Source organism: Azospirillum sp. HJ39 (assembly GCF_041507355.1).
GTDB lineage: Bacteria > Pseudomonadota > Alphaproteobacteria > Azospirillales > Azospirillaceae > Azospirillum > Azospirillum thiophilum.
The window spans coordinates 171,303-228,973 of the sequence record NZ_CP167910.1; the positions used below are offsets into that span (position 1 = coordinate 171,303).

The following is a 57,671-nucleotide window of genomic DNA, read 5'->3' on the forward strand; positions in this document are numbered from 1 at the left end:
CCAAATCCTTCTTCCTGATCGGCTCGGACTATATCTGGCCGCGCGCGTCCAACGCCATCGCCCGCCGCCACATCGAGCGCAAGGGCTGCCGCGTCGTCGGCGAGGAGTATGTCGAGCTCGGCCACACCCGGTTCGAGGCGATCGTCGCCAAGATCAAGGCGAGCAAGCCGGACGTCATCTACCCGATCGTCGTCGGCGGTTCCAACGTCGCCTTCTACAAGCAGCTGAAGGCGGCGGGGATCAACCTCGGCACCCAGATCCTGCTGACCAACAGCGTCACCGAGGACGAGATGCTGGGCATCGGCGGCGAGTATATCGCCGGGGCCTTCACCTGTGCCAAATATTTCCAAAGCCTGGACCTGCCGGCAAACCGCGCCTTCGTCGCCGCCTTCAAGGCGATGTGGGGGGCCGACAGCGTCATCGGCGACGTCACCCACAACGCCTATGTCGGCCCCTGGCTGTGGAAGCTGGCGGTCGAGAAGGCCGGCAGCTTCGACGTGGCCCGCGTCGCCGCCGCGTCGCCCGGCATCGTCTTCGCGGACGCGCCCGGCGGCGAGACCCGCATCCACGAGAACCATCACCTGTGGACCCGGACCCGCATCGGCCGCGCCCGGCGCGACGGCCAGTTCGACGTCGTGTTCGAGACCCGCGACCTGATCGAGCCGAACCCCTTCCCGGAGGGGTTCCGCGAGCTGGCGGCTTAGGTCTCTCTCCGGTGCCCCCTCCCCGACCCTCCCCCGCTTCGCGGGAGAGGGAGAACGCCCCGGAGCGGCGGCAGTCCCCTCTCCCGCGAGAGCGGGGGAGGGTTAGGGAGGGGGCAAGCACGTCATCCACTTCCCCCCGTCACCAATCAGTCCACAAAAAAGGAAGAGCAAACCATGGCTGACACCCTGATCAAGGCCGATCTGTCGCAGTCTCCCTACGAGAACGACATGATCCACAACCGCTGGCATCCGGACATCCCGATGGCGGTGACGGTCAAGCCGGGCGACGATTTCATCCTGGAATGCTACGACTGGACCGGCGGCCAGATCAAAAACGACGACGATGCCGCCGACGTCCGCGACGTCGACCTCAGCCAGGTCCATTTCCTGTCCGGCCCGGTCGGGGTCGAGGGGGCCGAGCCGGGCGACCTGCTGGTCGTCGACCTGCTCGACATCGGCGCCTTCCCGCAGCAGCAATGGGGCTTCAACGGCTTCTTCTCCAAGCAGAACGGCGGCGGCTTCCTGACCGAGCATTTCCCGCTGGCCCAGAAGTCGATCTGGGACTTCGAGGGCATGTTCACCAAGTCGCGCCACATCCCCGGCGTGCGCTTCGCCGGGCTGATCCATCCCGGCCTGATCGGCTGCCTGCCCTCGCACGACCTGCTGGCCAAGTGGAACAAGCGGGAACAGGCGCTGATCGACACCAACCCGACCCGCGTCCCCGGCCTCGCCAACCCGCCCTATGCGCCGACCGCCCATATGGGCCGGCTGAAGGGCGACGCCCGCGACAAGGCGGCGGCGGAGGGCGCCCGCACCGTGCCGCCGCGCGAGCATGGCGGCAACTGCGACATCAAGGACCTGTCGCGCGGCTCCAAGATCTATTTCCCGGTCTATGTGAAGGGCGCCGGCCTGTCGATGGGCGACCTGCATTTCAGCCAGGGCGACGGCGAGATCACCTTCTGCGGCGCCATCGAGATGGCCGGCTGGGCCCATCTGAAGGTGAACCTGATCAAGGACGGCATGGCCAAGTACGGGATCAGGAACCCGATCTTCAAGCCGAGCCCCATCGTGCCCAACTACAATGACTATCTGATCTTCGAGGGCATCTCGGTCGACGAGGCCGGCGAGCAGCATTACCTGGACGTCCATGTCGCCTACCGCCAGGCCTGCCTGAACGCCATCGAGTATCTGAAGAAGTTCGGCTATTCCGGCGCCCAGGCCTATTCGATCCTCGGCACCGCGCCGGTGCAGGGCCACATCAGCGGCGTGGTCGACGTCCCCAACGCCTGCGCCACCCTGTTCCTGCCGACCCAGATCTTCGACTTCGACATCACGCCGAACGCCGACGGCCCGACCAAGTTCATCAGCGGCGACGTCGACATGCCGATCGCGCAGGACCGCGTGTAACCGGAAGAAGGAAGGGGAGGCTGCGCCATGCCGATGTACGACTATGAGTGCCCGACCTGCGGCGATTTCACCGAGATGCGGCCGATGGCGGAATGCAGCCTGCCGCAGCTCTGTCCCCACTGCGAGACGCCGTCGCCGCGGGTGATCCGGGTGGCGCCGGCCTTCTCCGGCGTCTCCGCCGCGACGCGGGCGGCGCACGCCACCAACGAGCGCAGCGCCGACCGGCCGAGCCTGCTGTCGGAGGTCGGGCCGAAGGGCAAGCACGGTCCCGGCTGCGGCTGTTGCGGCGGCGGGACCAAGAAGGGACGCTCGGTCCTGCGCACCCCCGACGGGGCCAAGGGCTTCCCGACCGCGAGGCCGTGGATGATCAGCCACTGAGGGCGGCGGCCTTCGCGATGAGTGGAACGTTTGAAACCGGGTGAACCATCGCGGGCGACCCTGTTCAGCGTTCCACCCGTCGGCGGGCCGGCGGGCCGCCGGCTCAGCCGCGCCGGCCGAAGGCGCCGCGGTCGCCCTTGCGCTCCTTCGCCGTGCCGAGGTTGGGGAAGGGGTCGTCGGGGTTGAAGGTCCAGGGATAGACGCCCTTCGGCCCCTCGGCCTCCGGCTGGGCGAGGATGGCGGCGATGGTCGCCGCATCGGGCGGCACCCGCTCGCGCAGGGCGCCGGGGATGAGGTCGTCGTCGGGGTCTTCGTCCAGGGCGTCGGCGGGGATGCCGGCCGGCGGCGGTTCGGGGAGGGGGGCGGTTCCCTCGCCGGGGTCGGCGAACAGGCCGAGCTTGTCGGCCAGCCAGCGCACGGTCGCGCCATCGCCGGCCGAGACCAGCCGTTCGATCTGCTCCGTCACCAGGCCGCGCAACGACGAGAGCCGCAGGTCGGCCTCGCGGTTCAGCGCCTGCCGTTCCCACCACACACGCTGACGGAACGCCTGCGAGCCGTAATAGGCCCGCCACAGGGTGGTGCGGCTGCAGCCCATCGCCCGCGACACGCCGAGGAAGGACGCGCCGCGCGCCAGCATGCCGGCGGCCATGATCCATTGCTCCTCGTGGAAGCGCGATCCGGGCACCAGCCCGTCGGGCGCCACCGGCGGTTCCCCGGCCCAATGAGGGAGGCTGGCGGGGGCGGTGTGGGGGGCTGCGTGGTCGGCGGGGTGCAGGCAATCGGGGGGCATGGCGAGGCTCCATGGGGTAGAATAAGGCATTATTCCTATAATGCGGAGCGGTTGGCGGCAATATGAGGATGAAAATCTTAGTCGCTGCGCGGTCGGCGGTCCGGACTCCCTCTCCCGCCCCGGGAGAGGGAAGGGGCCCGCCGCGAAGCGGTGGGAAGGGTGAGGGGCCAGGCACGAAGCCATGCGGTTCAGGAGTCTTGCCCCACCCCTCACCCTCCCCACTTCGTGGGTCCCCTCCCTCTCCCGGGACGGGAGAGGGCGTTTACCCTCAAATGCGAGCGCCCCGGGCGCATCACGCTCCGTGTTGACAGCCTCCCTACCAGTTGGTAGGGTGAGGCATGAGCAACCTGTCGACCCGAGCCGATGACATTCTCCGCTGTGCGCGGTCCCTGATCGCCAGGGGCGGCTACAACAGCTTCAGCTATGCCGACATCTCCAAGGTCGTCGGCATCCGTACCGCCAGCATCCATCATCATTTTCCCGGCAAGGCGGATCTGGTCCGCACCCTCGTCGCGCAGTATCGCGAAGAGGCGGCGGCCGGGATCGCCCAGCTGGAACAGGCCGTCCCCGATCCGTATGACCGGCTTCGCGCCTATCTCGGCTATTGGGAAGGCTGTTTCGCCACCATGGAGGATCCGTTCTGCGTCTGCGCGCTGCTCGCGGGCGAGAGTCCGGTTCTTCCCGAGGCGGTCGCCGTCGAGGTCCGGGCGCATTTCCGGATGCTGTCGGACTGGCTCGCCTCGGTCCTGGAACAGGGCGCGGCGCAGGGCCGGCTCCGGCTGGCCGGGACGGCCAAGGGCGACGCAGAGCTGCTGATGGCCGCCGTGCATGGCGCGATGCTGTCCGCCCGCGCCTATGGCGACCCCGCGGCCTTCGGCGCCGTAACCCGTCCCCTGCTGGAGCGTATCGCCGTCTGACGGCCGGGCCTGCGGCGGGGGTCCGGCTTGGGCTTTGGAAGCCTACCGATTGGTAGATAGAGTGTCTGTTCAGGGTAGGCTTCCGGGGTAATCGCATATTTTGCCGCCTTTGCCCCCTCCTAACCTCCCCCGCTCTCGCGGGGGAGGGACTGCCGCCACTTTTCCGCCTAAGCACTTGCTCCCTCCCCCGCCCAGCTCTCGCACAAAGCTCCGCTTTGTGCTGACGCGACAGGCGGACCATAGGTCCGCTGAGAGCGGGGGAGGGTTGGGGTGGGGGGCAACGCCAGCGCATGAACGCCTTCTCGGGGATGACAGGTCTCCCTGGAAACTCGGATCAACAAGGAAATACGCCGATGTTCGGAATCTCTTCGCTTGGCTGGGTCCATACGCTCGGCAGCCTGCCGGCGATCCCCGTGGCCCTCTACATGTTCGCCCGCCATGGCCGGATCGTCCCGCGCTCGGTGCCGGGCGCGGTCTATTTCGTCTGCATGCTGGTCGGCGCCGCGACGGTCTTCCTGGTGGCGCACCAGCCGGCGAGCAACGTCATCGGCGCGGTGACGATCCTGATCCTGCTCGCCGGCTATGGGGTCGGCCGGGTTGCGGGGCTGGGGCGTGCGGCCCGCTACATCGAAACCATCCTGCTGAGCATCAGCGCCTTTCTCCTGATGGTGCCGACCGTCAGCGAAATCCTGCGCCGCGTTCCCGACGGGCACCCGCTGGTCACCGACCTGAAATCGCCGCTGCTGCTCGGCGCCCAGGGCGGGCTGGCGGTCCTGCTGGCGGTCGGGCTGGCGGCGCAGATCCTTCATCTGGCGCGGCGGGGCAGGGCAGCGGGCTGACCGTCAGCCCTGCGCCGCCTCGCGGTAGGTGCGGGCGAGGCCGGCATAGTGGCGGATGTCGAAGGCGATGAACTCGACCTCGGCATCGGTGACGTCGCGCAGATGCCGGGCCGGGCTGCCGGCCCAGAGCTGGCGGGCGGGAATCCGCTTGCGCGGGGTCAGCACCGCGCCGGCCGCCAGCATGGCGCCGCTCTCCACCGCCGCCCCGTCGAGCACGATGGAGCCGATGCCGATCAGGCAGCCGTCGGCCAGCGTGCAGCCATGCATGCGCACGCCATGGCCGATCACCACGTCGGCGCCGATGACGGTGGGGTACTCGTTCAGCATGACGTGGATGATGGTGCCGTCCTGGATGTTGGTGCGCGGCCCCACCGTGATGCTGTGGTCGTCGCCGCGCAGCACGCAGCCGTACCAGACGCTGGCCCCGGCCCCGATGGCGACGTCGCCCACCACCACCGCGCCCGGCGCGACGTAGGCATCGGCGGCGATGCGCGGCCACACCCCCCGGAAGGGCTGGATGATGGCGCCGGGATGGCGGGCGGCCAGGGCCGGGCCGGTCTCGTAAGCGGTTTCAGGGGATGCTTCGGGCGCGCTCTCGGAGGTCATTCGCTTCTTTTCCTTTCCTGATGCCGCCGGGTCAGGAGGCGAGCCGTTCGGCCTCCGCATCCTGGCCCGCGGCCGGGGTGGCGATCACGCCGGCCGCCGCCAGACGGTCGATGTCCGCCGCACTGTAGCCCAGTTCGGCCAGCAGCGCCGCGCTCTGCGCACCGATGGGCGGCAGCGCCATCCGCGGCCCAAGCCGCCGGCCGTCCAGCGTCAGCGGTAGCAGCGGCACCCGCGTCTCGCCACCCGTCTCGGTGACGATGGGGACGAGGCCGCCGCTCGCCGTCAGGTGGGGGTCGTCGAACAGCTCCTCCGGCCGGTTGATCGGGGCGTAGGGCAGGCCGTTGCGCTCGAACAGATCCGCGATCTCGGCCTTGCTGTAGGCGGCCAGCCGGCGGCGGATCTCCGGCAGCATCCAGTCGCGGGCGAGGCAGCGCCTGGTGTTGCCGTCCAGCCGCGGGTCGGCCAGCAAATCGTCGAAGCCGAAGGCGGTGCAGAAGGTCCGCCACTGCATGTCGCTGACCGCGCCCAGGAAGATCTGCTCGCCGTCCTTCACCTCGAAGGTGTCGTAGATGCTGAAGGCGGCGATGCGCTCGGGGAAGGGCGGCGGCGCCTCGCCGGTCACGGCGAACTGCTGCATGTGCTGGGCCGACAGCAGGACGCAGGTCTCGAACAGGCCGGACTGGATCTCCTGGCCGCGGCCGGTGGCGTCGCGGATGCGCAGCGCCGCCAGGATGCCGATCACCCCGAACATGCCGCCCATGATGTCGTTGACCGAGCTGCCGGCGCGCAGCGGCCGGCCGCTGGGGCCGGTCATGTAGGCCAGCCCGGCCATCATCTGTACCACCTCGTCCAGCGCGGTGCGCTTCTCGTAGGGGCCGGGCAGGAAGCCCTTCAGCGACAGGCAGACGATGCGCGGGTTCTTCACCGCGAGGCTGGCATGGTCGAGCCCGTAGCGCGCCATCATGCCGGGGCGGAAATTCTCCAGCACCACGTCGGCGGTGTCGACCAGCCGGTGGACGGCGGCCAGCCCCTCGGGATCGTTCAGGTCGACGGCCAGCGACGTCTTGTTGCGGTTGAAGGTGCGGAAGAAGCCGGCGGCGGCCCCCGGCAGGGCGCGGGTCTTGTCGCCGCCCACCGGCTCCACCTTGATGACGTCGGCGCCGAGATCGCCCAGGATCATGCCGCAGCTCGGCCCCATCACCATGTGGGAGAACTCGACGACGCGGATGCCGGCCAGCGGCAGGGTGGGGGTGGGAGTGGGGGCGTCAGGCATGGACGGTGCTCCCGGAAGAGGTGCTTGGGGAAGAATTGCTTGGGGAAAAACGCTTGGGCAGGCCGGCGGCGGCGATCTTGCCGTGCAGCGGCTGGCCGGGAAGGAGGACGGCGAGCAGGCGCTGCGCCTCGATCAGGGCGTCCAGGTCGATGCCGGTGTCGAAGCCCATCGCCTCCAGCATGAAGACCAGATCCTCGGTGGCGACGTTGCCGCTGGCGCCCGGCGCATGCGGACAGCCGCCGAGCCCGCCGAGCGAGGCGTCGAACTCGCGGATGCCGAGATCGAGCACCGCCAGGCAGTTGGCGAGGCCGAGCCCGCGGGTGTCGTGGAAATGGGCGCCCTGCAGCCGGTCGCCGGCCAGCTCCTTCACCCGCTTGTAGAGGCGGCGGACCTGCGCGGGGTCGGCATAGCCGACGGTGTCGGCCAGCGCCACGCGGTCGGCCCCGGCCTCCAGGCAGGCTTCGCAGAGGCGGACCACCTCGTCCTCCGGCACCGCGCCCTGGATGGTGCAGCCGAACGCGGTCGAGATGCCGGCGTCGATGCGGGCCGCATGGTTGCCCTCGTTGCGGGCGCGGCAGACGCGGGCCAGCTCCTCCACCGACTCCGCGCGGGTCTTGCGGATGTTGGCCCGGCTGTGCGCCTCGCTGGCCGACAGCGGCAGGACGATGACGTCGGAGCCGGCGGCGAGCGCCGCCGTGGCGCCCCGCAGGTTGGGGGCCAGCGTGTGGACGATGACGCCCGGCACGGCGCGGGCGCCGGCAACCACCTCGGCGGCGTCGGCCATCTGGGGGAGCAGCCTGGGCGGAACGAAGGAGGCGGCCTCGAAGCGGCGGACTCCGGCGCGGTGCTCGGCGGCCAGCCAGCGCAGCTTGTCGGCGGTCGGCACCACGCGGTCGAGGATCTGGAGCCCGTCGCGCAGGCCGACCTCGACGATGGTCACGGGGTCTCTCGTCATGGCAAGGGGTCCTCGTTCGGGGGCGCGGGGGTCGACGCGCCCCCGGTGCAAAGCGGGGAGGGGGGAAACCGGTCGGGGCCGGCGGATCAGATGCCGAAGCCGGCGGCTTGCGGCAGCCAGAGCGACAGGGCCGGGAACAGCCAGACGATGAAGAGGCCGGCCATCATCAGCAGCACATAGGGCAGGGCGCCGCGCGTCACCTCGCCGAGCGACGAGCTGGTGATGCCCTTGATGACGAACAGGTTCATGCCGACCGGCGGGGTGATCAGCGCCAGTTCCAGGTTGATCATCAGCATCACCCCGTACCAGACCGGGTTGATGCCCAGCGCGGCCATCACCGGCAGGATGATCGGCGTGGTGATCAGGATGATGGCGATGGTCTCCAGGAACATGCCGAGGATGAAGATCGCCGCCATCACCGCCAGGATGAAGCCGCCCTGCGACAGGCCGAGCGCCGTCACCGTCTCCATGATCTGGGCCGGCAGGCGGATGATGGTGATGGCGTGGCCGAACATGCCGGCGGCGGCGATGATCATGAACAGCATCGCGCTGGTCCGCATCGTCTGCACCCCGCAATCCAGCAGGTCGGCGACCGACAGGTTGCGGTAGACCAGCAGCGCCACCGCGAGCGCGTAGACGGCGCCGACCGCCGCGGCCTCGCCCGCCGTGAAGACGCCGAGATAGATGCCGCCCAGGATCAGCGGCGGCATCAGCACCGCCCAGATCGACTTGCGGAAGGCGGCGGCGACGGCGCCGAAGCCGGGCCAGGGCTGCGACCGCACGCCGTCCTGCCGCTTGGCCTGGAGCCAGCTGTAGCCGGCGAAGACCGCCGCCATCAGCAGGCCGGGGACGATGCCGGCCAGGAACAGGGCGCCGATGGAGGCGTCGGTGACGATGGCATAGAGGATCATCGGCCCGGACGGCGGGATCAGGATGCCCAGCGTGCCGCCGGCGGCGATCAGCCCATAGGTGTCGCGCTGGCGGTAGCCGTAGCGCTTCATCTGCGGGATGGAGATCGAGCCGATGGTCAGCGCGGTCGCCACCGACGAGCCGGAGATGGTCGAGAAGATGGTGCATGAGAGGATGGTGGCGAAGCTGAGCCCGCCCTTGATGTGGCCGACCAGCGTGTTCGACATCTCGTAGAGGTCGTCGACCACCTTGGCCTTGATCATGACATGCGCCATGAAGGCGAACATCGGGATGGTGGCGAGCAGCGGGTTGTTCAGGCTGGCGAACACCGAGTCCGCCATGCTGTCGATGCTGCCCTCGAACAGCGCCAGCACGCCGAGCGAGGTGAGCCCCAGCGCCGCGAAGATCGGCATGCCGCTCATCAGCAGGACCAGCAGCAGGGCGAGGATGAGGAATGTCATCAATGGCCTCCCGTCCGCTCGTCGGCCAAGTCGCCGGTGAAGCTGCGGATCAGCCGGGCCAGCGCCGTGATGCCGAGCAGGACCGCGCCGGCCGGCAGGGTGGCCTGCGGGATCCACAGCGGCAGTTCGAGCTGGCCCGACGAATAGGCCTCGAACTCGTAGGAGAACAGGGCGGAATGCCAGCCGGTGCGGAACAGCAGGACGGCGAAGACCAGCACCGCCAGATGCGCCCAGGCGTCGAGCCAGCGCCGGCCGCGCGGCCCGGCGAAGCCCATGATCAGGTCGATGCGGATATGGTGGCCGGTCCGCAGCGCCTCCGCCGCGCCGGCCATCACCATGGCGACCACCAGATAGCCGCAGGCCTCGTCGATGCCCTCCAGCGGGTGGCCGACGACATAGCGGGCGACGACGCCGGCGGTGGTCAGCCCCAGCACGACGACGATCAGCAGGACGCTGAGCGCCCCGCCGGTGCGTGACAGGGCGGTGGCGGCGCCATCGAGCAGGCGCAGGGGCAGGGCGGTTCCCTTGCTGCCGCTTCGGGGCACCGCGTCGGGGGTGGACATGCTGCTCATGGCGCCGCCCCCGTCACTGGATCTTGGCGATGAGGTCCAGCAGCTTGCGGCCGTCGGCGCCGGTCTCGTCGGCGAAGCCCTCGGCGAAGGCCGGCGCCATGGCGGCCTTGAAGGCGGCATTCTCCTCCGGCGTCGCGACATGGACCTTGACGCCCTTCGATTCCAGCTCGGCCGGGGCGCTGGCGGCGGCCTCCTGCGAGGCCTGGATCGCCCAGCCGGCGGCGTCCTCGCCGGCCTTCTTCAGGGCGGCCTTGTCCTTGTCGGTCAGCTTGCCGTACCAGCCGGGATTGACGTAGCCGTGCAGGTAGGCGGCCAGCACCGGGACCACCGTCATGTGGTCCTGCACCTCGTAGTATTTGCGCGACCAGGCGGCGGCGACGTCGGTGATGGCGGCGTCGATCACGCCGGTCGCCAGCGCCTGGTAGACCTCGCTGCCGGGGATCGCGACCGGGGTGGCGCCCATCGCCTTCAGCCCGCGGTCGAAGGCCGGGCCGATGCCGCGCATCTTCTGGCCCTGGAAATCCTCCGGCTTCAGCAGCGGCTTGCCCTTGGAGGTGAAGACGCTGGTGTTGGTCTGGAACATCCAGACGACGTTCTTGACGCCCTTCTTCAGCAGGCGCTCCTCGAGGAAGGCCGCCGCCTCGGAGGTCGGCCATTTCTTCCACGCCTCGATCGAGGACATGGTGTAGGGGCCGACGGTGACGTTCATCAGCGGCAGCGTCTTGCCCCACTGGAAATTCAGCGAGAAGGCGCATTCGATGTCGCCCTTGGCGACCGCCAGGATGTTGTCGTTGGCCTTGATCAGGCTGTCCGACCCGAAGACCTGGACGTCGAGGTTGCCGTCCGACAGCGCCTTGACCTCCGCCGCCCAGCGGTCGACGACCTTGGCGATGTGGTGGCCCGGCGGCAGCTGGTGGCTGCAGCGCATCCGCGTCGCCGCCTCCGCCCCCGTGGTCGGCAGCGCCGTCAGCGCCATGGCGGAGCCGGCGGCGAGCAGCACCAGCGCGCCCCTGGCGATGGTGGAGCCGCGGCTGGCCGCGATGCCGGCCATCTGTTGGGCCATCTGTTGGGTCGTCGTGTCGGTCGTCATGTCCTGTCCCTCCCGGTGGCTGTCCGTTGCGGCGGTCCGGCCGGCGGATGCGCGGGCCGGACGCCAAGCCCTTGTCGATTGCGGGCTTTCGGATTGTTCGTCTGCAAAACAGAACAGCATGGGGAGGGGGTGTCGTAAAAATACAAATAAATGAAGGGAGCTATCTGGTTTCCAGATGGCTGTCGCGCCAGCGCCCCGGCCAGCGGCCGGCCGCATGGGCCTCGCGCACCACGTCGACCATCAGCCGCCGCGCCTCCATCACCGCGCGGGAGGCGGTCTTGATGCGCGACGACACCAGATACAGGGTGCGTCCCATCGACGGGTTGACCACCGGCCGGGCGACCAGTTCGCCGGAGGCGATCTCGTCGCCGGCCAGCGCCGCCGACTGGACGGTCACGCCCAGCCCGGCGCTGACCGCGCGTTTCAGCGGGATGGCGGATTCGATCTCCAGATGGACCTTCTCGGCGATGGCGCGCCGCACCGCCGCGTCGCTGGCCAGCGCCTGGAGCACGGCGGTCCGCCCCGGCATGATCAGCGGCAGGCGCAGCACGTCGGCGAGGTCGATGGGGCCGCCGTCGCCGATCATCGCGCGGGTGCCGAGGCAGACCAGCTCCTCGTCGAGCAGCGGCACCGCCTCCAGCCGGTCGTCGTTCGGCCGCACCAGGGTCAGGGCGATGTCGGCCTGCCCGGAGAGCATCCAGTCATGCATGATCTCGCTGTGCGCCTCGATCACGCGCAGCTTGACCTCGGTCAGGGTGGCGGCGACGCGGCGGATGAAGGGCAGGCCGATGGCCTCCATGGCGGTGTAGTTGAAGCCGACCATCACCGGCCCGACCGCCGAGCGCGCCAGCGACACCACGTCGAGCTCCGCCTGTTCCAGCGCGTGCAGCACGCCGCGCGCATGGGCGTGCAGCCGGTCGCCGGCCTCGGTCCGGCTGACGCCGCGGGGCTGCCGGACCAGCAGCTGGACGCCCAGATCCTGCTCCAGCGACGCGACATGCTGGCTGAGCGCCGACTGCGCGACGTTCAGGAACTCGCTGGCCCTGGAAAAGCTGCCGAGTTCGCAGACGGCGACGAAATAGCGCAGGCGGCGGAAGTCCAGCTTGGCGGACATGGGCGGGGGACGCTCCTGGCGGTGGGTGTGGGGCCGACTATGCCAGGAGGGGCGGCGCGTGCGTCAATGAGGACGGGGAGTTGGGGGGATGGTGAGGGCGGGCAACGGGGGTAGGCTGCTTTGCGCCAGGAGCGGACATTCCAATCTCGCCCGAAAGCCCCTCCAGTGACCCGCTTCTAGAGCGTTTTCCGCTCAATCACGGTCATATCCGGCGGCCGCGAAGAAGTTCACGCATTCGGGGTCACTACACGAAAGTGATCAGATTGTCCGGGATCTGAGAACGTGAGTGGAACGCGCGGCCGGGAGCCTATGCGTCAAAAACGGTCTGCCCATGCCCCGAAAACGGCGAAGGCCGCCGGTTGGCTGCCGGCGACCTCGCTGTCGCGGAAGAGTGGAGATTTGTCGTTTCCTTCTTCCGAATGACAAACTCGCCAAACCGCAATGGGAGCGCACCCGCGTAGCAGGAGTATTTTCAGTAAGATTGCGCATAAGGTTGTTTTTTTATGTATTAATGCACCATAATGGATGGCAAATATAATTTGCTCAACCATGGTGGCGCATGGATATCGATCTTCTGAAGAGTTTTGGGCAGGTAGCCGGCATCGGTGGCCTTGCGCTGGGCATCGTGTTGCTGGTGTTCCGTGAGATTGTCCGCAAAGGGGCTGGGGGACGGGACCAGGCGAAGGTCACGAGATTGCTGACCACGGTCGCGGTACTCACCGCCCTGGTGGGGCTTGCCGGCATCGGTGCCTGGGTCTGGGCCGGATCGCCGCCCGCCCAAGGGCGAGCGTCCGTGTGGGCCGATCACGGTAGCGTCGCCGCGGGAGGGGACATCTCCGGGACGGTGACGGTGGGCGCGCCGCCAGTGAAGGAGCCCTGATCCGATGGTGCGCTCGGGTATTGCTCTGGCTCGGATCGGTGGAACCGGCCTCCTCTGCGCAGCCTTGTTGTCGCCAACGGCGATGGCCGCGCCTCCTGTGGCCGTCGGCGCCGGCGATCACAGCGTCGCTGCGGGAGGAGACATCACCGGAACGGTCAATCTGGGAATGACGCCAGTCGAGGTGCGGACCCTAATCGATGAGGTCTTAGCCCGTCGGGGGGCGTACGAAGGTAAACTCATGGAGGTAGGTCGTGAGCTAGGGGTTACTATGAATGCTGTAACAGTTTTCTTTCAGTTACTCGACGAAAAAAGTATTCCAACTGAACAATTAACGATTCGACTTGTTGAGATAGCCCAAAAACACAAAGCGTTATTGCAGGAAGTGGCAAGCTTTCGTGGAGAGGATGACGAGGATATTGTTCGCCTTAGCGTGCTGGCCGAAGCAGCAATCACGGATGGCCGCTACAATACGGCGCGAGAGTTACTGACCCATGCTAGAGATACCGAGATTGCAGCGGCGCGCCGAATGATGGAAGCGGCGGAAAAGCGCAAGCGACGAGCGGCGGAGAAGGCGGCGGCACTGGGCGGGCTTGCCAATACGCGCTTGAATTATCTGGAGGGCGCCGTAGCCTTCGCCGAAGCGGTCAACCTTGTTCCGGAAAGCGAGCTATCGTTGAAGGCTCGTTATCTAAACGGGGCTGGAATAGCAGAACAGCATGCTGGAAATTTCGCAGCGGCAGAGCCCTTCTTGGCAGAGGCTTTGGCAATCTATGAGAAGGTGTTTGGTCCCGATTATCCTGAAACCGCAAGCAGTCTTAACAATCTGGCAGAGTTGTATCGGGTGCAAAGCCGCCTGGATGAGGCAGTACCGCTCCATGTCCGTGCGATGTTGATTCGAGAGAAGAGGCTCGGCCCCAATCATCCCGATACCGCTAACAGCTTGAACAATCTGGCTGGGTTATATCAGGATCAGGGTCGGTTGGATGAGGCCGCGCCCCTTCTGGTTCGTGCTCTAGCGATCTACGAGAACGCGCTCGGCCCAGATCACCCAGGCACTGCAAGCGGTCTTAATAGTCTGGCCGAGTTATACCGAGCACAGAGTCGGCTGAAAGAGGCTGAGCCGCTTTATGTCCGCGCCTTGGCGATCCAAGAAAAGACTCTTGGCTCCGATCACCCCGTCACTGCCGTTAGCCTCAACAATCTTGCCGGGCTATACTGGGAGCAGCGTCGACTAGAGGAAGCTGTGCAACTTCTGGCTCGCGCCTTGGAGATCCGGGAAAGGGCACTTGGCCCTGATCATCCCGTCACCGCCGGCAGCCTAAACAACTTAGGGCTGTTTTATTTATCGCAGCACCGACTCAAAGAGGCTATACCGTATCTGACTCGGGCTCTGGCGATCCGGGAGAAGGTACTCGGCCCTGATCATCCTATCACTGCCGGTAGCCTCAACAATCTGGGCCTACTGTATTGGGAGCAGCGTCGAATTGAGGTGGCTACCCAGCTCTTCGCCCGCGCCCTAGCGATTTTCGAGAAGGCGCTTGGCCCCGACCATCCCGACACCGCCGGCAGCCTCAACAATCTGGCAGCGCTGTACCGGGATCAGGGCCGGCTGGACGAGGCGGCCCCGCTCTTCACTCGCGCTTTGGCAATCCGTGAGAAGGCGCTTGGCCCCAACCATCCTGACACCACCGGCAGCCTCAATAATTTGGCAGCGCTGTACCAGGATCAGAGCCGGTTGGGGGAGGCCGCTCCGCTCTTTGCCCGCGCCCTGGCAATCCATGAGAAGGTGTACGGCCTCGATCACCCTAATACAGCAACCAGCCTTAGCAATCTGGCAGAGGTGTATCGGGCGCAGGGCCGGTCCGAGGAGGCTGCCCCGCTCTTTGCCCGCGCCCTGGCGATTAAAGACAAAACTGTCATTCATCAAAGCCTCAAGTAAGGCGAGAGGCCGTTCACCGAGCCCCCTCTCGCAAAATGGCGGTGATCGAGAGAATAGCGTTGGAACAATCCATGCCGTTTTGCCAAAAACGGTCAGCCCACGCCCTGAAAACGACAAAGGCCGCCGGCTGGGCGCCGGCAGCCTCGATGTCGCGGAAGGGTGCGTGTTCTGGCATCGCCCAGTTCCCTGGAATGGCCCCGGCCTGCTGCAAGGAAACGTGAGCTCTGCGTAAAGCCCATGAGGCGTTCGATGGTCGGCAGGGTGGCGGATCGATCAGCCGGGAATGGCCAAGCCGCGTCCCTCGGCGGTCAGGCGCCAGTTGGCAACGTCGCCCAGCATGATCTCCGCCGCTTGCCGGGCGCGGTCACGCGCCGCCCACGGGTTGGTGGCGTCGTCGCTGCGGATGGCCGCGATCAGGGTGGCGAGCTGCTGTGCCATTCGCCCGGATCGGTGGGCGTTTCCCTCGAAGTCCGCGATGACGCGGATGCCGTAGGAGGCGGTCGCCAGCACCGGAAGCCCGGCGGTCAGGGCTGTCACCGCGAATTTTACCTCCTTGGCGATCTCCACCCCCAGGTTTGCGACGGTCTATTGCTTTTTATCTGAACAACTAATGCGCACAAAATATCGCGAAGTACGCAACTTTGGGCGCAAGCATTTATATTAACTTGTATTTTTATAGAATTTGAAAACACATTATAACAAAAATATGAGAAGATGCCTTCATGTCATAACCATGAGGTTGTGGGAGATGGGCGGCATGACGGTCAGGCATCAACGCTCTGAGCGCTTGGGGACGCCGACAGCGAAGGCCCTCGTCAAAGGGATCACTGCCTTTGCCATAGGCCTATTGATCTATGCGCTGCTGACCTTGCTGGGCGGGCTGTGGGGGGTTGGTCCCTATGTCCAACTGATCGAGGCCCGTGGCACCGACATCGGGCTGCGAGTCGCCGCCGCGAGCCAGCGGCTCACCGATGGCTCGCAACGTTACGTGTTTCTCGATGCCGACCGCAATTGGTGCCACGCCCTGCCGATGCAGGAGCGGACGGCGTGTGCGCCGTCCCAGGGGGTTGACCGGCGGGTGACCGCCGCGCTCGTCGAGGCGGCGCGGAGCCACGGCGCCAAGGTGGCGGTGTTCGACCTTGTCGCGCCCTGGCCCGGCCCCAAGGACGATCCGCTGATGGAGGCCCTCACCCGGCCGGGTGAGACGCCGGTCGTCATGCCGATGCAGTTCGATCTGCGGCGGGATCCGGACAGCGGCAACGATCTTCCCGGCATCCTGCCGATCGCTTCGGGTGCGGGGTTGATCGGCAAGGATCACGGCGTGCGCTTCGCCCTGCCGGCGGCGGCCGACCAGACGAACTCCCTGCCGGACGGCATCCTGCGCGTCTACCCGGCCGCCCTGCGCGCCTTCGGCGCTACACCTGCGGAACCGCTGACGCCATTCTGGACCCTGCCGGGCCTCGCGGCCTGCCTGGTGACCCAGGCGGGAAACGCGGACGCATGCGCAACGCCACCCGAAACGGATCTGCACACCCGCGTGCTCTACTCGCTGCCGATGATCCACGACCAGGTAGAGGGGTGGGGGCAGCAGCAATGGTTGCCGAACTGGCTGCGGCAGGCCGGAATCCTCTGGCACCTGCCGGCGTCGCGGGAACTGACGCCCGATGGGAAGGGTGGCTTCAACTTCGGGTCGCCGCACCTACTAAAGGACGCCATCGTCGTCATCGGCTCCAGCTATGGCCCAAGCGACCTGCACCCCACCCCGCTCGGCGTCATGAGCGGCGCCGAGGTGGTCCTGAACGCGATCCGCTTCCATGTGGAATACAGCGGGACGGAAAAATCGAAATTCGGCAAGATCGTGCTGAAAATCGCCATGATCTTCGTCGCCGCGCTGATCTTCGGCCTGTTCTGGTGGGTTCACTACAAATACCTGTCGGTCCAAGGCCACCGGTCGCTTTTCGCGCGCGCGTGGCGCTCGGTCGTGTCGGGGCTGGGCTTCGTCGTCGCCATCGCGTTCGCCTGCTTATGCATCCTGGCCATCGGCTGGGGTACGGTCGGTCTGCTCGGGCACAAGGCGCCAAGCCTGGACATGATCACGCCAATCCTTGGGACCATGCTGGACGGCATCGTCGATGGGATGGCGACGGTGATCCATCGCATCGAGCACGGGGTGGCGCACCTGCTCGACAAGGGGAGGCGTGCGCAGCGCACGGTCGCCCCAGCAACCCAGCATAATAGGGGATAGGAGAGCGAACGTGCGGACGCACCTTCACCATCTCCGCGGCGTGGGACTCTTGGCGCTTTTCGTCGCTCTGAGCCTGAACGACGCGGTGGCCGAAAACCGGCCTCCGGTGGCGCAGATCGGACACATGACCCAGAACATCCGCAACACCAGCAAGGTACAGCGGAGCGATGGGCGAATCGAGCTGGCCAGCCCTGGGATGCCGCTGTTTGCCGGCGATGTTGTTCAGCTCGAATCCTGCCAGCCAAGTCTGGAGATCATCTTCGCCAAGCAGGGCGACTCGCGAATACAGAACACCTATCTGCCGGACCCCGGTTGCATGCGCCGCATCGACGTGCCGTCTCCGCCGTCCGACAGCATCACCCTCGACGACCTTCTGAACTGGCTGAACTTCATCGGCCGCCGGGAACCCGTACCCCGCTTCGTCGAGACGCGCAGTCGCAGCATGTCAACCTCGACCGACATGCTGGCCGCCGCTCCAGCCCAGCCGCGCATCCGGCTGCAGGGCACGCCGCAGATGGTAACCACCGATCTTGCGGACCTGGCAGTGTTTTGGGACGGTATTCCCAATGATGCGCATCAGCTTGTGGTGCGTCAGGGTACGAAGGTGAAAGCCTCCGCCCGCTCCGCCGCCGGACTGGACAGCGTCATGCGTATCGAGCAGCCGCTTCAAGCGGATGTACCGGCCGCCATCGTGGTGAGCGGGAAGGAGCGCACCGTCCTCAACATCCCGCTGTCCGTCGTCGAGATCGACCGAGAGCCCAGGGCGCCGTCGTTGAAGCCGTCCTCGGCAACCGGCGACCCGGCGTCGCTGACGGCTCAGGGGGTGTGGCTGCTGCTGCACGCCGGGCCGGAATGGCGGGTGCAGGCGCTGGGTCGGCTGGCCCAGTCGGCGCGCGTTAACGGCGATTTCGTCGCCGCCCGTCTGCTGCACAGCGTGCTGGCCGGGGAATGGGCGCCGCCGCGCTGAGGCGGCGGCGCCGGGCGGCGGGTCATGGCCGCCAGCCGTTGATCGTCGTCCGGACGCGCTCGGCTCCGTTGTGATCGACGGGGCCGCCGATGCCGCGCTCCATCATGATGGCGAGGACACGAAACGGTTCGCTGATGGTCCGCCAGATTTCCATGGTCATGGTCCTGCGCCCTACTGCGCCGGTCGATGAGTGGTCAATCATGATCGCGAATGCCTTCGTGAAATACCGCCGGGCGAGGGCATCATCCTTGGGAATGCCTTTGTCTTCGTAGTACATTCGACCGAGCATCGACAGCGCATCGGCGTCTCCTCGGCTGGCGCCGTCACTGGCCAAATCCAGCGCGACGGCGAGATCCCGCGGAACTCCCTCACCGAGATAATACCGCTTCGCCAGCATGCTCAAAGCGAGGGTATATCCCTGGTCCGCGGCAAGGCGCAGGTACTTCACCGAAAGCGTGTCGTTTTCGGAAACGCCGTGCTCTCCGAAGGTGTGAGCGTTCGATAGGACGAATGCCGCCATCGGAAAGCCGGCATCGGCAACCGGCGTGAGATAGCGGACGACCTTCGCGTAATCCTTGTTGAGATTGTCCATTCCCATCTGCAGAAGTGCCGCGAAATTCCCTTGATGGGCGGCCAATTCCTGCCAGCGGTGGGATTCGGCCTCGTTGACAGGCGCCAGGTCTCCGAAATGGAACATTTCGCCGAGACTGAACTGGAAGCTCGCATAGCCGTTCATGGCGAGATAGCAGATGTCGCGATACGAGACGTGAATCTGGTTGCAGTAAGGCGGGCGCTGCACGATCGCCCGCTCGTTCACCGTTCCGAACCGGCCGGGCACCAACTGGAGCGCGCCGAGGGATCCCATGCCACCGCTGAACACCGGCTCCTGAACACCCTGCACCCGCGCGACATCGCCGTCGGTCCGGCTCTGTGCCACCACGTTCTGGCTGGTCCGGTGAAAAATCCGTTCGACGTTGTCGAAGGGATCCGCCTCGATCTGCTTGATCAGCTCGGTGGTGTAGTAGGATCCGCCGCCCTGCAGCGCCCCCCAGGACTTGGTGCCGGGGCGGGCCGAGAAGCCGATCATGGTCCTCTCCGGAGGCTCCGGCAGCCGGGCGTAGGTCATGCGCTCGGCTGGAAGTTCGCCCCGGGTATCGCGGCACATGTCGAAGATGAGCACGCTGCCCGCCTTGTTGCCCTCGACCGAGGCGATGATCTCGTTCACCGAGATCATCGTCGCGGTCTGGGAAAGTTCCGCATCGGCCGGCAGATACAGGTTGGTGTAATCCTTCTGGATGCCGTGGCCGGAAAGGTAGATGAGGACCCGGTCGGCGCCTTTGCCCAGCCGCCGCACCTCCTGCAGCCAGCGGCGAATCTCCCGGGCCTTGGGGTTGATCAACGGCCCGCCGCCGATGAGCTGATAGCCATAGGTCTTCAAGGTCTTTGCCATCGCTCGGGCATCGACCTTGGAGTTCGGCAGTTCCCGGCTCTTCTCGGGCAGGTTGGCGTAGTCGCCCACCCCGATAACCAAGGCATATAACTTGGCTTCGCCATGCAGGCGGCCATCCCACACGAGGGGCTTCACTGTCGGCACGGCGCTGGACACTACGATTGGCGCCAAAGCGGCCCTCTGCTGTGCCATGCACGCTGTCAGCATCCAGCAAATGGCCAGGATTGCGAGACTTAGGCCCGAAATGCGGCAGATCCCAATCCTCATCATTCCCCCATGACGTTTTCTCACTCTGCTAAAAGGTGCGTGTTATGGCATCGCCAACCCCCCATCGCCCTGCTCCTGACAGGTTGAGCGGGAGATTCATCACGCATCGGGCCAACATAAGGCCGTATCTGGCTGGCATCGCTCCTCGGCCGGCTCTCTGGGGGAGCGGATGGCCTTTACCCCTTGGTCGGATCGCTGGTCGTCCCATCCGACGCCTGTTCGAGCCGGTCGAGCACCGCGTCGCGCTTGGCGGTGATCAGATCGAGTTCGGGCGCCGCGCCGCTGGTCAGACGCACGCTGTCGGCAGGTGCCGCCGTGCCGCGCACACGCTCCAGCAATCGGTCGATCCGCTCGGCCAGCCGGGCACGTGCGGCGAGGTCGAGCGTGGCGACGATGGCGCTGGGGACCGCCAGCACCAGCGCGGCGACGGCGAGCGGATCGCCGCGCTGGATAGCTTGGTCTTGCGATGGCGGAAGACGCTCCGCATCGGTGCCGAGGGCGTCGGCGAGGAACTCCTCGACCTCGGCGGCGAGCGCCGGGGCTTTGGGTCCGGCGATGGTGATGGTGATGCTCATTTCACTGCCTTTCGGATGAAATCCTGGATGCTTCGGACTTGCCCGACACCCTGGCTGTGCCCGAGCGTGGTGAAGGCATCGGCGGCCTGATCGAGCACACTCAGCGCCGCCTCCGTCTGCCCGGCCGCCGCAAGAATTTGACCGAACAACGCACCAACCACGCCGACGCCTTCGACCCGCCCGATCCGTTGGAAGAGGCCGAAACTCTCGGCGAGTTCCTCGGCGATGGTCACGGCCTCGCCGTTTTGCAGCCCACCCCGCTGAAGGCGGATGGTGGCGCAGGAGAAACGGATGTGGGCGAGGCTGTCCAGGTCTTGCATCTGCTGGGCCACCGGCAAACGCTCGATCAGGTGGATGCGCAGGGCCTCGTCGGTCTGGCCGCGGGTGGTGAGGATGTCGGCGATCTTGCCCATGGTCACCGCGCGCGAGCGCACGTCGCCCAGGCGCTCATGGACGGGGAGTTGCTCCTCGCGTCGGATGCGCAGGGCCTCGTCGGTCTGGCCGCGGGTGGTGAGGATGTCGGCGATCTTGCCCATGGTCACCGCGCGCTCGCGCACGTCGCCCAGGCGCTCATAGACGGGGAGTTGCTCCTCGCGTCGGATGCGCAGGGCCTTGTCGCTTTCGCCGCGGGTGGTGAGGATGTCGGCGATCTTGCCCATGGTCACCGCGCGCGAGCGGACGTCGCCCAGACGCTCATAGACGGGGAGTTCCTCCTCGCGTCGGATGCGCAGGGCCTCGTCGGTCTGGCCGCGGGTGGTGAGGATGTCGGCGATCTTGCCCATGGTCACCGCGCGCGAGCGCACGTCGCCCAGGCGCTCATAGACGGGGAGTTCCTCCTCGCGTCGGATGCGCAGGGCCTCGTCGGTCTGGCCGCGGGTGGTGAGGATGTCGGCGATCTTGCCCATGGTCACCGCGCGCGAGCGCACGTCGCCCAGGCGCTCATAGACGGGGATTTGCTCCTCGCGTCGGATGCGCAGGGCCTCGTCGGTCTGGCCGCGGGTGGTGAGGATGTCGGCGATCTTGCCCATGGTCACCGCGCGCTCGCGCACGTCGCCCAGGCGCTCATGGACGGGGAGTTCCTCCTCGCGTCGGATGCGCAGGGCCTCGTCGGTCTGGCCGCGGGTGGTGAGGATGTCGGCGATCTTCCCCATGGTCACCGCGCGCTCGCGCACGTCGCCCAGGCGCTCATAGACGGGGAGTTCCTCCTCGCGTCGGATGCGCAGGGCCTTGTCGCTTTCGCCGCTGGTGGTGAGGATGTCGGCGATCTTGCCCATGGTCACCGCGCGCGAGCGGACGTCGCCCAGACGCTCATAGACGGGGAGTTCCTCCTCGCGTCGGATGCGCAGGGCCTCGTCGGTCTGGCCGCGGGTGGTGAGGATGTCGGCGATCTTGCCCATGGTCACCGCGCGCGAGCGCACGTCGCCCAGGCGCTCATAGACGGGGAGTTCCTCCTCGCGTCGGATGCGCAGGGCCTCGTCGGTCTGGCCGCGGGTGGTGAGGATGTCGGCGATCTTGCCCATGGTCACCGCGCGCGAGCGCACGTCGCCCAGGCGCTCATAGACGGGGAGTTCCTCCTCGCGTCGGATGCGCAGGGCCTCGTCGGTCTGGCCGCGGGTGGTGAGGATGTCGGCGATCTTGCCCATGGTCACCGCGCGCGAGCGCACGTCGCCCAGGCGCTCATAGACGGGGATTTGCTCCTCGCGTCGGATGCGCAGGGCCTCGTCGGTCTGGCCGCGGGTGGTGAGGATGTCGGCGATCTTGCCCATGGTCACCGCGCGCTCGCGCACGTCGCCCAGGCGCTCATGGACGGGGAGTTCCTCCTCGCGTCGGATGCGCAGGGCCTCGTCGGTCTGGCCGCGGGTGGTGAGGATGTCGGCGATCTTGCCCATGGCAACCGCGCGCGAGCGCACGTCGCCCAGGCGCTCAAAGGCCGGCAGAACCTCCTCGCGCCAAAGGCGCAGGGCCTCGTCGGTCTGGCCGCGGGTGGTGAGGATGTCGGCGATCTTGCCCATGGTCACCGCGCGCGAGCGCACGTCGCCCAGGCGCTCATAGACGGGGATTTGCTCCTCGCGTCGGATGCGCAGGGCCTCGTCGGTCTGGCCGCGGGTGGTGAGGATGTCGGCGATCTTGCCCATGGTCACCGCGCGCTCGCGCACGTCGCCCAGGCGCTCATGGACGGGGAGTTCCTCCTCGCGTCGGATGCGCAGGGCCTCGTCGGTCTGGCCGCGGGTGGTGAGGATGTCGGCGATCTTGCCCATGGTCACCGCGCGAGCGCGCACGTCGCCCAGGCTCTGGAACCGTTCGGACGCCTCGCACAGCAAGGTTTCAGCCTCCTCCGGCTGGCCGATCTGGATCAGTCGTACGGCGCGATCGTATAGAATCATCGCAGCAAGCTGCGGATCGATGTCCGTTGCCGAGGTCGCCCGCGCCAGGAAGCTGTCTTGCTCCTCTCCTCGGCCGAGCCGCCCGGCGCATTCCGCTCCAAGCCGCAGCAGCGGGGGAATGGGCAGCGTTCCGTCGCGGTCGAGCAGGCTGACGGCCCGCGTCACCAGATCCAGCGCCTGTTCGACCTCATGAGCGGTATTGAACAGGAAACGCCCGCCCGACAGGACTGCCGCCTGCACGATGCCCGGAGGGCCTTCAGCCAGCAGCGCGAGATTGGCGAGCGTTGCAGCCTGGAGGTTCGCCGGCAGTTGCCCGTCGTCCTTCGCCCAAGCGGCGTACAGGTCGCCAACCACCGCGACCGCCAGCATGGCTTGATCGGCCGGAGACAAGGGCGACACCAGCGGCCGGGCCAGCGGATTGACCGCCCCGTCGGGCCTGCCGCTGGGACCGCGGAAGCGGTCGAGCAGCCCCAGTCCCTGGAGACGCTCCACCGCCGGGCCGGGCTCGGCGATCCCGGCGGCACGCCCCGCCGCCTCCAGCGCCGTCACCGGCACCGCCAGTGGGAACAGCGTCGCGGCGCGAAGCTGGATCGTCTCGGTCGGTGTCAGCATCGCCCGGAACGCCTCCAGCGACACCCGCTGGAAGAACTCCTGCGCCGCGCTGTCCTCCGCCGGCCTTTGGCCGCTGGCCAGATAGCTCTCCACCGCCGCCACCGCCCGTGTCGCGGCGGTCATCCCGGCGGCGCGGTCGCGGACCGTCAGCAGGGGCCGGGTCAGGACCTCCTGCAAGCCGGGATTGCCGCCGGCCGCCGCGCGGATGCGCTCCTCCAACCGGTCGAGAGCGGGGTCGACGCCGGGCGCGCGCAGCCGCCCGTTCAGCCGCGCCGCCGTGCGCATCTGCTTGGTCCGCTGCGCCACGTCCATCGGCGGCAGCGCAACCACGCTGAGGCGCCCGGCCAGATCGTCGCCCCGCGCGTCGGTCAAGGCGAACTCATACCGGCTGGTGATCAGCAGCCGCGAGGCGCTGTCCCGCCCGGCGTCGCGGAAGGAGGCGATCACCGCGCCCATGACGGCGCCAGCGGCCGGGGTCTTGAACGGGGTGGCTCGCTCGCCCGGCTTCGGGTCGGCCAGAATCCGTTCGAGATCGTCGATGATCAGCAGGATCGGCCGGCTGCCGCCATGGCCGCTGAACGGCCCCTTCAACAGCTTTTGCAGCACCAGCTTCAACGCCGCGGGATTGTCGACGATCGTCGCCTCATGCGCCGTGACGATGGCAGCCTGGTCATCCTCGGGCAGTGCGGCGACCAGAGCATGGAAAACCGCGTGGGCGTCGTAGCGTTCGAACACCACAACCACCGTATGTCCGTCAACACGGCTGGCGATCCGCTCGGCCAAGCTCGATTTGCCGAGATTGCCCATCCCCTGGATCAGCACACCGGGACTGCCGGCGCTCCAGGCCCGCAACGCTTGCTGGATTGCTCGGCGGCGCCCGACGAACTGCTCGGCCGTCGCCACCGGCACCCGTCCCTTGGCTTTGTCGAGATAAGCCTTGTCAGCCCCGTTGCGGCGGGCAGGCCGTGTCGGCTTGCCCGGCTCGCACAGGGAGCCGCCACCGCGCGGCCCGAGCCAGACCCGCGCCAGATGCCAATGGGCGCCATCCGCCGCCGATCCATCCGGCTGTGTCCTTCTGGACTCTTGGGCCGTCAGCAACGCGCATCGAGCCAGTGCCGCCGCGTGGACCACCGGCCGGCCACCGGCGAGTTCGCCGTAGAAGGTTTCGGCGAAGCGGATGGCGTCGCCATCCTGGACCGAACCGTCCCAACCCACCGCGTTGGCGACGCCGGCGCCAACCAGCGCCTGGACGAAACAGGCGGCGCCGCTGCCCGGCCGCTCGGCGGTGCGGCAGGCCGACAGGAAGACAAGCCGAGGCATCCGCTCCTCGTCGCCGAGCAAGGCACAGAGCCGCCCGGCATCGACCGGATCGCAGGCGCCCTCTTCGGTTTCCAGCGCCAGATAGGGGCCGCTCGCGCCCAAATCGCCATGCCCGGTGAGGTGGAGCGCCTCCCAGCGCCGGGTTTGCTTCAGGCGCAGAGCAAGGCCCGCCGCGCTGCCGCTCTCTTCGATTGCGAGGTGGGCGTTCAAACCGCGCGTGGCGTCGAGAAAGGCGACCTCCTCGCGTTCGTAGTCGAGCACGTGCTGGCCCTCGACCTCGGCCGCCATGAACAGCACGGCGAGGTCGCCATGCTCGGGCGCGTCGGTGGGCTCGGACCTGCCCAGGCGGCGGGCGACCAGGAAGAGCCGGTGGGGGTTCGCCGCCAGAAACCGCCCGCTGGACGCCAGAAGCTCCCAGGGCACGGCGAACAGGGTCTGCGCACCCTCGTTCCGATCGTCGTCGGCCTGGATTTCCAGAGATACCGGACCAGTCCCGGTCAGGCGCTCGTCGAGCCAGCCATCGCCGGCGTTGAGCAGCGTGGCGATGTCCTGGCCGATCGCCGACAAACGGTCCGGCTGCCGCGTCCGTACCGCCGCGTCAAAGGCGGTGGTCCAGCCCTTCATACGGTCCAGCCCGCCGAAACCGAGGGGCTTGCGGGTGACGGTGGTGCCGTCCAGGCAAAGCAGGATGTCGTCGGTCAACCGGATCCGCAACTGCACCATGACCCCTCCGATTTCCCTGAATAGAGCAAGCTCGGCCTTACCGCGATTAAATGGATTGACCGATGGTCTGAAACAACCATGAAGGGAGGTTGATGGGTGGTTCGGTCAAATGCCATCGGATTTCGGCCACTTCCATTGCTGGGTTGACGCCACGGGATGCGTCCCTGCCCCGGCGGGTGAGTGCCCCGCCGCGCCAGTTCAGGGCCAGAGCAGGAAAATGACCGGATCGCCCAGGATGCGAGAGCTTGAGCGGACCGCCCGCCCCATCAGTGCCAAAAACGGTCGTTTTTGGCACTACGGCAGACGGGCAGGGCGGCAGGGCCGCCGGCTGCGCTCGGAGTAGTGACAAATGAAGTGACAAAATGGGTGTGCCATGTGATGGTGCCCTAGTTGAGTTTTGGCACTATCAGGCACCCATGCTGCTCGGCTACGCGCGCGTCTCAACGCAAGATCAACACCTTGAACCACAACTCGATGCCTTAAAGGCCGATGGAGTTGATGTGGATAGGATTTATACTGACAAGGCCACAGGGGCAAATTCCGACCGCCCAGGGTTGGTCGCTGTGTTGAAAGCCCTGCGTGAAGGAGACACACTCGTAGTCGTCAAGCTGGATCGCCTGGCCCGGTCGATGAAGCACCTGATCGAACTGGGGGAGGCAATCCAAGGAAAGGGGGCGGCACTGCGCGTGCTGGATGCCGGCATCGATACGGGGACTCCAGTCGGCCGGCTCACGTTCCACATCATCGGTGCATTGGCCGAGTTCGAGCTGGCACTGATCCGAGAGCGCACACAGGCCGGCCTACGAGCCGCTCGCGAGCGGGGACGGCGCGGTGGGCGTAAAAAGAAACTAGAAGGCAAGACACTCGACCTCGCGCGAGCGCTATGGAGCAATCCAGAGTTCACCGTTGAAGACATTGCCGAACAGATGAAGGTGTCGAGGCGGACATTATTCCGTGAACTTGGAGCACGGCCCGTCGAAGCTCCTTCGTCGTAAAGAGGCACCGCCGGCGCCATCTCGTCAATCAGCCCGCCAGCCGGCGCAGTTTCGCAGATCAGGCTGGCAGCCCCCTCGGTGCCGGTCTGGCAGGACGGGGGTCCCGACCGTTCGTCTTGGAACGTCCGCAAAGCGCCAGGAGCGGAAATAAGGTCAGGATTGTACATCCAGACTTGACGATGTTACCATTCCAAATGACGCAAAATGTTAATAAGTTACCGCACGATGGCATTTACGGTAATAAAATTACCATTTTCTATATAAGGAAGTTCTCAATGAGAGAGGGAGAGGAATTTCAGTGGCCAGGGTACTACATTCTGCAACCTGATGGCACTATAGACATTCATGTATGCTATCGTCCTCTTAATCAGGATGAAGTGGAGGAATTTGAAGAGGCAATAAGCGTTGTATTTGATTTGCAGCCAATTCTGCGCGCCTATGAAGTATTTGAGCTAAGCCACACAGAAATTAATTCTGCAATTGACGATATTCAGGATATGCATGGGAGATTAATTAATTCTGATTTTGGTGGGATGCCAATTATTTACGACGCGAAAGTTCTCTTCATTCATAGAACGATGACTTTTCTCTCATCGTTTAAGTCTTTTTTAGATCACGCGGAGACTAAGATCAAAAGAAAATATAAAGAAAATTCTTCAATACACAACAACTTTATAAAGGAAACAAATTATCTTTACGACAATCACTTTTCGTACCGATTCATGAGTAAGTTACGCACTATTTCGCAACATGTGATGCTGCCAATTTCTGTTTTCAACATAAATGTTGAGCAACAGAATGACTCTAATAAACCAAAGCACTGTGTCAGTATTATAGCTGAACGCAAGGAACTCCTTAATGGATGGGGAAAGTGGGGCGCACGGATGGAAAAGGAGTTATCTGAATTACCAGATAGGATTAACTTACTTCCTATAATTAATGAACACGCTATCTGTATAAAAAAACTGTTTTGTAGTTTTATTGAAATAGAAAAAGATAAACTCAATTATGCTTCTTTGTGCCTAAATGAACTTCTCAAGGCAATCGATTCACCGCCAGGCGCTGTTCCTGTGCTCTGGATTACTCAGAATCCCAAAATTGACATAGAGCCAACTCGATCAAAAATACCGCCATTTGAAGATGTTCGAAGAATTTTGAATATTATTGGTTAAATATCTATAATTATCAAGCAGATACCCTTTCATTCTGCAAAATCCCGGCCAATGCCGGATGGGACTTTCAAGATGTCCGCAAAGGGTCAGAAGCGGACGCTTGAGAGTGTCGCGAAAGGGGCGGGATGGCCACCTCGTCGGCGTGCCGGCGGCGATCATATTTTTCGCGCATCCAGCGATGCGCGCGGTAGAATTCTCCCGTGAAGGGGTATCGCGAAAAGGACTTGCCGTGGCTGAAGCCATGTTGACCAATCCAACGATCACGGGTCAGCAGGTTGCTGATGAGTTCGGCGTCCATAGAGGCACCCTCTACCCGGCGCTACGTGACTACCGACAACGTCGCGAGAACAACATAAAATACTGGAGTATTTGCTATGTACGCATTCGTTGATGAGACAGGGAACACTGGAGCAAACCTATTTGATGAGAAACAGCCGGACTTTTTCACTGGAGCAATGATTACAAAAACAAATTTCGACATTATCCAGAGAAATAATATTAAAAATCTGTGCAAGAGGCATGGAATTGTAGGGATTCATGCATCTGTCATCGGGCCAGATAAGGTGGAGGATATAGCAGACTCTCTTGTTAATATACTTAAGAAATCTGATGCGCGCTTCTTTATATCTCGCGTCGAGAAGCGCTATTTGCTCGCAACAAAATTATTTGACACTTTTTTTGACGCTGGCGAGAATCCCGCCGCATCATGGCTTGCGTACAACGTTCGCCTGATGCGCCTTATGCTTTGTCTTAAGGTCTCTACTATTATTACTGACGATATTGCGCGCAAATTTTGGGACATGCTCATGGCTAAGAGGGAAGCAACAGCCAGAGCGATGATCCCCGATATCTGCGAGGCACTCTTGGCACGAGTTCCATTGATAGTTGATAAACGGTCTCAAGAAATTATCATACAAACGCTCGAATGGAGCCGCAGCCATCCAGAAGCACTTGACATATTCATCCCTGGTCGTCAGGCCAAGAACGGGCACATGCCCAATATGGTCGCTTTCGTAAACTTGATGGAAGGATTGGAGCAATATTCGAAACGATGGGGCCGCCCTCTTAAGAAGATGGTTCACGACCGCCAATCTCAATTCGAAGGTACACTTCAGGAATGGCATCGTATGCACTCAAATGCTTCTCCTGAACCGATCAAGCTAATTGGGGAGACAGTAGTACTCCAGAAACTTCATGGTTCACAGTTTGAGATATCTGCTTCAGATGCAAGCCCTGGAATCCAGATCGCTGACGTTGTGCTTTGGCTATTCCGACAAATGCTTAATGGTAAAGCGCTAGGTGAAAACTCAAACAAGCTGCTACAATACGCCATTAAAAAGGGTTGGCATAACGACTTCACTTTTGAGGGAGTCAATCGGAGGGCTGAACTTGCATATGAAAACATAATGAGAAAAGATATTTCTGATGAAGAATTGGAGCGAGGGAAGCAATTGGTTGCTTTGAAGGAAGAACATAGATTGCAGGCAATAAAACTATACGATCATGATGGACTTATGCCCTATGAGCGTGATTGGACAATGACGGCTAGTCTCCAGGAGCCAGAAGGGTCTTGATGACAGGCGGCCCCACTGCCTGACCGCCATCATGAGGGGCCGGCCTCGCCTGCACTGATGTTGTCGCAAAAGGGAGTGGTCGGGGCGGTTCCACGACCAAGGTGTAAAGCGCGACCTTACAGAATTTTGTTGACGGGCCGGGTGTAAACCGATACCTTACACCCATGATCCGCTCCATTCAAAACAAGGCGCTCCGACGCTTCTTCGAGACCGGCAAGGCGGATAAGCTGTCGATCCAGGGGGCAGCCAACATTGCCCGCCTTGGCCGCGTCCTGCTGGCGCTCGATGCCGCCGGGAAGCCGGAAGATCTGAACCTGCCCGGCTTCTACTTCCATGGGCTGGAAGGCACTCCGCCGCGCTGGTCCGTGCGGGTCACCGCCAACTGGCGCGTCACCTTCGCCTGGGACGCGCCCGACGCCATCGCTGTCGATCTGGAGGATTATCACTGATGACTGAAACCCCTCTGCGGCGGGGCCTTGCCCCGCTCCACCCCGGCGCCCTCCTGCGGGAGGACGTACTCCCGGCTTTGGATCGGCCCGTTACTGACGTTGCCAAGCTCTTGCGCGTGTCGCGCCAGACCTTGCATGCCCTTCTGCGGGAAGAACAGCCGGTCACCCCGGCTATGGCCCTGCGGCTCGGCAAGCTGTGCGGCAACGGGCCGGAGCTGTGGCTCAACCTTCAAGCCAAGCATGACCTTGAGCGGCTTGGCCGCGAGATGGCCGCCGATCTCGCTGAGATTCCCACCCTCAACGCCGCCTGAAACCTGGGGGGCGGCGTCGGCCGCCCTTGTCGCGAAAAGGAGGTCAGATTGAATCGCAATCAAGCGAACAAAGTCGCCGAAACCCATAAGGTCGGTTTTTGGTGGGACCGTTCAGCATCCGAATGGGTCGTTACAGAACCCTTTGAGTCTGGCTGTGCAGACAGAAGGCTTTCATCAAAGGTCTTGAGTGATATCTCAGAGGCCGATTTCACCCTCCTTTACATTCAACCGGTAGTCAACTCTGCAAGAGTGGCGAAGCAACAGCGATTGGCGAATGAGGCGGCCTTCTTTGGTCGTGGTTCTTAACCGGGCACAACTGCGAAGGCTGCTGTCCGTCTGTAGCGAAAGGGAGCGGCCGGGAGCGTCCGCCCGCTGTCGCGAAAGGGGCGGTAAGGCCAGGCGCCGCCGGCGCTGAGGGGGTCGACCAGGCTGCTGGCCACCGAGCCGGCTGATCGGCCGCGCCCTCGATGTCGGTCAGCGCGCCGGCAGACGTCGCCTCCACCGCCGCACCGGAAAAATCCTGCACAGCGTAGCGATGCACGGCGTAGACTCTGCCGGGGGGCAGAAGATGACCCTCCACTCTATTCAAGGAAGTCAGTAGGCCCAATGCCACCCTCCAGGCCCCGTGTACCAGCGCCGCGACCGAATTTCAGCAAGCCTCGCTCGCCTACTGCCGCTTTGGCCGGAGTTCGACCATCACCCGCCCGTGTGAATGGATCAGCGCTTCAGAAACAGTCTCAGTGGCTCGCCCGCGCAGCCGATGCCGAACGCACCGGAGATAGCGTGGAGGCTGAACTGTGTCGGCAATATGCTGAGCATTGGTTCCGCGTATCGCGGGGAGAGGATTGAGGGAGATGAACCGGTGAGCGACATCACCTTGACGCCGCGAGAGCGGGCTCTGATCCGTAACGAATTCATGGTGCGCTTTGGGCAGGCACCGCGGCTGGAGAGCGGCATCTTGGTGAAGCGGTGGGCCACCGGGCCGAGCAAGAACCAGCCGAAGCCGGGAACGGTCATTCAGGGGATGCTGGAGCGTGGGCTGCTGGAGTTGCGGGATGACGCCATTGGCTGCGGGCTCGCTTTACCGAGGCCGGCCTCGCTGCTTACGGCACATGGCCGAGGATGCACGCGCCCTTCCACCAGGCGAATACCAGCATGTTCTAGACGAACTCGGAGGTGGGCAACGGGCAGAGGTAGAGCACGGCTGAGCTCACGTTCATGCCGCGTTCTCAGATCCCGGACAATTTGCGCACTTTCGTGTAGTGACCCCCATTCCGACGGCGTGATTGCGTCGATGCCCTGTCGAATGGCCTCCCAGAGAGCGTCCTTCGTCCGCGCCGCAACCTTCTTCAGGAATGCCTTGAGTTTGGAGAAGGCCATCTCGATTGGATTGAAGTCGGGGCTGTAAGGCGGCAGGAAGTGCAGTTCGGCGCCGGCGCGCTCGATGGCCTCGCGCGCCGCCACCAGCTTGTGGGCGGGCAGATTGTCCATCACCACGACGTCGCCCGGCCTCAGCGTCGGCGCCAGCACCTGCTCGACGTAGGCCACGAAGGCCGGGCCGTTCATCGCCCCGTCCAGCACCATGGGCGCGGTCATACCGCCCAGCCGGAGCCCGCCGACGAAGGTGGTGGTCTTCCAATGCCCGTGCGGCACCGGAGCACGGCAGCGCTCACCGCGCGGGGCGCGGCCCCACAGACGCGCCATCTTGGTGGAGGCACCGGTTTCGTCGATGAACACCAGGCGCTCAGGATCAAGGTCGGGCTGGAGGTCGAACCACGCGCGCCGACGGCGCAGCACGTCGGGGCGTTGCTGCTCGGCGGCGTGCGCGGTTTTTTTTGACCGACAGGCCGTGCCGGGCCAGCAGGCGCCAGACCGTGCTCACCGCAACCCGCAGCCCGTGCCGGCTCTCCAGATGAGCCGCGATCTCGGCCAGCGTGAGGTCGGGGGTGGTCTCGATCAGGTCCAGGATCTCCGGCGCATGGACCTCCATGCGGTGCGAGTGCCGGTCGCCGCCCATCGGTTTGGGCTGCACGTGACCGTCCCGGCGCCATAGAGCCACCCACTTGATCGCCGTCGAGGGCGCCACCCCGAACCGTTTCGCCGCCGAGCGGCAGGATTGCCCGCCGTCTACCGCCGCGATCAGCCGCTCACGCAGATCCAGAGAAAGAGGTGCTGTCATGCGGGCTGGCCTCCTTCACCAGCCCCCATCTTGAATCAGATTTCACCCGTCACGGGAATCCCCCTTCGATTCCAACCGATAGGAAAATGCTCTAGATTTTCTCGATGGCATGCGGGACGGCGGAGTAGCGTTGAGTGGACATGGCAGGCAGCCCTGGGTGGATGTGTCGAGGGATTTCCGGCGTCCGCAGAGTGTCTTGATCAGGCTCCGTATTCGGGCCTCACCCGTGCCTCAAGATCACGCCGATCCGTTGTTCTTCCTTGAGGCGGCGTCCACGGTCATCTTTCCAACTGTCCGAACCGATATCATAGCGAAAGATGTGATCGGCGACGCCGTTGCTCAGGCAGCCGGTGCTGACGAAGATGACATACCGGTCGCGCAAACCCGGAGTCCGCATCTTCTCGAACTCGTTGGGCGTGAGTTCGACCACGACATCAGCGCCGCTCACCCCTTTCACCTCGATCAGCAGCGGGTTTCCCCGCTCCGGGAAGCCCTCAAGGTCCCAGCCACGCGCTTTCAGTGAAACATCGTCGATGCGAAGCCTGCCGCCGGCCGCCGACTCGAAGTGAGCCCTGGCCCGCTCCATCGCCTCGTTCTCCACGGCAATCCGCTTCGCCGGATCATAATTGCGCGGCGGTCGCCGGCTGGATGGCGTCGGCCCGCCCCCTTCGTAACGGTCGATGAAGTCGAGAACCCGTTTGCGGAATGAGGGATGATTGTCGCAGTACCAGATGCAGTTCTGGCCGAATCCGCCCTCTTCCGTCTGAGCGCTTGGAACCGGAAGGGTGCGGTCCTCCACCGGAAGGCACACGCCATTTTCCGTCAAGGTTTCGACAATGTGACGAATGGGATCGCCGTTGACAATCCATGCGGTTTCGCCATCGGTGTTCTGTTCATACCGATGCAAAAGAGCATCCCTGTACCAACCCACCACATACGAACGTTGGTCGTTCGGATTGCGCGCGAACCAGACGACCAGAACGCCCTCCATCCACTCCACATCTTTCTCGGCACCCAGGCGCGTCAGCCTAATGCCCCGGCTAGCACTGAGGGGCGCGTAGCCCCGCAACCGGCCATCCAGCGGTAGAAAGTTGGCCGCTTCGTGGCCATGCTGGGGACGCCGTCTTTTTTTGTCGAACTTACCCTGCAGGTAGCCGTGCGTCCCGAGGGTCGGATCGTTGCTGGCCGGTCCGCCGTAGCGTTTCATCCAGCCGATGTTGAAGAAGATCATCGGCCCCTTGCGGTCGATACCCGGCATCTCGGCAACCCTGACCTGTTTTCCTCCTTTCGACTTCTAGATTGAACCGTAGGAAGATTCAATGGTCGCTTCAATGGCGGGTTGTTCCATCTAAAAATGCACGCACATGCGCGATGTCGTATCGGTGGATCGCGATGGCTACAATTCGCCCCGGAATGCACGATCAAGGATGGCGGGAAGGAGCGCGTCCAGAGCCTTGGTACGTTCGGCCTGGACGGCCTTCACGGCGTTGACCCTAGCCCTTAGCGCATCCAATTTGGAGACAATACTTTGTTGTTCGGAGAGTGAAGGAAGAGGAATCGAGAAGTTGAGCAGCTTAGGTGTCTCAAGCTTGCGTGTGTCATGTGTGGATTTTTCTACCATCTCAAGAAGACGGTCATTCCATGCCCAAAGTATATAGCATAGAAACTCCGGCGAAAGGTCCGAAGATGGGATTAATGCCTTCATGTCCTGATTAATGGCGCATTGCCGCAACAGCACGGCAGATGGCACGGTATGAGCCAATATCATGCCACGAACAACAATGAGCACCGCACCAGAATCAATCAATTTTGCAGGAGATTGCAATGTCGCTGCATCTGATATGTGGTCGATGGCATCGCTAATCCTTCGCACCTTCATGTCTTTTGGCGTGATCCATGGAACCGAGCCATCCCAGAACAACGGGTTACTTTTGGATGGCGTGCCACCACCTCGCACCACAACGAGGTCTCCCAGGCGCCGAATTGGCGATGCTATAACGGAGGAATCTACAAGGCTAGCCGCAGCCCTGCGCTCAAGCCCTGCGACCTGCTTGTCTGCGTTCGCGCTTTCCATTTGTGCATAGCACATGCTCAAACGTACTTTTTCGATCCGCCCCACAATCCTGCGCTGCTCATCTAGAGACGGAAGCGGAACTTCAATAGCGGCTAGTTTTTTCTGGCTGAGCGTTCGGTTTCGATCCGCAGTTCCGGGGGATGCCTCCGCAAGTTTTGCTACCCCTTCTGCCGTAGAAAAATAAAGGCCAAGCCATTTGGGCAGCACCTGAGCTTGGTCAGCCACGCACGTCAGGTAACGATGGGAACAAAACCGCCCATCGTCTTCAGAGCCAACAACTGCGACCGCCCCCTCCCATGCCTTGATGTTGCTGATCAAAAGATCCCCGGCTCGGACCTGGAACAGCTTCTGCCAAGTGATGTCACTGCCGTGAAGATCAGGGTGATGGAATGTGCCTCGCCCAAATGAACGCACGGCTATGATTGGATAGCTGAGATTATCCATCGCCTCTACCGGGCGCCGCTGGATTGGTGCCACGGTACTCAGCTTCACCAACGGCCAAACACTCATTCCTTCGCCCCTAGCGCCTGCTCGATCTCCGCCATCAGCGTTAGGATCCGCTTCTCCTTGTCGATGATGCTGCGTACCAACTCTTCCGGCGGCAGGTGTTCCAGGTCGGCCTTGGCATTGGGGTTCTTGCGGTCCAGGTTGTATCCGGCCGCCGCGATTTCCTCGGCGTTGACCGCCCAGGCGTTTTCACTGGGTTCGCGCGCGGTCCACCACGCGATGCAGCCGGCGAACTCGTCGAACTGGATGGGCTGGGTCTTGGTGTAGTTCCTGCGCCCCGTCGGCAGAGGCTGTTGGTAGAACCAGATATCCCTGGTGGGCCCGATAGTGTCGAAGAACAGGATGTTGGCGGGAATGCCGGTATAGGGCGCAAAGACACCTTCCGGCAGCCGTACCACGGTGTGCAGGTTGAAGTCGCGCAGCAGTTCCGCCTTGATGCGGGCGCAGACGCCCTCGGCAAACAGCATGCCGTTGGGCACCACCACGGCGGCGCGGGACGGGCCGAACTGCCCCTTGGTGCGCCGCAGGGATCGCATGATGAGCTGGAGGAACAGCAGCGCGGTTTCCGACGTCCGCTTGTCGTCGGGGAAGTTGTTCTGGATGCCGCGCTCCTCCTCCCCCCCGAAGGGCGGGTTCGTCAGGATCACGTCGACCCGGTCGTCTTCGCCGATCTCCGACAACTTAACGTCCAGCGCGTTGCCGGGATCGATGTTCGGCGCCTCCAACCCGTGTAGCAGCAGGTTCATCTGCGCTAGCAGATAGGGCAGGGACTTGGGCTCGGTTCCGTACAGGCTGCTGTTCTGCAGGGTCTCGCGATCCTCCACCGTTCGGACCTGGGCCTTCAGATGTTCGAACGTCTCGACCAGGAAACCGGCGGTGCCGCAGGCCGGATCCAGCACCGACTCGCCCAACCGCGGGTTGGTGACCTTGACCATGAAGCGCACGACGGCGCGTGGCGTGTAGAACTCGCCCGAATCGCCGGCAGCGTCGCGCATCTCGCGCAGCATGCTCTCGTACAGGGCGCCCAGCGTGTGAAGCTCGTCCGACGCTGTGAAATGGATGCCATCGACCTTGTTGACGATGTCGCGCAGTAGGTAGCCGCTACGCATGCGGTTGTCGATGCCGCGGAAGACGGTGGCGATCACGTCGCGCCGGTCGTATCGGTCACCCCGGCCGGACAGACCGCGCAGGTAGCGGAACAGTCCCTGACCCTTGGTTCCGTCCGGACGGATGCAGGTGTCCTGGTTGACGAAGGCCAGCAGCTCGTCGCCGGTGATGCCGTCCTCCCGTGCCGCCCAGTCGCGCCAGCGATAGGGAGGTTCGATCGCCGGGCGGAAGCGCTTCTCGGACAGTTCCGCGTCGATCTCCCTCTGACGTTCCAGATCGTCCATGAATTTCAGGAACATGATCCAGGTCAGCATGGGCAGGCGATCGAGGTCCCCGTTCAGGCCCTTGTCCTTGCGCATGATATCGCGCGCCGTCTTGAGCAGGGAGCCGAGCATCTGCGCGGTCGTCTGCGGTGCGGTCGCAGCGGCTTTCCGAGGTCTTGTCATAGTATTTTCAGGTGTGGATCAAGCGACGTAGAGAAGGGACTGGAGCTGTACCACAGCCTCCCTCAGCTTGTCCGGTCCGCCGAACAGACGGACGATCTCCGCCTTGTTGCCGTGGGTGGAAATGGGCGGCACGTCCAGGATGTCGGGCAGCTTAAACTGTGCTGCACCGTGGTCGGCGTATTTCTCCAGGAGCTCGTCGAGGATCTGCCTGGCCTCCGGACCGTACTGGTCGAAGAAGTCCTTGCGGCGCGACTTTAGGCGCTGCGCCCGTTCCCGCCGTGTCAGCAGCGGCGCGTTGAAGGCAAGGTGGCACAGCAGGTCGAAGGGATCGGCCTCGGGCTGCCCGGCCTCCTCCGCCAGGGCGGCGAAGTCGATGCCGCGCTCGGCGAGCGCCTCGATGATATCGGCTCTTTCGCGCGCATCGCCCCAGCGCCGATGGAGTTCGCGCACGTCGGGGACAAGGCCGCGAACCTTCTCCGCCGCGTAATCAGTGTAGCTGATGGTGCGCAGGCGATGGCCGTCCGGGTCCATCTCATGGACGACGTGGACGGCGATCTCCACCTCCCCGCCATCGACGTAGTATTTGCGCGGCTCCGCGTCGTTGTCACCGCCCAGGATGCCTGGATTGCCAGGATGGATCGTGTCGTCCGGCTCCGGTGGTTCGGCCACGGGCTGCCCGGTCACTGTGACGACGGTTCCTTCCTCGTCCACCGTCTCCTCGGTCACGGCGACCGGGTCGCCGTCGAAGGCGGGGTCGGCGAACTTCCGCATGGCGCTGCCGGTGTAGTCGATGATGTTGAACCATAGCTTGCCGTAGTCGTGGCGCACGCGGGTACCGCGGCCGATGATCTGCTTGAACTCGCTCATGCTGCCGACGACGCGGGCCAGCACGACGTTCTTGCAGGTCGGCGCGTCCACGCCGGTGGTGAGGAGCTGGCTGGTGGTCAGGATGATCGGCGCATCCGGCTTCGGCTCCACGTCCTTGAACCGGCCCAGGTGGGTGCGTCCGATGGCACCGTCGTCCGCAGTCACGCGGCATACATAGTCCGGGTTCCGCCTGACCATGTCGCTGTTCAGGTTGATCAGCGCCTTGCGCATTTCCAGCGCATGTTCCTGGTCCACGCAGAAGACGATGGTCTTGTCGGTGCGGTTGGACGCCTTCAGGAAGTCGGTCAAATGGCGGGCGATGGCCTCGGTCCGGGCGAGCAGGGCGACCGTCCGATCGAAGTCCTTGGTCAGGTACTCCTCGTCCGGGATGCGGCGACCATAACGGTCCAACTCGTCCCGGCTGGGGCGCCAGCCCGTTGCGTCCACCGTGGAGACCACCTGATGCACACGGTAGGGTGCCAGGAAGCCGTCCTCAATGCCCTGGCGCAGGCTGTATTCATAGATCGCGTCGCCGAAGTAAGCGTAGGTGTCACGGTTGTCTTCGCGCAGCGGCGTGGCGGTCAGGCCCAGTTGAACCACCGGCTCGAAATATTCGAGGATGCGGCGCCAGGAGCTGTGGTCGCGGGCGCTGCCGCGGTGGCATTCGTCGACGATGATCAGATCGAAAAAGTCCGGCCGGAATTGGCGGAACAGGCCGTCGCGCCGCTCGTCCTCTGCCAGAGCCTGATAGATGCCGAAGTAGATCTCGCGGCCGAACGACAGCGGGCCGTCGCCGATCTTGTGACGCGCGTCGCCGAACACCGCGAAGATGCCGTCCTTCGGCTGATCGACCAGGATGTTGCGGTCGGCCAGGAACAGGATCTTGGGCTTGCGGTGCTCACCCGTCCGGTTCCACATGGCCGACCATAGCTTCCAGCAGATCTGGAAGGCGACCGCGGTCTTGCCGGTGCCGGTCGCCATTGTCAGAAGTAGGCGCCGGTCGCCTTTCAGCACGCGTTCCACCACACGGTTGATGGCAATCTGCTGATAGTAGCGCTCGTCGTGACCGCTAGAGTGCCGGTACGGCGTGAGCAGCCGGCCGGCCATGGTATCATCCGCCAGCCCTTCCGCCGCCCGATAACGAGCCCACAGCTGTTCCGGCGTGGGGAAATCGGCGACCGGCGCTTCCCGGCCGGTGGTGTAGTCGAACTCGACGATCTCCCGCCCGTTGGTGGCGTAGGCGAATTTCAGCCCAAGCATTTCAGCGTATTGTTTCGCCTGCCCCAGACCGGCAGCTGCCACCATGTGCCTGGCCTTGGCCTCGACGACGGCAATCGGGAAATCCCGTGTGTATTTGAGGATGTAGTCCGGTCGCTTCGGCGGCTTGCGAACGAAGCCGGAGCCACGCGGGATGATCCGACCGTCGGTGATGCTGCGCTGCTCGTTGATCGCGTGCGGGTCGTCATCCCAGCCGACCGCCTGCAGCTTGGGCACCACGAACTTCCGGCAGGTATCGGCTTCGGTACTCATCACTCTCAAGATACGAGCATTCAGAGAAGCCGACAAGCGGAGTGCACGCGAACCGCAATCCCAAAACTCAGTCACCGAAGCCGCTCGGAGGTAGCGGATGTTCTTTTTCTCGGGACACCGGTCCGATACCTAGGCAGTGTCTGGCAGAGTGGTCCATTGAAGCTGTTGGACGGCAGGACAACTAACACGTAAAATTAGAAGCTGGTGGTGATCATGCAGCCTCTCACCGGTCGAGATCGAGGTGGATGGGCGGCACTGTCGGTGTCGGCCACCCGGCCGACGTCGCCGTTCCGCTCAGGTCCCGGCCACAGCAGCGGACTGGTGCGGATGTCTTCTCAATATAGGCAACCTGTGCGTAGCATCCACTCTATCGACTAGGCCGCCGGAGCCCTGTGTTACCCGCATCCCGTGCCAGGAAGAGCCGCGGAAGCCGCGCTGCGCCAGCACCGCCGACAGGACGGCTCGGTCGACGGTCCGCTATGGGTCAGAAGCGGACGCTCCCACATCCGACCACCAAACGGATTTTTGGTGGCCGCGTCGGAAGCCGTCCGGAATTACCCGCTCCCCAAGGGTTTCCGGACGGGCCGAATGACGGACGGGATGACGGAAAAGGCGATGGACGCCCGTGTCCTCATCCCGTTCAATCCCAGCGTTGTTCAGCGAACTCCTGTCGCGCCGTCCTCCCGATGGCGTGGCCACCCAGGCGGCGCAACGATGTCACCCGCCGAAATAGCGGTCGTGGTCGAGATCGGTGATCAGCCCCGGTCCGGCCGGCTGCCAGCCCAGCCGGGCGCGCGTCCAGGCGCTGGAGGTCGGGCAGTCCAGCGCGGCGAAATGGGCGAACCAGCCGAAATGGGCGGCGGCCTCCTCGCCGGACTTGGCGACAACCGGCACGCCCAGCCGGCGGCCGATCACCGCGGCGATCTCCCGGAAGGAAACGCCCTCCTCGGCGGCGGCATGGTAGCAGGCTCCGCCCTCGCCCCCGCCCTCTGCCCGTTCCAGCGCCAGGCGGTAGAGGCGGGCGGCGTCCAGCCGGTGCACGGCGGACCAGCGGTTCAGACCCTCGCCGATATGGGCGGAAACCCCCTTTTCGCGCGCCATGCCGATCAGCAGGGGAACGAAGCCGTGGTCGCCGTCGCCATGCACCGACGGCGGCAGGCGCATCACCGACACCCGCACACCCCGCGCCGCGACCGAGGCGGCAGCCTCCTCCGACGCGACGCGGGGCAGGGCGCCGGGGCCGGAGGGCGGGACCATCTCCTCGGTCGCCAGCCGGACCGAGCCGAGCAGCCCGACCGCGGAGGTCACGATCAGCGGGCGGCCCGACCCGGCGAGCACGTCGCCGAAGGCGTCGATCACGTGGCGGTCGGCCTCGCAACTCTCCTTGTAGCGCGAGAAATCATGGTTGAAGGCGGTGTGGATCACGCCGTCCGCCGCGGCGGCTCCGGCGCGCAGGCTGTCGAGGTCGTCCAGGCCGCCCCGGTGCGGCTCGGCTCCCGCCGCCTCCAGGGCGCTCGCCGCCGCCTCGGTGCGGGCAAGCCCGAGCACCCGGTGGCCGGCGGCAACCAGCTCCGCGACGACTGCCGAGCCGACGAATCCCGTGGCCCCCGTTACGAATACGCGCATCGTCCTCTCCTCATGGTCCTTGCGGTATCGCCGCATCTGCGGCGCTTGGCTGACGGCAGAGCGACGTCAGGTTGACGGCAGCGGCGGATTGCCCTCTCTCCCCCGGGGAGAGGGAGGGGACCCGCGCCGCAGGCGTGGGGAGGGTGAGGGGGCCGGCGCGCGGATCGCGCGCCGCCAAGGGGCATACTGCCCCTTGGCAATCCCCTGGCGCAGTCGTTCCGACCGCGCTGCCCCCTCACCCAACCCTCTCCCCGGGGGGGAGAGGGCTTACAACCAGTCCTGTTAACCTGACCTCGTTGCCCTGAAGCTGACGATACGGATTTGCGCGATACGATCCATGCTGTAACGTCTGGAATACTGTCGTGATCGTCCGGAATGTGCCATGGAACCGCTGTCCGACCCGCTGTCCGATGTGCTGTCGCTGCTGAAGCCGGAAAACCTCATGTCCGCCGGGCTGGACGCCGGGGGCGACTGGTCGATCCGCTTTCCCCTGCAGGAGCGCGCGATCAAATGCGGGGCGGTGGTGACGGGGCGCTGCTGGCTGATGGTGGACGGGCAGCCCGAGCCGCTGCTGCTGGAGCCGGGCGACGGGTTTTTGCTGCCCGGCGGGCGGGCGTTCCGGATGGCCAGCGATCCCGCCGTGCCGCCGGTCGACGTGGCCGGGATCTTCCGGCCGGCGCGGGCGGGCGGCGTGGTCACCTACAATGGCGGCGGCGGATGCCTGGTCGTCAGCAGCCGGTTCCTGGTGGCCGGCGAGCATGCCGGGATCCTGTTGCGGATGCTGCCGCCCGTCCTGCACATCCGCGCGGGCGCCGACGGCGGCGCCATGCGCTGGTCGGTGGAACGGATGATGCTGGAACTGCGCGACGGGCAGCCCGGCGGCGTGCTGACCATCCGCCATCTCGCCCACATGATGCTGATCCAGGCGCTGCGCCAGCATCTGAACGGCGGGGCGGCCGGCGGCGGTGTCGGCTGGCTGTTCGCGCTGGCCGACAAGCGGATGGCGGCGGCCATCGGCGCCCTGCACGGCGACCCGGCGCACCGCTGGACCCTGCAGGAGCTGGCCGGCCGGGTGGGGATGTCGCGCTCCACCTTCGCATTGCGGTTCAAGGAGACGGTGGGCGCCTCGCCGATGGAGTATCTCACGCGCTGGCGCATGCTGCTGGCCGGCGACCGGCTGGCCGGCACGGCCGAGCCGGTGTCAGGCATCGCGCTGTCGCTCGGCTATGACTCGGAAAGCGCCTTCAGCGCCGCCTTCAAGCGGGTGATGGGCTGCTCGCCGCGGCTCTATGGCCGCAGGGGTGCCGGGGCGTCGGCTGCGGCTTTGGGGGCCCCGGGAGATTGAGAGCGGGGGGCGCGGCGGGGATTCTCGGGGCGGTCACGCGGTGCGTCCCCCTCACCCCGACCCTCTCCCCGGGGGGGGAGAGGGGGAGGCTGGCGGTCGCGGCTCAGTGGTTGTCGCGCGGGATGCCCATGGTCTGGGCGACGCGCTGGTACTTCACCGCCGGCTTCAGCACCATGCCCTCGTCGAGCTGGTCGACGATGCCGCGCTGGATCTCCTGCCACGGAGTCTGCGACGGCGGGGAGGGGTAGCCGCCCGCCGCCTCCAGCGCGGCGCGGCGGTCGGCCAGCTCCGCCTCCGGCAGCAGGATGTCGGCGCTGCCGCGCCGCAGGTCGATGCGCACCCGGTCGCCGCTGCGCAGCAGGGCGAGGCCGCCATTGGCCGCCGCCTCCGGCGACGCGTTGAGGATCGAGGGCGAGCCCGAGGTGCCGGACTGCCGCCCGTCGCCGATGCAGGGCAGCGAATGGACGCCCTGTTTGATCAGCTCGGCGGGCGGGCGCATGTTCACCACCTCAGCCGCTCCCGGATATCCCAGCGGGCCGGCGCCGCGGATCACCAGGATGGTGTAGGCGTCGATGCCGAGCGTGGGATCGTCGATGCGGTGATGGTAGTCCTCCGGGCCGTCGAAGACGACGACCTTGCCCTCGAACGCCTCCGGATCCTTCGGATTGGAGAGGTAGCGCTCGCGGAACTCCTCGGAGATCACGCTGGTCTTCATGATGGCGGCGTTGAACAGGTTGCCGCGCAGCACGACGAAGCCGGCGTTGATCTTCATCGGCTCGTCGATGGGGTAGATCACCCGGGTGTCGAGGGTTTCGGCGGTCCGGCAATTCTCGCCGATGGTCCGGCCGTTGACGTTGGGCGCGTCCTCGCGGATCAGGCCCTGGCGCATCAGCTGCGACACCACCGCCGGGACGCCGCCGGCCCGGTGGAAATCCTCGCCGAGATATTCGCCGGCCGGCTGGAGGTTGACCAGCAGCGGCACATCCAGCCCGTGGGTCTGCCAGTCGTCCACCGTCAGCGGCACGCCGATGTGCTTGGCGATGGCGTTGATGTGGATCGGCGCGTTGGTCGAGCCGCCGATGGCCGAATTGACGACGATGGCGTTGAGGAAGGCGTCGCGGGTCAGGATGTCCGACGGCTTGATGTCCTGGCGCACCATCTCGACGATGCGCTTGCCGGTCTCGTAGGCGGCCTGCTGGCGCTCGCGGTAGGGGGCGGGGATCGCGGCCGATCCGGGGAGCTGCATGCCCAGCACCTCCGCCAGCGAATTCATGGTGGAGGCGGTGCCCATCGTGTTGCAGTAGCCGGTCGAGGGGGCCGACGACGCCACCAGCTCGATGAAGCCCTGATAGTCGATCTCGCCGGCCGCCATCATCTGGCGGGCCTTCCACACGATGGTGCCCGAGCCGGTGCGCTCGCCGCGGAACCAGCCGTTCAGCATCGGGCCGACCGACAGCGCGATGGCCGGGATGTTGACGGTCGCCGCCGCCATCAGGCAGGCCGGCGTGGTCTTGTCGCAGCCGATGGTCAGCACCACGCCGTCGAGCGGATAGCCGTGCAGCACCTCCACGAGGCCGAGATAGGCGAGGTTGCGGTCGATGGAGGCGGTCGGCCGCTTGCCGGTCTCCTGGATCGGGTGGACGGGAAACTCGATGGCGATGCCGCCGGCGGTGCGGATGCCCTCGCGCAGCCGCTCGGCCAGCACGATGTGGTGGCGGTTGCACGGGCTGAGGTCGGACCCGGTCTGGGCGATGCCGATGATCGGCGCACCGGACTGCAGCTCCTCCCGGGTCAGGCCGAAATTCAGGTAGCGTTCCAGGTAGAGCGCCGTCATGTCGGGGTTGGCGGGGTTGTCGAACCACGCGCGCGACCGCAGCCGCCGCTCGGGACCGGGGGCCGGACCGGCGGCCGGACCGGCGGCCGGGTCGGCGAAGGGGGCGGGGGAGGTGGGGGTCGGATCGGTCATGGCGACACCGGTTCGGGTTGGGGCGCGGGGCGGTGGCCGCCGGCGCCGGAGTGTGGGGAAGGAGGCCGCGGCGGCGGCGTCACCAGTCGAAGGCGGCGGTGCTGCGCCAGCGCCCGACCAGGCAGGCGTCGGCCACCAGCGACAGCGGGCGGGCGTCGACGTCGCTCGTCCCGTCGGCGATCAGCCGGTGGAAATGGCGGTAGATGCGCTGGTACTCGGTGTCGGGCTCGGCCAGCGCCGGCACGCCGTCCACCGTCAGGCGGGTGCCGCCATGGGTCAGGTCGAGGCGCCCGTCCGCCGTGTCGATGGCGATGGACCAGCTCTGCTCGCCCTGCTGGAGGAAGTCGAAGTCGGCGGTCACCCGGCCGATGCGGGAGCCAGGGGCGCCAGTTGGGGCGGCCGCCATCTCCAGCGTCGCGGCGATGGGGGTGTCGCGGTTGGCGGGGACATGCAGCTCGGCGGCGCGCACGAAGACCGGGGCCGGCAGGATCGCGGTCAGGATCGACAGGGCGTTGATGCCGGGATCGAAGACGCCGAAGCCGCCGGCCGCGAAGATCCAGTCCTGGCCGGGGTGCCAGCGCCGCACATCCTCCTTCCAGGTGATGGCGACGCCGCGGATGTCGGCATCCGCCAGCCGCGCCCGCGTCTCCTCCACCGCCGGGTTGAAGCGGGAATGCCAGGCGGTGAACAGGGTGCGCCCGGCGGCCTGCGCCTCGGCCACCAGATCGTGAAGCTCCGACAGGGTGGCGGCGGGCGGCTTCTCGATCAGGACATGTTTGCCGGCGCGCAGAGCCTCGACCGTCAGGCCGTGGCGGACGGCGGGCGGCGTGCAGAGCGCCACCGCGTCGAGGCCGGGCAGCGCCGCCAGCATCTCCGCCTGGGAGCGGAAGGTGGGAGCGCCGTCGGTGGCGGCGCCATCCGGGCTGACCACGGCGGCGAGATCGAACAGGCCGGTGGCGGCGATGGCGGGGATATGCTGGTCGCGGGCGATCTTTCCCAGACCGACAAGTCCGAGGGTGGGGAGCGTCATGGCGATATGTCCGGTCGGGGAAGGGAAGGCGCGGTCCTGGAACCTTGTCCCGGGGGGCCGCGTCAGGCCTTGCCCTTGTTGTAGACGTCGAAGCAGACGGCGGCGAGCAGCACCAGACCCTTGATCACCTGCTGCCAGTCGATGCCGATGCCGACGATCGACATGCCGTTGTTCATCACGCCCATGATGAAGGCGCCGATCACCGCACCCGTCACCCGGCCGACGCCGCCCGAGGCCGAGGCGCCGCCGATGAAGCAGGCGGCGATCACGTCGAGCTCGAACGAGACGCCGGCCTTCGGCGTGGCGGTGTTGAGGCGGGCTGCGAAGATCAGGCCGGCGAGCGCGGCCAGGACGCCCATGTTGACGAAGGTGTAGAAGGACAGCCGGCGGGTGTCGATGCCCGACAGCTTGGCCGCCTTCTCGTTGCCGCCCAGCGCGTAGACGCGCCGGCCGATGGTGGTGTCGCGGGTGACGAAGGCATAGATGCCGATCAGCAGCGCCATGATGATCAGGACGTTCGGCAGCCCCTTGTAGGAGGCCAGCAGCCAGCCGATGTAGGCGACCACCGCGAACAGCCCGGCGCTCTTCAGCGCGAACAGCGGCAGCGGCTCCTGCTCGATGGAGAAGCGCTGGCGGCGCAGGCGGGCGGCGATGCTGAAGCCGATCATGATCGCCGGCGTCGCCAGGCAGAGCAGCAGCGTCGTGGTGTGGAAGCCGGCGGTGCCGAAGAGGTCGGGGATGAAGCCGGAGCTGAGGCGCTGGAACTCCACCGGGAAGGGGCCGACCGACTGGCCGGCCAGCAGCGCGAGGCTGAGGCCGCGGAACACCAGCATGCCGGCCAGCGTCACGATGAAGGAGGGAATGCGGAAATAGGCGACCCAATAGCCCTGGGCCGCGCCGATGGCGGCGCCGGCCAGCAGGCAGAGGATGGCGGTCGGGATGAAATGCAGGTGGAACTGCACCATCAGGATGGCGGCGAGCGCGCCGATGAAGCCGACGATGGAACCGACCGACAGGTCGATGTGGCCGGCGACGATCACCAGCAGCATGCCCAGCGCCATGATGACGATGTAGCTGTTCTGGAGAACGAGATTGGTCAGGTTCAGCGGCTGCAGCAGCGTGCCGCCGGTCATGTACTGGAAGAAGGCCACGATCGCCAGCAGCGAAATCAGCATGCCGTAATCGCGCATGTGGCTTTTCAGGAAGCGGGCCATCGAGGCCTGGCGGGGCTGCTGCGCGGGCAGGTTCAGTTCGGCGCTCATTGCAGGGACTCCCCGGCGGCGGCGGTGGCGGTGGCGGTGGCGGCAGAGGTGGCGGCGGCGGCGTCGATGGTGGCGCCGCGCGACGACGACGACATGATGGCGTGCATGATCTTTTCCTGGCTGGCCTCGGCCGCCGGCATCTCGGCGACGAGCGCACCCTCGTTCATCACATAGATGCGGTCGGCGACGCCGAGCAGCTCCGGCAGTTCCGACGAGATCAGGATGACGCCGCGGCCCTCGGCCACCAGCTGGTTGACGATGGTGTAGATCTCGTATTTGGCGCCGACGTCGATGCCGCGGGTCGGCTCGTCCAGGATCAGCACCTGCGGGTCGGCGAACAGCCATTTGCTGAGCACGACCTTCTGCTGGTTGCCGCCGGACAGGTTGACGGTGTGCTGGAACACGTCCGAACAGCGGATGCGCAGGCGGCGGCGGAAGTCGTTGGCGACCTCGATCTCGCGCTCGTGGTGGATGACGCCGCGCTTGGCGACGCCGTCGAGGTTGGCCAGCGTCACGTTGTGGCGGATGTCGTTGTCGAGCACGAGGCCGTAATGCTTGCGGTCCTCGGTGGCGTAGGCAAGGCCGGCGTCCATCGCCTTGCGGATGGTCGACAGGTCGACCTCGCGCCCGCCGAGGAAGGCGCGGCCGCGGATGTTGCGGCCGTAAGAGCGGCCGAACAGGCTCATGGCGAATTCGGTGCGGCCCGCCCCCATCAGCCCGGCGATGCCCACCACCTCGCCCCGGCGCACATGCAGGTCGACGTCCTTGACGACGCGGCGGCCGGGATGGATGGGGTGGTCGGCGCTCCAGCCCTTCACCTCGAACAGGATGTCCCTGGAGCGGATGTCGCCGGGAGTGCCGGTCCGGCGGGGATAGCGGTCGGCGAGGTCGCGGCCGACCATGCCTTTGATGATGCGGTCCTGGCTGATCGGGCCGTGGTGGCAGTCGAGCGTCTCCACCGTGGTGCCGTCGCGCAGGATGGTGACGCGGTCGGCGACCTTGGCGATCTCGTTCAGCTTGTGCGAGATCAGGATGGAGGAGATGCCCTGCTCCCGGAAGCGCAGCAGCAGGGCCAGCAGGGCGTCGCTGTCGCTCTCGTTCAGGCTGGCGGTCGGCTCGTCCAGGATCAGCAGCTTGACCTGCTTGGACAGCGCCTTGGCGATCTCGACCAGCTGCTGCTTGCCGACGCCGATGTCGGTGATCAGGGTTTCCGGAGAGTCGGTCAGGCCGACCGTGCGCAGCAGATCGCGCGCCCGCGCGGTGGCGGCGACCCAGTCGATCACGCCACGCCCGAAAAATCCCTTGTGGGCCTGCTCGTTGCCGAGGAACAGGTTCTCGGCGATCGACAGCAGCGGGACCAGCGCCAGCTCCTGGTGGATGATGATGATGCCCAGCTTCTCGCTGTCGGCGATGCCGCGGAAGGAGACCGGCTGCCCGCGGAAGCGGATTTCGCCGTCGTAGCTCCCATGCGGATAGACGCCGCTCAGCACCTTCATCAGCGTCGATTTGCCGGCGCCGTTCTCGCCGATCAGCGCGTGGATCTCGCCCTCGCGGACCGAGAGGTTGACGTCGTCGAGCGCCTTGACGCCCGGAAACGTCTTGGTGATGCCGCGCATCTCAAGAATGCTGTCCATGATACCCCGCTGTCGCCCCGGCGGACGCGCCGGGGAAGCGCCGGGGGGAGCCCCCTCCCGGCGCCCGCCTGCTCACTTGATCTGCGATTCCTTGTAGTAGCCGCCGTCGACCAGCACCTGTTTCCAGTTGGAGGCGTCGACGCTGACCGGCTTCAGCAGGTATGACGGAACGACCTTCTTGCCGTTGTCGTAGGTCTTGGTGTCGTTGACCTGCGGGGTGCGGCCGGCCAGCAGGTCGTCGACCATGCCGACCGTGATCTTCGCCAGCTCGCGGGTGTCCTTGAAGACGGTGGAGCGCTGCTCGCCCGCCAGGATCGACTTGACCGACTGGACCTCGGCATCCTGGCCGGTCACCACCGGCATCGGCTGCCCGGCGGTGCCGTAGCCGACGCCCTTCAGCGACGAGATGATGCCGATGCTGAGCCCGTCATAGGGCGACAGCACCGCGTCGATCTTCTTGCCGCCGTAATAGGCGCTCAGCAGGTTGTCCATGCGGGCCTGGGCGACCGCGCCGTCCCAGCGCAGGGTCGACACCTTGTCCATGCCGACCTGCCCGCTCTGCACCTTCAGCTTGCCGCTGTCGATGTAGGGCTGAAGCACCGACATGGCGCCGTTGTAGAAGAAATAGGCGTTGTTGTCGTCGGGCGAGCCGCCGAACAGCTCGATGTTGAAGGGGCCCTTGCCCTCCTTCAGCCCGAGCGCCTTTTCGATGTAGGCGGCCTGGAGGACGCCGACCTGGAAATTGTCGAAGGTGGCGTAATAGTCGACGTTGGCCGAGCCGCGGATCAGGCGGTCGTAGGCGATGACCTTGACCCCCTGCTCCGCCGCCTTCTGCAGCACGTCGGTCAGCGTCGTCCCGTCGATGGCGGCGATCACCAGAACCTTGTCGTTCTTGGTGACCATGTTCTCGATCTGGGCGAGCTGGTTGGGGATGTCGTCCTCTGCATATTGCAGGTCGGTCTTGTAGCCCTTTTCCTGGAAATACTTGACCATGTTGTTGCCGTCGTCGATCCAGCGCGCCGACGACTTGGTCGGCATGGCGATGCCGACGGTCGGCTTGCCCTGCGCCATGGCCGGGACGGCGCCGCCGGCGGCGACCAGCAGGCCGCAGGCCAGCCCGGCGATGCCGGCCATGAGGAACGACGCCTTGAAATGCCCTTTACGAGACGACATGGACCCGAATCCTCCCAGATTCCGCGACGCGCGCTTGGCCGTACCCGCGTTCCGTGTGGCGGACGGCGTGTGGCGCGATGGTTTGTGCCACTAGCAATCCCCCGAATTGACATAACTGTCAAATACGAATATTCGCCAGATCGATACCGTTTCATGTATCGGCAGGGGTTGGGGCGGCGGTTGCGGCGGTTGCGGTTGCCGGGTCGGGCAGCCCGCGCATCTTGCGTTCCGACGCCGCGCGCACCGCCGACAGCACCGTGCGGGCCCCCGGCGACAGCGGCCGGTCCTTCAGCCAGAAGATGCCGTAGGGCTCGACGCTGAAGCGCTTGTGGAAGGGCATCACCACGCAGCAGCCGCTGGGGGTGAACACCCGCGCCAGGGCATGGGCGAAGACGGTGATCGAATCGGTTTCCGCCACCATCGCCATCGAGATGACGGGGGAGGCGCTTTCGATCACCCGGTGCGGCAGCCGGGCGCCCTCGGCCCGGAACAGCGCCTCCACCCGGTCGCGCAGCAGGGTGCCGACCGGCTGGAGAATCCAGGTGGCGTCCGACAGGTCGGCGGCGAGCAGCGGCCGGCCGAGCGCCAGCAGCGGGTTGCGGTCATGGCAGATGAAGCACAGCTCCTCGCTGCTGATCTCCTGGTACTCGAAGGCGGTGGGGTCGAAATGGCCGGGCAGCCGGCCGATGGCGAAATCCATCACGCCCTGGTGGACCCGCTCGGCCAGCACGTCGCTGGTTTCCACCGCCACCGCGATCTTCAGGCCGGGATGCTCACGGGTCAGGCTGCTGATCACCGGCACCACCAGCTCCACCGCCGGGGCCATCACCGTGCCGATGGAGACCCGGCCGCTGTGCCCGGCCAGCAGCGCATTCAGCTCCTCGCCGGTTTCCTGCAACTCGCTGAGGATCATCCGGGCATGGCGGATCATCAGGCTGCCGTACCAGTTCGGCTCGATGCCGCGGCCATGGCGGTCGAACAGCTCGATCCCCAGCGTCTCCTCCAGGTCGCCCAGCAGCTTGGAGGCGGCGGGCTGCGACATGGTCAGGCTGGCGGCGGCCCGGTGCAGGTTGCGGTGCTCGTCGAGCGCGGCGAAGAGTTGCAGGTGGCGCAGCTTCAGCCGCGCCTTCTGGAACCAGTTGGGGGAAAAGCGGGGGGGAGTCACGGGAAGGCTGTCTCCGAGCGGGAGGCGGCGCCGGGATACGAGATTTGGTATCGCGATTGCCGATCTTCGTATTGGACGATTATCAAGTGGCCCCTTATCGTTTGTGCCGTCAACATTTTTTAAAAATGGCCTTAAAAAACGATGGCCGCGCTGGCGGCCGATTCAGAGTTCGGGACGATTATGGGGGGACGGGGAGGCATGCCGCAGGAAGCGCGTTGCGTCTGGCAGGCCGGGGCGCTGCTGGGCGAGGGGCCGCTGTGGTCGCCGCGGCAGGAGGCCGTGTATTTCGTCGACATCCGCGGATCCCGCATCCTGCGCCACGGGCTGGCCGATGGCGTGCAGGCGGAATGGGCGCTCGACGATGCCGCCTGCTGGCTGGTGGAGAGCGCGGATGGCGACGGCTTTGTCGCCGGCCTGCGCTCGCGCCGGGTGGTGCGGCTGCGGCCGGAGCCAGGCCGGGCCATGGTCGGGGCCGCGGCCGGAGACGAGCTGGCGCGGATCGAGCCGGAGCAGCCGGGCAACCGGCTGAACGACGCCAAGGCCGATGCCCAGGGCCGGCTGTGGGTCGGCAGCATGGACGATGCCGAGGAGGCGCCGGCCGGCAGCCTCTACCGCATCGACGGCGACGGCACCGTTACCCTGGTCGATGGGGGGTATACCGTCGCCAACGGCCCGGCGCTGTCGCCGGACGGGCGCACCCTCTACCACACCGACAGCGCGGCGCGGACCGTCTACGCCTTCGATGTCGCAGACGACGGCGGGCTGTCGGGCAAGCGCGCCCACATCCGCTTCGCCGAGGCCGACGGCTATCCCGACGGCATGACCTGCGATGCCGAGGGCGGACTGTGGATCGCCCATTGGGACGGCGGGCGGGTCAGCCGCTTCCGCCCAGACGGCCGGCTGGACCGGGCGATCCCGCTGCCGGCCTCCCGCGTCACCTCCTGCGTCTTCGCCGGCCGGGACCTCGACCGGCTGTTCGTCACCACCGCGGCGCACGGCCGGCCGGAGGAACCGCTGGCCGGCGCGCTGTTCGAGTGCGATCCGGGCGTCCGCGGCCTGGCCTGCGGCCGGTTCGGCGCCCCGCCATTATGAGTCAGGATCCGTTTTCGATGAAGGACCACACCGCCATGCCGTCCAGCGCCCGCCCCTATCGCGGAGTCTTCCCCGTCGTCCCCACCATCTTCACCGCGGCGGGGGATTTGGATCTCGACGGGCAGAAGCGCTGCGTCGATTTCATGATCGATGCCGGCTCGACCGGGCTGTGCATCCTCGCCAACTTCTCCGAACAGTTCGTGCTGACCGACGACGAGCGCACGGTGCTGATGGAGACGATCCTGGCCCATGTCGCCGGCCGGGTGCCGGCGATCGTCACCACCACCCATTTCAGCACCCGCGCCTGTGCCGAACGCAGCCGCCGCGCCCAGGAACTCGGCGCCGCCATGGTGATGGTGATGCCGCCCTACCATGGCGCCACCATCCGCGTGCCGGAGGCCGGGATCGTCGAGTTCTTCCAAAGGGTGTCCGACGCCATCGACATCCCGATCATGATCCAGGACGCCCCCGTCAGCGGCACCGCGCTGCCGGCGCCGCTGCTGGCGCGGATGGCGCGCGAGATCGCCAACGTCTCCTACTTCAAGATCGAGGTGCCGCAGGCCGCCGCCAAGCTGCGCACGCTGATCGAACTGGGCGGCGACGCCATCGAGGGGCCGTGGGACGGCGAGGAGGCGATCACCCTGCTGGCCGACCTCGACGCCGGGGCGACGGGGGCGATGACCGGCGGCGGCTATCCGGACGGCATCCGGCAGATCGTCGACCCGTATCTGGCGGGAGACCGCGAGGCGGCGGTGGCGGCCTATGGGCGCTGGCTGCCGCTGATCAACCACGAGAACCGCCAGTGCGGCATCGCCACCGCCAAGATCCTGATGAAGGAGGGCGGGGTCATCGCGTCCGACGCGATGCGCCACCCGATGGCCGACCCGCACCCGATCAGCCGCGAGGGGCTGCTGGATGCGGCGCGGCGGCTCGATCCGCTGGTGCTGCGCTGGGGGCGGTGAGTGGTTGGGGGCGGTGCCCCCTCCCTAACCCTCCCCCGCTTTGCGGGAGAGGGGACTGCCGCCGCTCTGTTGCATACCCCCTGCAAGCATCCCGCCCCCTCTCCCGCGAAGCGGGGGAGGGATGGGGAGGGGGCAAAACGCCCCCATCAAGGAGAGACACCCCATGACCATCACCGGCGAGATGCTGATCGGTGCCGAAAGCCTTCGCGGCGGCCAGGGCGGGTTCCGCGCCGTCGACCCCGCCAGCGGCGCGGCGCTCGACCCCGTCTATGGCGGCGGCGGCGCGGCCGAGGTGGAGCGCGCCTGCGCACTGGCCCAGGCCGCCTTCGACGCCTTCCGCGAAACCGGGCTGGAGCAGCGCGCCGCCTTCCTGGAGGCCGTCGCGCAGAAGATCCTCGACATCGGCGACGACCTGATCGTCCGCGCCATGGCCGAGAGCGGGCTGCCGCGGCCCCGGCTGGAGGGCGAGCGCGGCCGCACCGTCGGCCAGCTCCGCCTGTTCGCCCAGATGGTGCGCGAGGGAAGCTGGGTCGAGGCGCGCATCGATCCCGCCCAGCCCGGCCGCACCCCGCTGCCGCGCGCCGACATCCGCCAGCGCCATATCCCGCTGGGGCCGGTCGCGGTGTTCGGCGCGTCGAACTTTCCGCTCGCCTTCTCGGTGGCCGGCGGCGACACCGCCTCGGCGCTCGCCGCCGGCTGCCCGGTGGTGGTCAAGGGGCACAACGCCCATCCCGGCACCTCGGAGCTGGTCGGCCGCGCCATCCGAGCGGCGGTGGCGGATTGCGGCCTGCCCGAGGGCGTGTTCTCGCTGCTGTTCGGCACGGGGAACGAGATCGGCACCGCGCTGGTCGCCGACCCTAGGATCAAGGCGGTCGGCTTCACCGGCTCGCGCCGCGGCGGGCTGGCGCTGATGGAGGTGGCGGCCAGGCGGCCGGAGCCGATTCCGGTCTATGCCGAGATGAGCAGCATCAACCCGGTGTTCCTGATGCCCGCCGCGCTGGCCGCAAGGGCGGAAGCGCTGGGCACGGGATTCGTCGCGTCGCTGACCATGGGGGCCGGGCAGTTCTGCACCAATCCCGGCATCCTGCTCGGCGTCGAGGGGCCGGAGCTCGACCGCTTCGCCGCGGCGGCGGTGGCGGCGCTGGGCGGCAGCACCGCCGCGACCATGCTGACGCCCGGCATCCATGCCGCCTATGACGCCGGGGTGACGGCGCTGGCCGGCAGCGGGGCGGTGACCACGCTGGCGCGCGGGCTGGCCTGCAACGGGCCGAACCAGGCGCAGGCGGCCTTCTTCGCCACCACCGCAGAGGCGTTCCTGGCCGACACCCGCTTGCAGGAGGAGGTGTTCGGCGCCGCCTCGCTGCTGATCCGCTGCCCGGACGCGGCGGCGATGAGGACGGTTGCCGAACGGCTGGAGGGGCAGCTGACCGCGACGCTGCAGATGGAGGCGGCGGACGAGGCCGCGGTGGCGGCGCTGATCCCGGTGCTGGAGCGCAAGGCCGGCCGCATCCTCGCCAATGGCTGGCCGACCGGGGTGGAGGTCTGCCACGCGATGGTGCATGGCGGCCCGTTCCCCGCGACGTCCGACAGCCGCTCGACCTCGGTCGGCACGCTGGCGGTCCGGCGCTTCCTGCGCCCGGTCTGCTACCAGGATCTGCCGGCGGGGCTGCTGCCGGAGGCCTTGCGCGACGGCAACCCGCTGGGGCTGTGGCGGCGGGTCGACGGGACGCTCGGCCGGGACTGAGGGCTTTCACACCGATCCGTTACCGCCGCGTCAGGGGGAGCGCTGACGCGGGCGGGGCCGCGCGCCCGTCTTCCGGGCACGGCCAACAGGGGCGCTCCCACCCGGGGCCCTGCCAAGGGACCGATAAACAACAACAAGTCAACATCACTTGAGGAAACGCAGATGGTCAGATCCGCATTGCTGCTTGGCGCAGCCACCCTGTCGCTCGTCTCCGCCATGGCGCTGTCCGCGCCGGCCTTCGCCCAGGCGAAGTTCGACGTCATCCTCGGCGGCGACGTCTATTTCGAGGCCGGCTATGTCGACCAGGACCGCGACAGCGGCCTGCGCAACACCGAGTTCCGCAACCGCTACCGCCTGCTGGTGACGCCGAAGGCCAAGGCCGACAACGGGCTGGAATATGGCGCCCGCCTGCGCCTGCTGGCCGAGAACGGCGCCGGGAACGCCCGCACCACCACCAACGACCGCGCCTTCATCTTCGTCAACGGCAGCTTCGGCGTCTTCCATCTCGGCGTGGAGAACGGCCCGTCCGACGACAGCGGCGTCTTCGCACCGTCCGACTGGGGAACCGGCGGCGTCGACGGCTCCTTCCCGTCCTGGCTCGGCGACAGCGGCGCCAACGCCCCGATCACCATCGGCAACATCCGCGCCCTGATCTCCGGCAACAGCGCCACCCGCGCCTCCTACTGGACGCCGGAGATCGCCGGCTTCAAGCTCGGCGTCTCCTACCAGCCGGATTCGGAGAGCAGCAACACCGACGTCAACCGCCGCAAGGTCAGCCTGCCGACGGCCAACCGTACCGGCGCCTATCGCGACGTCTACGAGGTCGGCGGCACCTATGCCAACAGCGTCGGCGGGGCGACGGTCAATGCCAGCCTGTTCTATCTCGGCGGCACGGCCAAGGATTCCAGCGTCTCGGCGGCGACCTTCGACGATCTGTCCTCGACCCATGCCGGCCTGACCGTGGCCTATGGCGGGCTGAAGGTCGGCGGCAGCTATGCCTGGTCGGGCGACAGCGGCTATGCCAAGTCCGGCACCGCCGGCATCGTCAGCCGCGAGAAGCAGGATGTGTGGACGGCCGGCGCGCAATACACCTTCGGGGCCACCACGCTCGGCTTCGGCTATCTGAACGCCCGCGATGCCGGCGACCTGACGGTGCGCGGCCGCACCAAGTTCGAGCTGATCTCCGTCGGCGCCAAATATGTCGTCGCCCCCGGCTTCAGCATCAACCCGGAATACAACCACTTCAAGCTCAGCTCCGACGTCGCCGCCAACAGCGACAAGGGAGACATCTTCCTGATCCAGACCAACTTCGCATTCTGACCGCTTCGCGCCGCCGCGGCGTTTTTCCATCCCGCCGCGGCGGCGCGTCCCGGCGCGCTCTCCCTCGGGTGCGTCGGCCCCGGCCAACCGGGGTCACCTCGCGGCCGGTCGGCTTCCCGCCGTCCGGCCGTTTCTTTGCGCGGACATATCCTTTTCAGCATCGGACCGGCCGAGAATCGTATTGGACAGTTATGGTTCCCGGCACTTAATGTAGACGATACGAACAAATCGGACCGGGCGGCGGTCCCCTTCTTTCCGCGCCCCGTCCAGCGGCCTGCCCCATTCAAAAAGCACGGCACAATCCTTCAGGGAGTGAAACGGATGTCCAGGACTTGGGTGAATTCCGCCGCCACTAGGGCCGCCACCAGGGCCGCCGCAACCGCCATGGCCGCCGCCGCGGCGCTGCTGATCGGTCTCGGCACCGTCCAGGCCGCCGACGGCAAGAAGCTGGTCGTCGGCTTCTCGCAGATCGGCTCGGAGTCCGGCTGGCGTGCCGCCGAGACCAAGACCGCCAAGGCCGAGGCCGACAAGCGCGGCATCGATCTGAAGATCTCCGACGCCCAGCAGAAGCAGGAGAACCAGATCAAGGCGGTGCGCTCCTTCGTCGCCCAGGGCGTCGATGCGATCTTCATCGCGCCGGTGGTGGCGACCGGCTGGGATTCGGTGCTGAAGGAGGCCAAGGAGGCGAAGATCCCGGTCATGCTGCTCGACCGCCAGATCGAGACCAAGGACCAGAGCCTCTACATGACCGCCGTCACCTCGGACACCGTGCATGAGGGCCGGGTGGCCGGCGAATGGCTGGCCAAGCAGACCGGCGGCAAGTGCGCGGTGGTGGAACTGCAGGGCACGGTGGGCTCGTCGCCCGCCATCAACCGCAAGAAGGGCTTCGACGAGGTCGTCGCCAAGAACCCCGGCATGAAGATCGTCCGCACCCAGTCCGGCGACTTCACCCGCGCCAAGGGCAAGGAGGTGATGGAGAGCTTCATCAAGGCCGAGAACGGCGGCAAGGGCATCTGCGCCGTCTACGCCCACAACGACGACATGGCGGTCGGCGCCATCCAGGCGATCAAGGAGGCCGGGCTGAAGCCGGGCAAGGACATCCTGGTCGTCTCCATCGACGGCGTGCCCGACATCTTCAAGGCGATGGCCGAGGGCGAGGCGAACGCCACGGTGGAGCTGACGCCGAACATGGCCGGCCCGGCCTATGACGCGCTGGTCGCCTTCAAGAAGGACGGCAAGCTGCCGCCGAAATGGATCCAGACCCAGTCGGCGCTGTTCACCCCCGACACCGCCAAGGCCGAGTATGAGCGCCGCAAGGACGCCTACTGACCGGGGGGGTGAGAGGCCGGGAGGGTTCCCTCTCCCGTCCCGGGAGAGGGAAGGGGCCCGCCGTGAAGCGGTGGGAAGGGTGAGGGGGTAGGCACGAAGCCATGCGGTTCGGGATCCTTGCCCCACCCCTCACCCTCCCCACTTCGTGGGTCCCCTCCCTCTCCCGGGGCGGGAGAGGGCTCTTCGGCGGCCCTAAAATGTTATCGCGCATCCGGCGAGGTCCGTCATGACGGCGTCCACCGCTCCTTCCCCCTCGGCGCCGCTGCTGGCGATCCGCGGGCTGTCCAAGGGCTTCCTCGGCGTCCAGGCGCTCGACGGCGTCGATTTCACCCTGCGCCACGGCGAGATCCATGCCCTGCTCGGCGAGAACGGCGCCGGCAAGTCGACGCTGATCAAGACGCTGACCGGCGTCTATCAGCGCGACGCCGGCACCGTCGCGCTGGAGGGGCGGGAGATCGCGCCGCGCGGCGTCGAGGAGGCCCAGCGCCTGCACATCGGCACCGTCTATCAGGAGGTCAACCTGCTGCCCAACCTGTCGGTGGCGGAAAACCTGTTCCTGGGGCGCCAGCCGATGCGCTGGGGACTGGTCGACCGCGGCGCCATGCGGCGGCGGGCGCGGGCCATCCTGATGCCCTACGGCCTGTCCCTCGACGTCACGGCTCCGCTCGGGCGCTTTTCGGTGGCGACGCAGCAGATCGTCGCCATCGCGCGCGCGGTCGACATGTCGGCCAAGGTGCTGATCCTCGACGAGCCGACCGCCAGCCTCGACGCGCAGGAGGTGGCGGTGCTGTTCCGGGTGATGCGGTCCTTGCGCGCGCGCGGCATCGGCATCGTCTTCGTCACCCATTTCCTCGATCAGGTCTATGAGGTCTGCGACCGCATCACCGTGCTGCGCAACGGCCGGCTGGTGGGCGAGCGGCGCACGGCCGAGCTGCCGCGCCTCGATCTCGTCGCCATGATGCTGGGGCGGGAGCTGGAGGCGGCGGCCCACCGGATCGAGCGCGGCCCGGAGGAGCTGGACGGCCAGCCGCCGCTGGCGAGCTTCAAGGCGTTCGGCAAGGCGCGCAGCGTCGAGCCCTTCGACCTCGACATCCGCCCCGGCGAGGTGGTGGCGCTGGCCGGGCTGCTGGGATCGGGGCGGACCGAGACGGTGCGGCTGGTCTTCGGCATGGACCGCGCCGACAGCGGCGAGGCGACGGTGGACGGGCGGCCGGCGCGGCTGAAGGGGCCGCGCGACGCCGTGCGGCTCGGCTTCGGCTTCTGCCCGGAGGACCGCAAGAAGGAGGGCATCGTCGGCGAGCTGTCGGTGCGCGAGAACATCATCCTGGCGCTCCAGGCGCGGCAGGGCTGGCTGAAGCCGATCCCGCGCCGCCGCCAGGAGGAGATCGCCGACCGCTTCATCCGCCTGCTCGACATCCGCACGCCCGACGCCGAG

Annotated in this window: 48 protein-coding genes and 1 pseudogene (2 of these 49 cut by a window edge); 23 read left to right on the forward strand and 26 right to left on the reverse strand. The window is 66.1% G+C overall.

All coding sequences use genetic code 11. The annotated features are described in order from the left end of the window. The 3 genes from urtA to ABMY26_RS11420 form a co-directional block, all read left to right on the forward strand. Nucleotides 1–704: the 3' portion of an urea ABC transporter substrate-binding protein gene (gene urtA, locus ABMY26_RS11410; protein ID WP_372396514.1), read on the forward strand. The gene continues 496 nt to the left of window position 1, outside the view; 704 of the gene's 1,200 nt are visible here — the last part of the coding sequence; its start codon lies off the left edge, out of view; it ends in the stop codon at nt 702–704. Nucleotides 705–878: 174 nt separating this feature from the next. Then, a complete protein-coding gene (gene fmdA, locus ABMY26_RS11415; RefSeq protein ID WP_045584768.1) occupies nt 879–2,111 on the forward strand; it encodes a formamidase in 1,233 nt (410 codons plus the stop codon). A 27-nt stretch (nt 2,112–2,138) separates the two neighbouring features. Continuing rightward, a complete protein-coding gene (locus tag ABMY26_RS11420) occupies nt 2,139–2,489 on the forward strand; it encodes a zinc ribbon domain-containing protein (RefSeq protein ID WP_372396392.1) in 351 nt (116 codons plus the stop codon). 103 nt (nt 2,490–2,592) lie between these two features. On the opposite strand, the gene ABMY26_RS11425 is transcribed toward ABMY26_RS11420, so the two are convergent. Continuing rightward, nucleotides 2,593–3,279, reverse strand: coding sequence for a hypothetical protein (locus ABMY26_RS11425; RefSeq protein WP_372396393.1), 687 nt, complete (start codon nt 3,277–3,279; stop codon nt 2,593–2,595). Between the two features lie 338 nt (nt 3,280–3,617). Between ABMY26_RS11425 and ABMY26_RS11430 the strand changes: the two genes are divergently transcribed. Then, a complete protein-coding gene (locus tag ABMY26_RS11430; RefSeq protein ID WP_372396394.1) occupies nt 3,618–4,196 on the forward strand; it encodes a TetR/AcrR family transcriptional regulator in 579 nt (192 codons plus the stop codon). A 353-nt stretch (nt 4,197–4,549) separates the two neighbouring features. After that, the gene (locus ABMY26_RS11435) at nt 4,550–5,035 is read left to right on the forward strand and encodes a hypothetical protein (RefSeq protein ID WP_372396395.1); all 486 of its coding nucleotides are present in this window, start codon (nt 4,550–4,552) and stop codon (nt 5,033–5,035) included. A 3-nt stretch (nt 5,036–5,038) separates the two neighbouring features. Here the strand turns inward: ABMY26_RS11435 and ABMY26_RS11440 are convergent, their stop codons facing one another. From ABMY26_RS11440 to ABMY26_RS11470, 7 genes are all read right to left on the reverse strand, one after another. Beyond that, nucleotides 5,039–5,641, reverse strand: coding sequence for a gamma carbonic anhydrase family protein (locus tag ABMY26_RS11440; RefSeq protein ID WP_372396396.1), 603 nt, complete (start codon nt 5,639–5,641; stop codon nt 5,039–5,041). A 31-nt stretch (nt 5,642–5,672) separates the two neighbouring features. Beyond that, nucleotides 5,673–6,914, reverse strand: coding sequence for a CaiB/BaiF CoA transferase family protein (locus ABMY26_RS11445; RefSeq protein ID WP_372396397.1), 1,242 nt, complete (start codon nt 6,912–6,914; stop codon nt 5,673–5,675). Continuing rightward, complete coding sequence (locus tag ABMY26_RS11450) at nt 6,907–7,869, reverse strand: hydroxymethylglutaryl-CoA lyase (protein ID WP_372396398.1); 963 nt, start codon at nt 7,867–7,869, stop codon at nt 6,907–6,909. The genes ABMY26_RS11445 and ABMY26_RS11450 overlap by 8 nt, the downstream gene beginning before the upstream one ends. Before the next feature lie 86 nt (nt 7,870–7,955). Beyond that, nucleotides 7,956–9,239, reverse strand: a complete 1,284-nt coding sequence (locus ABMY26_RS11455; RefSeq protein WP_372396399.1) for a TRAP transporter large permease — start codon at nt 9,237–9,239, stop codon at nt 7,956–7,958. Then, nucleotides 9,239–9,811 carry a TRAP transporter small permease gene (locus ABMY26_RS11460; protein WP_372396400.1) on the reverse strand — a complete coding sequence of 191 codons (573 nt, stop codon included), beginning with the start codon at nt 9,809–9,811 and terminating at the stop codon, nt 9,239–9,241. The genes ABMY26_RS11455 and ABMY26_RS11460 overlap by 1 nt, the downstream gene beginning before the upstream one ends. Nucleotides 9,812–9,824: 13 nt before the next feature. Beyond that, entirely contained in the window at nt 9,825–10,901 is a 1,077-nt protein-coding gene (gene dctP, locus ABMY26_RS11465) for a TRAP transporter substrate-binding protein DctP (protein ID WP_372396401.1), read from the reverse strand. 160 nt (nt 10,902–11,061) lie between these two features. Continuing rightward, complete coding sequence (locus ABMY26_RS11470; RefSeq protein ID WP_372396402.1) at nt 11,062–12,015, reverse strand: LysR family transcriptional regulator; 954 nt, start codon at nt 12,013–12,015, stop codon at nt 11,062–11,064. Nucleotides 12,016–12,574: 559 nt separating this feature from the next. Here ABMY26_RS11470 and ABMY26_RS11475 point away from each other — a divergent pair. Together ABMY26_RS11475 and ABMY26_RS11480 are read left to right on the forward strand one after the other, a co-directional pair. After that, nucleotides 12,575–12,895, forward strand: a complete 321-nt coding sequence (locus ABMY26_RS11475) for a hypothetical protein (RefSeq protein ID WP_372396403.1) — start codon at nt 12,575–12,577, stop codon at nt 12,893–12,895. Between the two features lie 4 nt (nt 12,896–12,899). Next, a complete protein-coding gene (locus ABMY26_RS11480; protein ID WP_372396404.1) occupies nt 12,900–14,834 on the forward strand; it encodes a tetratricopeptide repeat protein in 1,935 nt (644 codons plus the stop codon). A gap of 13 nt (nt 14,835–14,847) precedes the next feature. On the opposite strand, the gene ABMY26_RS11485 is transcribed toward ABMY26_RS11480, so the two are convergent. Together ABMY26_RS11485 and ABMY26_RS11490 are read right to left on the reverse strand one after the other, a co-directional pair. Next, complete coding sequence (locus ABMY26_RS11485; RefSeq protein WP_372396405.1) at nt 14,848–15,009, reverse strand: hypothetical protein; 162 nt, start codon at nt 15,007–15,009, stop codon at nt 14,848–14,850. A gap of 98 nt (nt 15,010–15,107) precedes the next feature. Then, a complete protein-coding gene (locus tag ABMY26_RS11490) occupies nt 15,108–15,371 on the reverse strand; it encodes a hypothetical protein (RefSeq protein ID WP_372396406.1) in 264 nt (87 codons plus the stop codon). Nucleotides 15,372–15,582: 211 nt separating this feature from the next. Between ABMY26_RS11490 and ABMY26_RS11495 the strand changes: the two genes are divergently transcribed. Further along, nucleotides 15,583–17,079 carry a CHASE2 domain-containing protein gene (locus ABMY26_RS11495; RefSeq protein WP_372396407.1) on the forward strand — a complete coding sequence of 499 codons (1,497 nt, stop codon included), beginning with the start codon at nt 15,583–15,585 and terminating at the stop codon, nt 17,077–17,079. Nucleotides 17,080–17,128: 49 nt separating this feature from the next. Further along, nucleotides 17,129–18,046: a hypothetical protein gene (locus ABMY26_RS11500; protein ID WP_372396408.1), complete on the forward strand. Its 918-nt coding sequence runs from the start codon at nt 17,129–17,131 to the stop codon at nt 18,044–18,046. A gap of 22 nt (nt 18,047–18,068) precedes the next feature. Here the strand turns inward: ABMY26_RS11500 and ABMY26_RS11505 are convergent, their stop codons facing one another. The 3 genes from ABMY26_RS11505 to ABMY26_RS11515 all read right to left on the reverse strand — a co-directional run bounded on the left by ABMY26_RS11505 (nt 18,069) and on the right by ABMY26_RS11515 (nt 25,377). Further along, nucleotides 18,069–19,652, reverse strand: a complete 1,584-nt coding sequence (locus tag ABMY26_RS11505; RefSeq protein WP_372396409.1) for a caspase family protein — start codon at nt 19,650–19,652, stop codon at nt 18,069–18,071. 287 nt (nt 19,653–19,939) lie between these two features. Continuing rightward, nucleotides 19,940–20,338, reverse strand: a complete 399-nt coding sequence (locus ABMY26_RS11510) for a hypothetical protein (protein WP_372396410.1) — start codon at nt 20,336–20,338, stop codon at nt 19,940–19,942. Further along, entirely contained in the window at nt 20,335–25,377 is a 5,043-nt protein-coding gene (locus ABMY26_RS11515) for a CHAT domain-containing protein (RefSeq protein ID WP_372396411.1), read from the reverse strand. The genes ABMY26_RS11510 and ABMY26_RS11515 overlap by 4 nt, the downstream gene beginning before the upstream one ends. 416 nt (nt 25,378–25,793) lie before the next feature. Between ABMY26_RS11515 and ABMY26_RS11520 the strand changes: the two genes are divergently transcribed. Together ABMY26_RS11520 and ABMY26_RS11525 are read left to right on the forward strand one after the other, a co-directional pair. After that, the gene (locus ABMY26_RS11520) at nt 25,794–26,372 is read left to right on the forward strand and encodes a recombinase family protein (protein WP_372396412.1); all 579 of its coding nucleotides are present in this window, start codon (nt 25,794–25,796) and stop codon (nt 26,370–26,372) included. A 116-nt stretch (nt 26,373–26,488) separates the two neighbouring features. Continuing rightward, entirely contained in the window at nt 26,489–27,544 is a 1,056-nt protein-coding gene (locus ABMY26_RS11525; protein ID WP_372396413.1) for a hypothetical protein, read from the forward strand. Nucleotides 27,545–27,611: 67 nt separating this feature from the next. Here ABMY26_RS11525 and ABMY26_RS11530 read toward each other — a convergent pair whose 3' ends face one another. Next, nucleotides 27,612–27,842 (reverse strand): hypothetical protein, encoded by a 231-nt coding sequence (locus ABMY26_RS11530; protein ID WP_372396414.1) that lies wholly within the window; start codon nt 27,840–27,842, stop codon nt 27,612–27,614. 76 nt (nt 27,843–27,918) lie between these two features. On the opposite strand from ABMY26_RS11530, the gene ABMY26_RS11535 reads away from it, so the two are divergent. From ABMY26_RS11535 to ABMY26_RS11555, 5 genes are all read left to right on the forward strand, one after another. Then, the gene (locus tag ABMY26_RS11535) at nt 27,919–29,118 is read left to right on the forward strand and encodes a DUF3800 domain-containing protein (RefSeq protein WP_372396415.1); all 1,200 of its coding nucleotides are present in this window, start codon (nt 27,919–27,921) and stop codon (nt 29,116–29,118) included. A 164-nt stretch (nt 29,119–29,282) separates the two neighbouring features. Beyond that, nucleotides 29,283–29,567: a type II toxin-antitoxin system RelE/ParE family toxin gene (locus tag ABMY26_RS11540; RefSeq protein WP_372396416.1), complete on the forward strand. Its 285-nt coding sequence runs from the start codon at nt 29,283–29,285 to the stop codon at nt 29,565–29,567. Then, nucleotides 29,567–29,878: a HigA family addiction module antitoxin gene (locus ABMY26_RS11545; RefSeq protein ID WP_372396417.1), complete on the forward strand. Its 312-nt coding sequence runs from the start codon at nt 29,567–29,569 to the stop codon at nt 29,876–29,878. The genes ABMY26_RS11540 and ABMY26_RS11545 overlap by 1 nt, the downstream gene beginning before the upstream one ends. A 48-nt stretch (nt 29,879–29,926) precedes the next feature. Continuing rightward, nucleotides 29,927–30,184 carry a hypothetical protein gene (locus tag ABMY26_RS11550; RefSeq protein ID WP_372396418.1) on the forward strand — a complete coding sequence of 86 codons (258 nt, stop codon included), beginning with the start codon at nt 29,927–29,929 and terminating at the stop codon, nt 30,182–30,184. 300 nt (nt 30,185–30,484) lie between these two features. Then, nucleotides 30,485–30,727: a DUF4167 domain-containing protein gene (locus ABMY26_RS11555; RefSeq protein ID WP_372396419.1), complete on the forward strand. Its 243-nt coding sequence runs from the start codon at nt 30,485–30,487 to the stop codon at nt 30,725–30,727. Between the two features lie 423 nt (nt 30,728–31,150). Here the strand turns inward: ABMY26_RS11555 and ABMY26_RS11560 are convergent. The 6 genes and pseudogenes from ABMY26_RS11560 to ABMY26_RS11585 all read right to left on the reverse strand — a co-directional run. Beyond that, a pseudogene (locus ABMY26_RS11560) lies at nt 31,151–32,057 on the reverse strand (IS630 family transposase); the annotation flags it as partial. 220 nt (nt 32,058–32,277) lie between these two features. Further along, complete coding sequence (locus ABMY26_RS11565; protein WP_372396420.1) at nt 32,278–33,315, reverse strand: DUF3883 domain-containing protein; 1,038 nt, start codon at nt 33,313–33,315, stop codon at nt 32,278–32,280. Nucleotides 33,316–33,453: 138 nt separating this feature from the next. Then, nucleotides 33,454–34,623: a restriction endonuclease subunit S gene (locus tag ABMY26_RS11570; protein WP_372396515.1), complete on the reverse strand. Its 1,170-nt coding sequence runs from the start codon at nt 34,621–34,623 to the stop codon at nt 33,454–33,456. 14 nt (nt 34,624–34,637) lie between these two features. Continuing rightward, nucleotides 34,638–36,140 (reverse strand): N-6 DNA methylase, encoded by a 1,503-nt coding sequence (locus ABMY26_RS11575; RefSeq protein WP_372396421.1) that lies wholly within the window; start codon nt 36,138–36,140, stop codon nt 34,638–34,640. A gap of 69 nt (nt 36,141–36,209) precedes the next feature. Beyond that, the gene (gene hsdR, locus ABMY26_RS11580) at nt 36,210–38,588 is read right to left on the reverse strand and encodes an EcoAI/FtnUII family type I restriction enzme subunit R (protein WP_372396422.1); all 2,379 of its coding nucleotides are present in this window, start codon (nt 38,586–38,588) and stop codon (nt 36,210–36,212) included. A 717-nt stretch (nt 38,589–39,305) separates the two neighbouring features. Beyond that, nucleotides 39,306–40,214, reverse strand: coding sequence for an SDR family oxidoreductase (locus ABMY26_RS11585; protein ID WP_372396423.1), 909 nt, complete (start codon nt 40,212–40,214; stop codon nt 39,306–39,308). Nucleotides 40,215–40,596: 382 nt separating this feature from the next. Here ABMY26_RS11585 and ABMY26_RS11590 point away from each other — a divergent pair, with 382 nt between their 5' ends. After that, entirely contained in the window at nt 40,597–41,559 is a 963-nt protein-coding gene (locus ABMY26_RS11590) for an AraC family transcriptional regulator (protein ID WP_372396424.1), read from the forward strand. 103 nt (nt 41,560–41,662) lie between these two features. Here the strand turns inward: ABMY26_RS11590 and ABMY26_RS11595 are convergent, their stop codons facing one another. The 6 genes from ABMY26_RS11595 to ABMY26_RS11620 form a co-directional block, all read right to left on the reverse strand. Beyond that, a complete protein-coding gene (locus tag ABMY26_RS11595) occupies nt 41,663–43,525 on the reverse strand; it encodes an IlvD/Edd family dehydratase (RefSeq protein ID WP_372396425.1) in 1,863 nt (620 codons plus the stop codon). 79 nt (nt 43,526–43,604) lie between these two features. Next, nucleotides 43,605–44,555, reverse strand: coding sequence for a Gfo/Idh/MocA family protein (locus tag ABMY26_RS11600; RefSeq protein WP_372396426.1), 951 nt, complete (start codon nt 44,553–44,555; stop codon nt 43,605–43,607). Nucleotides 44,556–44,617: 62 nt separating this feature from the next. Next, the gene (gene mmsB / locus ABMY26_RS11605; RefSeq protein WP_372396427.1) at nt 44,618–45,817 is read right to left on the reverse strand and encodes a multiple monosaccharide ABC transporter permease; all 1,200 of its coding nucleotides are present in this window, start codon (nt 45,815–45,817) and stop codon (nt 44,618–44,620) included. Next, nucleotides 45,814–47,451: a multiple monosaccharide ABC transporter ATP-binding protein gene (gene mmsA / locus ABMY26_RS11610; protein ID WP_372396428.1), complete on the reverse strand. Its 1,638-nt coding sequence runs from the start codon at nt 47,449–47,451 to the stop codon at nt 45,814–45,816. The genes mmsB and mmsA overlap by 4 nt, the downstream gene beginning before the upstream one ends. A 72-nt stretch (nt 47,452–47,523) precedes the next feature. Continuing rightward, nucleotides 47,524–48,624, reverse strand: a complete 1,101-nt coding sequence (chvE, locus tag ABMY26_RS11615; RefSeq protein WP_372396429.1) for a multiple monosaccharide ABC transporter substrate-binding protein — start codon at nt 48,622–48,624, stop codon at nt 47,524–47,526. 151 nt (nt 48,625–48,775) lie between these two features. Then, on the reverse strand, nt 48,776–49,789 hold the full coding sequence (locus tag ABMY26_RS11620) for a LysR family transcriptional regulator (RefSeq protein WP_372396430.1): 1,014 nt from the start codon (nt 49,787–49,789) through the stop codon (nt 48,776–48,778). A 198-nt stretch (nt 49,790–49,987) separates the two neighbouring features. On the opposite strand from ABMY26_RS11620, the gene ABMY26_RS11625 reads away from it, so the two are divergent. From ABMY26_RS11625 to ytfR, 6 genes are all read left to right on the forward strand, one after another. After that, complete coding sequence (locus tag ABMY26_RS11625) at nt 49,988–50,881, forward strand: SMP-30/gluconolactonase/LRE family protein (protein ID WP_372396431.1); 894 nt, start codon at nt 49,988–49,990, stop codon at nt 50,879–50,881. Nucleotides 50,882–50,898: 17 nt separating this feature from the next. Next, on the forward strand, nt 50,899–51,843 hold the full coding sequence (locus ABMY26_RS11630) for a dihydrodipicolinate synthase family protein (RefSeq protein WP_372396432.1): 945 nt from the start codon (nt 50,899–50,901) through the stop codon (nt 51,841–51,843). Nucleotides 51,844–52,006: 163 nt separating this feature from the next. Next, nucleotides 52,007–53,587, forward strand: a complete 1,581-nt coding sequence (locus ABMY26_RS11635; protein ID WP_372396433.1) for an aldehyde dehydrogenase (NADP(+)) — start codon at nt 52,007–52,009, stop codon at nt 53,585–53,587. A 162-nt stretch (nt 53,588–53,749) separates the two neighbouring features. Next, nucleotides 53,750–54,907, forward strand: a complete 1,158-nt coding sequence (locus tag ABMY26_RS11640; RefSeq protein ID WP_372396434.1) for a porin — start codon at nt 53,750–53,752, stop codon at nt 54,905–54,907. A gap of 321 nt (nt 54,908–55,228) precedes the next feature. Further along, entirely contained in the window at nt 55,229–56,236 is a 1,008-nt protein-coding gene (gene ytfQ / locus ABMY26_RS11645) for a galactofuranose ABC transporter, galactofuranose-binding protein YtfQ (protein WP_372396435.1), read from the forward strand. Between the two features lie 226 nt (nt 56,237–56,462). Then, a protein-coding gene (ytfR, locus tag ABMY26_RS11650) for a galactofuranose ABC transporter, ATP-binding protein YtfR (RefSeq protein ID WP_372396436.1) crosses the window boundary here: on the forward strand, nt 56,463–57,671 show its 5' portion. 366 nt of this gene lie beyond the right edge of the window; only the first 1,209 of its 1,575 coding nucleotides appear in the window; the start codon lies at nt 56,463–56,465; the stop codon falls past the right edge of the window.

Bases quoted from the DNA above. Each gene is read 5' to 3' on its own strand.
- fmdA (WP_045584768.1), top strand. From the start codon at position 879: ATGGCTGACACCCTGATCAAGGCCGATCTGTCGCAGTCTCCCTACGAG.
- ABMY26_RS11420 (WP_372396392.1), top strand. From the start codon at position 2,139: ATGCCGATGTACGACTATGAGTGCCCGACCTGCGGCGATTTCACCGAG.
- ABMY26_RS11425 (WP_372396393.1), bottom strand. From the start codon at position 3,279: ATGCCCCCCGATTGCCTGCACCCCGCCGACCACGCAGCCCCCCACACC.
- ABMY26_RS11430 (WP_372396394.1), top strand. From the start codon at position 3,618: ATGAGCAACCTGTCGACCCGAGCCGATGACATTCTCCGCTGTGCGCGG.
- ABMY26_RS11435 (WP_372396395.1), top strand. From the start codon at position 4,550: ATGTTCGGAATCTCTTCGCTTGGCTGGGTCCATACGCTCGGCAGCCTG.
- ABMY26_RS11440 (WP_372396396.1), bottom strand. From the start codon at position 5,641: ATGACCTCCGAGAGCGCGCCCGAAGCATCCCCTGAAACCGCTTACGAG.
- ABMY26_RS11445 (WP_372396397.1), bottom strand. From the start codon at position 6,914: ATGCCTGACGCCCCCACTCCCACCCCCACCCTGCCGCTGGCCGGCATC.
- ABMY26_RS11450 (WP_372396398.1), bottom strand. From the start codon at position 7,869: ATGACGAGAGACCCCGTGACCATCGTCGAGGTCGGCCTGCGCGACGGG.
- ABMY26_RS11455 (WP_372396399.1), bottom strand. From the start codon at position 9,239: ATGACATTCCTCATCCTCGCCCTGCTGCTGGTCCTGCTGATGAGCGGC.
- ABMY26_RS11460 (WP_372396400.1), bottom strand. From the start codon at position 9,811: ATGAGCAGCATGTCCACCCCCGACGCGGTGCCCCGAAGCGGCAGCAAG.
- dctP (WP_372396401.1), bottom strand. From the start codon at position 10,901: ATGACGACCGACACGACGACCCAACAGATGGCCCAACAGATGGCCGGC.
- ABMY26_RS11470 (WP_372396402.1), bottom strand. From the start codon at position 12,015: ATGTCCGCCAAGCTGGACTTCCGCCGCCTGCGCTATTTCGTCGCCGTC.
- ABMY26_RS11475 (WP_372396403.1), top strand. From the start codon at position 12,575: ATGGATATCGATCTTCTGAAGAGTTTTGGGCAGGTAGCCGGCATCGGT.
- ABMY26_RS11480 (WP_372396404.1), top strand. From the start codon at position 12,900: ATGGTGCGCTCGGGTATTGCTCTGGCTCGGATCGGTGGAACCGGCCTC.
- ABMY26_RS11485 (WP_372396405.1), bottom strand. From the start codon at position 15,009: ATGCCAGAACACGCACCCTTCCGCGACATCGAGGCTGCCGGCGCCCAG.
- ABMY26_RS11495 (WP_372396407.1), top strand. From the start codon at position 15,583: ATGGGCGGCATGACGGTCAGGCATCAACGCTCTGAGCGCTTGGGGACG.
- ABMY26_RS11510 (WP_372396410.1), bottom strand. From the start codon at position 20,338: ATGAGCATCACCATCACCATCGCCGGACCCAAAGCCCCGGCGCTCGCC.
- ABMY26_RS11515 (WP_372396411.1), bottom strand. From the start codon at position 25,377: ATGGTGCAGTTGCGGATCCGGTTGACCGACGACATCCTGCTTTGCCTG.
- ABMY26_RS11520 (WP_372396412.1), top strand. From the start codon at position 25,794: ATGCTGCTCGGCTACGCGCGCGTCTCAACGCAAGATCAACACCTTGAA.
- ABMY26_RS11530 (WP_372396414.1), bottom strand. From the start codon at position 27,842: ATGGACGCCGAACTCATCAGCAACCTGCTGACCCGTGATCGTTGGATT.
- ABMY26_RS11535 (WP_372396415.1), top strand. From the start codon at position 27,919: ATGTACGCATTCGTTGATGAGACAGGGAACACTGGAGCAAACCTATTT.
- ABMY26_RS11540 (WP_372396416.1), top strand. From the start codon at position 29,283: ATGATCCGCTCCATTCAAAACAAGGCGCTCCGACGCTTCTTCGAGACC.
- ABMY26_RS11545 (WP_372396417.1), top strand. From the start codon at position 29,567: ATGACTGAAACCCCTCTGCGGCGGGGCCTTGCCCCGCTCCACCCCGGC.
- ABMY26_RS11555 (WP_372396419.1), top strand. From the start codon at position 30,485: ATGCCACCCTCCAGGCCCCGTGTACCAGCGCCGCGACCGAATTTCAGC.
- ABMY26_RS11565 (WP_372396420.1), bottom strand. From the start codon at position 33,315: ATGCCGGGTATCGACCGCAAGGGGCCGATGATCTTCTTCAACATCGGC.
- ABMY26_RS11575 (WP_372396421.1), bottom strand. From the start codon at position 36,140: ATGCTCGGCTCCCTGCTCAAGACGGCGCGCGATATCATGCGCAAGGAC.
- hsdR (WP_372396422.1), bottom strand. From the start codon at position 38,588: ATGAGTACCGAAGCCGATACCTGCCGGAAGTTCGTGGTGCCCAAGCTG.
- ABMY26_RS11585 (WP_372396423.1), bottom strand. From the start codon at position 40,214: ATGCGCGTATTCGTAACGGGGGCCACGGGATTCGTCGGCTCGGCAGTC.
- ABMY26_RS11590 (WP_372396424.1), top strand. From the start codon at position 40,597: ATGGAACCGCTGTCCGACCCGCTGTCCGATGTGCTGTCGCTGCTGAAG.
- ABMY26_RS11595 (WP_372396425.1), bottom strand. From the start codon at position 43,525: ATGACCGATCCGACCCCCACCTCCCCCGCCCCCTTCGCCGACCCGGCC.
- ABMY26_RS11600 (WP_372396426.1), bottom strand. From the start codon at position 44,555: ATGACGCTCCCCACCCTCGGACTTGTCGGTCTGGGAAAGATCGCCCGC.
- mmsB (WP_372396427.1), bottom strand. From the start codon at position 45,817: ATGAGCGCCGAACTGAACCTGCCCGCGCAGCAGCCCCGCCAGGCCTCG.
- mmsA (WP_372396428.1), bottom strand. From the start codon at position 47,451: ATGGACAGCATTCTTGAGATGCGCGGCATCACCAAGACGTTTCCGGGC.
- chvE (WP_372396429.1), bottom strand. From the start codon at position 48,624: ATGTCGTCTCGTAAAGGGCATTTCAAGGCGTCGTTCCTCATGGCCGGC.
- ABMY26_RS11625 (WP_372396431.1), top strand. From the start codon at position 49,988: ATGCCGCAGGAAGCGCGTTGCGTCTGGCAGGCCGGGGCGCTGCTGGGC.
- ABMY26_RS11630 (WP_372396432.1), top strand. From the start codon at position 50,899: ATGAAGGACCACACCGCCATGCCGTCCAGCGCCCGCCCCTATCGCGGA.
- ABMY26_RS11635 (WP_372396433.1), top strand. From the start codon at position 52,007: ATGACCATCACCGGCGAGATGCTGATCGGTGCCGAAAGCCTTCGCGGC.
- ABMY26_RS11640 (WP_372396434.1), top strand. From the start codon at position 53,750: ATGGTCAGATCCGCATTGCTGCTTGGCGCAGCCACCCTGTCGCTCGTC.
- ytfQ (WP_372396435.1), top strand. From the start codon at position 55,229: ATGTCCAGGACTTGGGTGAATTCCGCCGCCACTAGGGCCGCCACCAGG.